The organism is Sulfitobacter sp. (genome assembly GCF_036961165.1).
GTDB lineage: Bacteria > Pseudomonadota > Alphaproteobacteria > Rhodobacterales > Rhodobacteraceae > Sulfitobacter.
This window is the reverse complement of sequence record NZ_JBALVJ010000010.1, coordinates 1-57142: the sequence shown is the minus strand read 5'-3', so window position 1 is coordinate 57142 and position 57142 is coordinate 1. Positions and strand designations below refer to the sequence as shown.

Genomic DNA, 57142 nt, shown 5'->3' with positions numbered 1-57142 from the left:
TCCGCTGGGCTGATGGATTGGTCAACTTGCCGCCGTCCAGCGCTGTGGCAACGCTGGCATTTGGGGGTAGGCGGCTCATGCGCGCAATCTGTCCGGGCGCAGCGCCGCAACTGAGGCCGCGTCAATCATCGTTTGCCGCCCATTCACCAAATCAGCCAGCAAGGCAGAAGCGGCGGGCGCAGTCTGAAAGCCGTAGCCGCCTTGGCCGGCGCACCAGACAAACTCTGGCACATGCGGATCACGACCTAGTACAAGCGTGCGGTCAGGGGCAAAGCTGCGCAGACCGGCCCATGTGGTCAACGGCCTTGTCACTGGCTCGCTCACCATCTGCTGATAGCGGTCCAACCCTTCGGCCAGCGTCATATCATCGGCGTAGGCATCGTGTGGATGCGTCGCGACTTCCTCTGCGGGAGAGACAAGCAAGGCACCTGCATCCGGCTTTGCATACCAGCTTTCGTTCGGGCCAAAGAACATCGGCCAATTCGCCGTGTCATGGCCGCCCGGGGCGGCCAACCGCGCCATTGAGCGGCGGTGTGGGACAATACCCAGCGGCGTCACACCCGCGATACCCGCGATCAAATCCGCCCATGCGCCAGCCGCATTGACTAGCGTGCCTGCGGTATAAATATCACCAGCGCTTACCTGCCAGCCGGAGGCGTCCTGTCTGATTTCTGTCACGACCGCATCCGTGATGATACGCCCGCCGTTAGCGCGCAAGACACGCATGAAGTCCTGCATCAAGAGATCGGTGTCGATATCGAAAGCTTCGGCATGGTAGGCGGCAAATGCCAGTTTCGATTTGTCGAGAACCGGCACGAAATCAACTGCTTCGCTTGGGGAAATTTGGTCCACACCCATGTGCACAAGATCGGCCTTAAAGGCGTCTTCGTCCTGTGCTTGCGCGATGATCATCAGACCGCGTTGGGACAGGTAACCACCGTCCTGAAAGTGCGCCATTCCTGCATGGTTAAGCGCCTGGACAGACGGCGCGCCGTAGTTCTCCTCGATCAACGCGGCCGAACGGCCAGAGGCGTGATAGCCCGTCACGCTCTCCATCTCGAGGACGGTGACCTGCGCATCTGCCGAAAGCCGCGCCGCGGCGGAGAGGCCCGCAATGCCGCCGCCAATGATGATGATATCGCTGTTCATGCTTCTTCTGCCCTGTCAGTTGCCGGTGGCGGTGCTGGCACGAGTTCGGCCATTTCGGTGTAGAGTTCTGGCTTCATCGCATAGTTCAAAGCGACCAAAGACGGCTCAAGCTGTTCGACAGAGCGTGCAGAGATGATCGGCGTAGGCGCTGTTGAATGGGCCGCTGCCCATGCCACCGCAAGGGTTGCAGGATGCACCCCTTCGCGCGCGGCGATCTGGCTGAGTTTTTCGGCCGCATTATGCATAAAATCAAATCTGTAGCGCGCGGCATAGCGGTCATCTTCCGAAAGCCGGCCCGTCCCTCCGTTGGCATATTTCCCTGTCAGCAATCCACCACCCAGCGGAGAATAGGGCGCGCAGAGCATCCCGAATTCCTGCGCCATCGGAAGGATTTCGACCTCTGCCTGTCGTTTGACAACGTTGTACATCGGCTGGATTAAGGTGATGGTCAGGTCAAACTTGGCGGCAATGCTTGCGGCCTTGGCGGCCTGCCACGCAGCAAAGTTTGATATGCCGATATGGCGAATAATCCCGTCGGCCTTCAGCTGGGCAAATGTCTCGAAGCTGAGGTGCATGTCGGTGTCGGGATCAAAGCGGTGCAAATAGAGCACGTCCAGTACATCCAGAGCCATCCGCTTGCGCGATGTCTCGGCCGAATTTCGGATGTTGTCTGGTGTCGCGCCACCGGTATAGGCAGCTTTGGTCGCGATGATCAGCCGGTCGCGGTGGGGCTTAATCATCGCGCCCAGAAAGCTTTCGGACGCACCATCGGTATAGACGTGGGCGGTGTCAAAGTGGGTGATGCCCGCGTCCAGAGCCGCGTCAAACATCGCTTGGGAAGCCGCACGATCCGCGCGGCCACCAAATTGCATGGTGCCAAAGGCAAGGCGGCTCGCCGGTGTGCCATAAAGGCTGGTAAGGGAGTGTGTCATTCCCTTTTGTTGCCACCCCTGCAAAGGCTTGGCAATGGCGCAGACTGCTAGACGCCGCCTTTTTCTACTGCGCGCTGATAGGCCGGACGTGCCTCAAGCGCGTCGACGAATGCCGCCAGCTTTGGATAGGCTTCGCGCCGCTCCAGCCGCATCGCGATTTGCGCAGGAAAGCTGAGCATGATGTCGGCGGCAGAGAGATCATCCAGCACGAAATGGCCCGACGGGCGCAGCATCTTCTCCATATAGGCAAAGTGGTTGTCGAGCTCGGACTGGATGCGTGGATGCAGCGGCGCGCCGGCCTCTCCCAGACGTCCTACGTAAAGATTGAGTAGGATCGGTGTCATGGCTGAACCTTCGGCGAAATGCATCAGCTCCAGATGCCGCAAGTGGGCTGGGGTACCTGCATCTGGGATCATCTGTGGGGCGTACTTGGCGCAAAGCAGCTCTGTTATCGCAGCACTCTCACAGACGGTTTCGCCGTCCATCTCGATCACGGGCGATTTGCCCAACGGGTGCACGTTGAGCAAGGCCTTGGGGGCCAGATTGGTTTTGCTGTCGCGTTCATGCAGGACAAAATCATAGGGCGCGCCGATCTCCTCCAATAGCCACAGAATTCGGAGCGAGCGGGACCTGTTTAGGTGATGCAATGTAATCATGAGATGAGCTTAAGGCGTTTGCATGGTTCTGCAAAGCACGCCAAGCTGGATGTGACGTAACGGGAGATCAGGATGATTGTCGCCAATAAACAAGAGCTGCGTGGTACAGCGCGGGATGCGCATGGTGAAGGCTGGGAAAGCCTGCGCCTGTTGGTCCGCTCGGACGGGATGGGGTTTTCAGTGACCGAAACGCGAGTATTGCCCGGTGCAGTTCTGCGCCTGCAATACAAGCACCACATCGAGGCATGTTATTGCATCGGTGGCGCGGGTGAAGTGATCGAGTTGGACAGCGGTAAGGTACACCCGATCCACGCCGGTGTTCTGTACGCGCCTAACAATCACGAGCGCCACGAGGTCCGCGTGCCATCCGGCGGAGAGACCTTGCATCTGATCTGCGTTTTCTCACCGGGGCTTGAAGGCGACGAAGTGCATGGGCCTGACGGCAGCTACCCCGCAGCGCGCGACGACTAGCCGCCGCTCACGCGGGGAGGGGGGTCAGATGATTTCATCCTCGTCGAACAAGGGCGCTTCTTCCAGCTGGCTCGCCAGTTCGTCCACGGCGGCCTCGGCCATATCGCCTGATTTCACATCTGCGATATGAAAAAGGGCGTCTCCCTCGTGCACAATCGGCACCACAGCACGGCCAACGATGATGCCGCTGTAGCGTGTCTTGATCTCGATCTCTTCTTCGCCAAACGGGTCCGAGATCGCGGCGACGACGTCGCCTTCGGTCACCACATCGCCTTCGGCCTTGAACATGCGCAGCAGCCCGCCCGCAGAGGCGCGCAGCCAGTGACTGTCGGCACACACTAGCGGTGCAGCTTTAGGCTTGGCGATGCCGGCTTTCGGCAATTGTCCGATGTCCTTGAGCACGCGCAAAATGCCGGCCACGCCCGCGCGCACTGACATCTCGTCAAACCGCATGCCTTCGCCCGCCTCGTACAAAAGCACATCAACGCCGATCTTCTTGGCCTCTTGCCGCAAGCTGCCATCGCGCAGCGCGCTTGTCAGGATAACAGGGGCGCCAAACGCCTTGGCCAGCCGCATGGTGTTGCGGTTGTTGGCCGAGACACGGATTTGCGGCAGGTTAATCCGGTTGATTGCAGCAGAGTGCAGATCAATCCCCAATGAGCACCGCGCGACTATCTCGTTGAGAAAGATATGCGCCAGACGCGAGCCGAGCGAACCGTGCGGAGACCCCGGAAAGCAACGGTTGAGGTCGCGGCGATCCGGCAGATAGCGAGAGTGGTTGAGGAAGCCGAAGGTATTCACAATCGGCACCACAATCAGTGTTCCGCGCAAGGACTTGAGGTTTTTGGAGCGCAGCAACCGCCGTACAATTTCGACCCCGATCACCTCGTCCCCGTGGATACCAGCGCTGACAAAGGTGGTCGGCCCGTCATTGCGGCCATGCACAATATGGGCTGACAGCGTGACAGGCGTGTGGTCCGATAGGGTGCTGACAGGAATTTCTATCGTCTTGCGGGTGCCTGCCTGAACAGCCTGCTCAGCAATCTTGAAATCAGGGCGCCGTTTCATCCCTTACCTTTGGTCTTTGTGGCGTTCGGCTTGGCGTTCTTTTCGATGTATTCGATGATCTTATCAGCAATATCGAGACCGGTTGCCTTCTCCACACCTTCAAGGCCGGGGGAAGAGTTCACCTCCATCACCACTGGCCCGTGGTTCGAGCGCAGCATGTCCACGCCGCACACATTCAGCCCCATTGATTTGGCAGAACGCACTGCGGTCGAACGTTCTTCGGGTGAGAGTTTGATTACTTCGGCAGAGCCGCCGCGGTGCAGGTTTGAGCGGAAGTCATCCTTGGCACCCGTGCGCTTCATCGCGGCGACGACCTTGCCGCCCACAACGATCGCGCGGATATCGGTGCCGCCTGCTTCCTTGATGAACTCTTGCAGCAGGATGTTCACGCCCGCGCCGCGAAACGCCTCAACCACGGACACGGCAGAGCGTTTGGTGTCGGCCAGAACAACACCGATTCCCTGTGTGCCTTCCAACAGCTTGATCACCACAGGCGCGCCACCGGCAAGCTCAAGCACTTCGTCGGTTTGCTTGGGATCATGAGCGAAGGTTGTGACTGGCAGGCCAATCCCGTCACGGGCCAGCAATTGCATCGAACGCAGCTTGTCGCGAGAGCGGCCGATACCAACGCTCTCATTGAGCGGATAGACGCCCTGCATCTCGAACTGGCGCAGCACGGCTAGGCCGTAGAAGGTGACCGACGCCCCGATGCGCGGGATGATCGCGTCATACCCCTCAAGCTTTTCACCATTATAATACACCTCTGGTCGGCGCGAAGCGATGTTCATGTAGCAGCGTAGCGTGTTGATGATATCCAGCGTATGACCACGCGCTTCGGCCGCCTCTTTCAGGCGCTTGTGCGAATAGAGATTCGGGTTGCGGGCGAGCATTGCAATTTTCATCGGTCGGATCCTTCGAATACGGGTTTGTCGCTCACCAGGTATGATTTGCCCGGATGCACAAGGATGTTGCGGTTGCGCAGCGCGCGGCGGCCCAGAATGAGAGGAAAGCGCATGGTTCCGCGATCCGTCAGGGAAATGTCGATATTCCACCGCCGCCCTGCCAATACCATAGGGGTGCGGATGACGATACGAGTCTCTGGCGTGCCGCTGGTGTTTGTGATTGCGCGCTTTGTGTGTACGGGGAACTCACAAGTCTGCCCTTGGGTGCCCGCAGGGGAAGGTGCAGTGAAACGCACCCATTTTTCGCCGTCTTTCTGAAATGTTTCGATGTTCTCGGCATGAAGGGCGGTTGTCTTGGCACCGGTGTCCACCTTCACAGCAAAGTCGTGCAGGCCCATTTGCGGTAGGCTTATACATTCGTGCCAGCCTACCACCAGAAAGGACTGCAGAATTTCGGTCGTGTATGTCTTGATCATCGAATTGTCCGTGAGAAAGCGGGAAGCAGTCGCTGCCCAGTTGATGCGCGGTGTAGCAGTGGCAGGCGCATCCCGAAAGAGGGACAATGCCCCCGAAACAATTGGCACGACGTGACCTGCTGGAACCCAACGATGATATGCAATCCGGTGCAAAGGGCTGCGCGCGCTATAATTATTTCTGGAGGCGAAGGTGTTGAAAGCATGAACCCCTCGTGCCATTTAACGTGGTTTGAGGACGACCTCCCCGAATGGATCATCGCCGGGACGACCCAGCACTTTCTTTGAGGTTACCCATGCGCTCCTTTCTTGATCGTTTACGTCACGCCATCAGTTTTGAAATCATCGGACTGATTCTTGTTGTTCCGTTGGGGGCACTGCTGTTCCACGTCCCGCTTGCTGATTTCGGCATTGTTGGTGTAGTGAGTGCGACGCTCGCGACATTATGGAACATGGGTTATAATTATATGTTCGATAGGACCCTCCAGCGCGTCTATGGCAGCACTCTGAAAACACGTCCTATCCGGTTTGTGCACGCCAGTTTGTTCGAACTGGGTTTGTTGATTGTCCTTATGCCTTTCATCGCATGGTACCTTGGCGTTTCGCTTTGGCAGGCATTTGTGATGGATGTGTCGTTTGCTGTTTTCTATATGATCTATGCGTTCGGCTTTAACTGGGCCTACGATGCGCTCTTCCCGTTACCGGAATGGCAAAACGCATCAACTGAATAAGCATCCAAAAAAAAGGCCCCGCGAAACCGCAGGGCCTTTCCAGTTTCAGGTGTCGACGTCGCTTATTGCGGGATGTCGCCCTCGATGCCTTCAACGTAGAAATTCATGCCGGCGAGAGTGCCATCGTCTGCTGTCTCGCCTTCGGCAAGGAATGCGGAACCGTCTTGCTTGTTCAGCGGGCCGGTGAATGCGTGGTAGGAACCGTCTGCCAATGACGCTTTGAGCGCGAGCGCATCTGCTTTCACGTCGGCAGGAACTGCTTCGGAAATCTCGCCGATGCCTACCATGCCGGCGCCGATGCCGTCCCATGTGTCTGTTGAAGTCCATGTGCCGTCCATGACTGCTTTGGTGCGCGCAATATAGTAAGGCGCCCAGTCATCAATGATGGAAGAGACGCGCGGGAAGGGCGCGTACTGGCTCATGTCGGACGCCTGACCGAATGTCACAACGTTGCCCGCTTCCTGAGCCGCGGCCTGTGGCGCAGTGGAATCGGTGTGCTGCAAAATCACGTCAGCGCCTTGCTCGATCAGAACCTTGGCTGCGTCGGCTTCTTTGGCTGGATCAAACCACGTGTAGGCCCAGACGATTTTGAACTGCACATCTGGGTTTGCCTTGCGGGCGTGGATGAAGGCAGAATTAATGCCGCGGATAACTTCGGGGATCGGGTAGGAGCCGATGTAGCCAACAGTGTTCGACTTAGTCATCTTGCCCGCGATGTGGCCCTGAATGGCGCGGCCTTCATAAAAGCGCGCGGAATAGGTGCTGACGTTGTCGGCACGTTTGTAGCCTGTGGCGTGCTCGAACTTCACATTCGGGAACTTCGCCGCTACGTTGATCGTCGGGTCCATGTAGCCAAAGGAGGTGGTGAAAATCAGGTCGGCACCGTCAAGCGCCATCTGCGTCATCACACGCTCGGAGTCGGGGCCCTCTGCCACGCTCTCGACAAACACGGTCTCAACCGCATCGCCGAATTCTGCTTCAATAGCCTCGCGACCTTTGTTGTGCTCATACGTCCAGCCGCCGTCGCCGATCGGGCCGACAAAGACGAAGCCGACTTTGGTTTTTTCTTCGGCAAAGGCCGCTGTGGCCATGCCGGCAACCAGCGCTGCGCTGGCCAGCAGTTTGGTGAAGTTCATTTGGTTTCTCCCCAGTTGGTCTTGGTCCGCGCTATGGCGGATTAAATTGCCTCAGGACGAGGCGTGGAAAATGCGTCCCAGTGATCCCGGTGCAGCGCTTTTATCGCGCGACAGAAACACAAGAACGACAATGGTAATAACGTAGGGCGACATTGCCAGATATTCGACAGGAATGGCAACGCCCGCACCTTGCAGATTGAGCTGTAATTGAACAAGGCCGCCAAAAAGATAGGCACCCAGCAACACGCGAAACGGCTTCCACGAAGCAAACACAACCAGCGCGAGAGCGATCCAGCCGATACCGGCAGTCATTCCTTCGGTCCACTGCGGCACGCGGATAAGACTGATGTAAGCACCACCCACGCCCGCGCAGGCACCACCGAACATTATGGCCAGCGTGCGGATGCGTTTTACTTTAAATCCAAGCGCATGGGCCGCATCGTGATTTTCGCCCACGGCGCGCAGGACCAGCCCCGCACGTGTGAACTTGAGCGCGGCCCAGACCGCAATCACCAGCAGGATGCCAAAATAGACGATGATGTCATGGCTCAGAAAGATCGGCCTGATCACGGGGATGTCGCCCAATAGGCCAAAATTCACATCCGGAAGGCGGGGCGGTTTGACCCCGACATAGCTTTGGCCCAACAGCGCCGAGAACCCCAAACCGAATAGGGTGAGCGCGAGGCCAGAGGCAACCTGATTGGCCAGCATCACCTGCGTCAAAAACGCAAACAACAGGCTCAGCGCTGCGCCGCCGACAGCCGCCGCGACAAAGCCAAGCAGGGGCGAGCCGGTCTCAACCGCTGTGGCAAAGCCACAGATTGCGCCCATGATCATCATGCCCTCGACACCAAGGTTGAGCACGCCGGTTTTCTCCACCACCAATTCGCCAATAGCGGCAAAGATCAGGGGTGTTGCGGCGACGAAGAAGCCGGCGATAAAGAGGATCGGATTAATTGCTGACAGGTCCATTATACGGTCTCCCTGCCGCCAAGGCGCAGCTTGTAATTGGTGAAAAGATCAAAGGCGAGCAGGAAGAACAGCAGCATCCCCTGAAAGACTTGAATTGCCGCAGCAGGTAAACCCATCTTGGATTGCGCGATGTCTCCGCCGATGTAAGTGAGCGCCATCAGCCCGCCTGCCAGCAAGATGCCAACAGGATGAAGCCTGCCCAAAAAGGCCACGATAATTGCGGTGAAACCGTAGCCCACGTTAAAGTCGATGGTGACCTGTCCCGCAGGGCCGGACACCTCGAACACGCCTGCCAGCCCTGCCAAAAGTCCCGAAAGGCCAAGGCAAAACACTATCAATCGGGTTGGGTTCACGCCTGAGAACGCCGCCGCACGCGGCGCATCGCCTGTGACCCGAATGGCAAAGCCCAACCGGTGCCGCGCCAGCAAAACATAGGCGAAAATAACCGCGATGAATGCCGCGACAACGCCCCAGTGCATACCTGTACCCGCCACTACTTCCGCATTATGCGCGCTGGCATATTGTTGCAGGTTTCGCGATCCGGGAAAGCCGAACCCTTCGGGGTTTTTCAAAAGACCAAGCGACATAGAGGCCAGAAACTGCTCGGCCACATAGACAAGCATCAGCGATACTAGAATTTCGTTGGTGCCGAATTTCACCTTCAGTACCGCAGGTATCATCGCCCAGATCCAGCCGCCGAAGGCACCTGCCAATACCATCAGCGGAAAGATCAGCGCACTTTCTGTCGGATAGAAAGCAAGCCCCACGCCAGCACCAAAGAGCGCGCCCACGATGTACTGCCCTTCTGCGCCGATGTTCCAGATGCCGGCTTTGAAACCCAGACTTAGGCCGATGGCGATCAACACCAGCGGCGCGCCTTTGATCAACAGTTGCGGACGGTAGAAAAACGCGAATTCGCCAAACACCGGCTCCCAAAAGATCGTCCTGATCGCTTCGAGGGGGTCCTTGCCGAGAACGGCAAACAGCAGGCCGCCAAAGATCATTGTTGCAAGCACAGCCAGTATTGGCGCTGCGATCGAGAACGCGCGGCTGGGCTCGGGGCGCTTTATCAAAGAAATCATGCGCTGCCCTCCGCGATTGTGTTGTTGTTTAGGTCAAATTCTGTGGCCTCAAACATGTGCCACCTCCATGCCGTGCGCGCCGCCCATCATTAGGCCGATCTCCTCCACGGTGATGCCCTGCGCTGGGCGCGGCTCTGACAGGCGCCCTTCGTTCAGCGCGGCGAAGCGGTCGGAGATTTCCATCAATTCGTCCAGATCCTGACTGATCACGATGATCGCCGCACCATTCTCTGCCAGATCCAGCAACGCCTGTCGGATCGCCGCCGCTGCGGAAGCATCGACGCCCCATGTCGGTTGGTTAACCACAAGGACTTCAGGGCGCTGCATCACCTCGCGACCGATAACAAATTTCTGCAAGTTACCGCCAGAAAGTGAACGCGCAGCGGCGCGGGGGCCGGGGGTGCGCACGTCAAATTTCTCAATCACCCGCTCGGCAAAGCGGGTGGCGGCCGGCCAGTTCAAAAAGCCGCCCCGATCCAACCCTTCACGCACAGCGCCCGTCAGCATCGCGTTTTCGGTGAGCGACATATCAGGTGCCGCTGCATGTCCCATCCGTTCTTCAGGCGCGGATAGTAGGCCGCGTAAGCGCCGCGCAGTAGGTCCAAGCGGGCCGATATCTTCGCCTTTGAACGCAACCATGCCGCGGGCAACAGCTCGTTCGCCGGACAGGGCGGCCAACAGCTCGTCCTGCCCGTTGCCAGCAACGCCGCCAATGCCCAGCACTTCGCCGGCACGCAGCTCCAGCGAGATATATTTGAGGGACATGCCAAACGTATTGGGGGCGGGGGCGCTTAGTCCAGTAAGGCTTAGCACGACATCACCGGCGGCCTGTCCGGCGCGCGTGGGTGTCTGCAACAACTTGCCGACCATAAGCTCGGCCATCTCGCGCGCAGTTGTCTCACGCGGAACGCAGTCGCCTACGACCTTGCCCAGACGCAGGATTGTGGCGCTATCACACAGGCTGCGGATTTCTTCGAGCTTGTGTGAGATATACAATATCGCTGTGCCCTCGGCGCTGAGCTTGCGCAGGGTTTTGAACAGGATTTCCACCTCCTGCGGTGTAAGTACCGAAGTAGGTTCGTCCATGATGAGCAGCTTTGGCTCTTGCAAAAGGCAGCGGATGATCTCGACTCGCTGCCGCTCACCTGCCGAAAGATCGCCCACGTTGCGGTCGGGGGACAGGGGCAAGCCATAAGTCTCGGACACTGTGGTGATCTTGGCCGACAGGTCGCTCAGACGCGGTGCGTTTTCCATGCCGAGCGCGATGTTCTCTGCCACGGTCATCGCATCAAAAAGCGAGAAATGCTGGAACACCATGCCAACCCCTGCGGCACGCGCCGCGCGCGGCTCTGTGGGGGCGAAGGGCTGGCCATGCATCTGCATCGTGCCACTGTCGGGTTTCACCAGCCCGTAGATCATTTTCACCAGCGTCGACTTGCCGGCGCCGTTCTCTCCGAGCAGGGCGTGAACCTCCCCCGGCGCGATCTGGAGCGAGACATCGTCATTGGCAACCACGCCCGGATACGCTTTGGTCAAGGCGGTGAGCGAAAGCAGAGGTGCGGTCATTGGGCGAAGGTCCTTTGGTCGGCGGCACTATCATCCATGGCTTGCGCCTGTTGCAAGAGCTGTAGCGCGGTAGAATGGGCGATCTGGTCGGGGTGTTTGCCTGAGGTCTTATCGCCAATGGGGCAAGTGATGCGTGTGGCAGGAAGGCCGATATCATTCAAGCGTTTGAAAAAACGGGTCTTCTTCGTCTCTGAGCCGATCAGGCCACACCATGAAAATCCGTGTGCCAACAATGCGCTGCACAGCGCCAAATCGATCTCGTGGGAGTAGGTGACGATGATATGCCGTGCAGATTTCGGGGCATGGTGAGCCATCCGAGGCATATCCAAGGCAGGCAGTACCGTAATCCCTTCGGGAGCCAAATCGGGAAAGCGCTCTGGGCTGGTATCGATCCAAGTAATGTCGAAAGCTCCAAGCGGAGCGATGCGACGGACCAGCGCGCGCCCTACGTGTCCCGCGCCCCAGATCCATAAAGGCCCGAGCTGTTGTTCAAAAGATGACAGTTGCGCAAGGTTCTGTCCGCTGTCCACCGGCTGCGGGTCACGACCATAACGCAAGGAGACGGAGCCGCCACAGCATTGGCCCAGATCGGGACCAAGAGGGATGGTCTCAGTATGATTGTTGCGGCCTTCGCAAATCATCGCGCGTGCAGTTGTGATGGCACGCAGTTCAAGCGCGCCACCGCCAATGGTGCCTAGTGTCGCCTGGGGCGTGACGCACATCGCGGTTCCTGCATCGCGCGGGGCTGATCCGCGCGTGCGGGTGATCTCGACGTAAATCGCGTTGTTCGTTTCGGTCATGACGGCTGCCCTGCGCGGGCCTTGGCGATTGCCGCCATGACGGCTTCGGCGGTCGCCGGGGTTTGGAGGTCGGCATAACCCTTCCCGCAAGCAGCTACAGCATCAGCAAGGGCAGACCATGCCGAGATGCCCAACATAAATGGCGGCTCCCCCACCGCTTTGGAGCGGTAGATGGTCTGTGCGGGATTGGGCTGGTCCCAGGGGGCCACGTTGAACACATCTGGTCGGTCCGAGCAGGCTGGGATTTTGTAGGTTGAGGGCGCGTGGGTTTTCAATGCCCCAGTGTCATCCCACACTAGTTCCTCGGTTGTGAGCCAGCCAGCCCCTTGGACATATCCGCCTTCGATCTGCCCGATATCAAGCGCAGGATTCAGAGATTGGCCGGCATCATGCAGGATGTCGGTGCGCAGTATCCGGTTTTCGCCAGTTAGCGTGTCAATCACCACTTCGCTTATGGCCGCGCCATAGGCGAAGTAGAAAAACGGCCTTCCGCGCCCTGTAATCCGGTCCCACTGGATGTCTGGGGTTTTGTAAAAGCCGGTAGCGGAAAGACTGATCCGCGCCTCATAGGTAAGCTGCGCTGCCTGTGCAAAGGTCAGCTCTTCTGCACCCGCATACACAATCCCGTCTGAGAACCGTACTTCGGCAGCGCTGCAGTTATAGAGAGAAGCAATACGCTCAGCCATACGGTTACGTATAGTGCCGCACGCGTTCTGAACCGCCATGCCGTTGAGGTCGGTGCCGGAGCTGGCAGCGGTGGCAGAGGTGTTGGGGACCTTCGCCGTATCGGTCGCAGTAATCCTGATCTGAGCGAGCGGTACGCCGAATTCCGCAGCTGCAACTTGAGCCACCTTCTGGAACAGTCCCTGTCCCATCTCGGTGCCGCCGTGGTTTAGGTGGATAGAGCCGTCCTGATACACATGCACTAAAGCGCCAGCCTGATTAAGGTGAGTGAGGGTAAATGAAATCCCGAATTTTACAGGTGTCAGCGCGATCCCGCGTTTCAAGATGGGTTGCTTGCTGTTCCACTCGGAAATGGCTGCGCGGCGGTTTGGATAATCAGCGTTCTCGCTCAAACGGTCTACGAGCGCATTGATAACGCAGTCGGCAACCGGCTGATGATATGGCGTCGTCTGCAGGTCGTTCGGCGCTGATGGCGGGCGTGGCTGAGGCGACACCACGCTTTGTGCACCACGGCTTGCCAGATCAGTATGAGGCGCGGTTGAATTGGCGGGTTGTTCAGGAAGCGCCTGCAGATCCGTACGGCTATCACGATAGAAATTCACGCGTCGCACATCAAGGGGGTCCAACCTTAGATGAGTTGCGATATGATCCATCACCCGCTCGATCCCGACAATACCCTGCGGCCCCCCGAAGCCACGAAAAGCCGTTGCACTTTGCGTGTTGGTCTTCAGGCGGTGAGACGTGATCCGCACATGCTCCAGATGGTAAGCGTTGTCGGCGTGAAGCATCGCACGGTCAGCAACTGGCAGACTAAGGTCCATCGCCCACCCGCAACGCGCGTAGTGGGTGAAATCCACTGCCGTAAGCTTGCCGTCTGGTTCGAAACCTACGGTATACTCGACCCGGAAATCATGACGCTTGCCGGTGATGATCATATCGTCGTCACGGTCGTAACGCATCTTGCACGGACGGCCTGTTGCGCGGGCCGCAATGGCGCAGGCCACGGCCAGCGCATTGCCTTGGCTTTCCTTGCCGCCAAAACCGCCGCCCATGCGCCGCGTCTCCACGCGCACGGCATGCATCGGCAGTCCGATTGCTTCAGCGACTTTGTGCTGGATTTCAGTGGGGTGCTGGGTAGAGCTGTGAACCAACATATCGCCACTCTCACCGGGCAGGGCGAGGGCTGCTTGACCTTCAAGATAGAAGTGCTCCTGTCCGCCTATCTCGATCCTGCCGGTCAGGCGCTTGGCCGCTGTTGCAAGGGCATTCTCGATATCGCCTTTGCCATAAATGCGCGGCCCTTCTTCGAACCGGCTGTTCGCGGTGAGCGCCTGATCAATGGTGAGGATCGGCTGTTCTTCTTGGATGTCAACCACACCCAGCCGCGCCGCGGCACGGGCGGCGAGGTGACTGCCAGCAATCACCATAAACAACGGTTGGCCAACATAATGTAAGGTGCCGTCAGCCAGCAGCGGTTCATCATGGTTCGAGGGCGAGACATCATTGGCAAAAGGAAGATCGTCGGCGGTAAGTACCGCAATCACTCCGGCCCCAGCACGCACGGCTTCAAGATCCATCGCACTGATGCGCCCACGCGCGACCTTGCTCAGCCCGAATGCGAGGTGCAGCGTTCCTGAGGGTGTGGGAATGTCATCAACGTAGCGGGCAGCGCCAGTGACATGCAGCCGGGCAGCGTCGTGGGGCAGGGATTTGGTGACGCTCATGCGCGGACCTCCTGCAGGTTAGTGAGCGTTTCAGAGCCAGAACCGCTTATTTCATGGTAGGCCCGAAGCAACATGTTCTGCGCACTGGTCATTCGGTAGTCGGCAGACGCGCGCATGTCAGACAGAGGCGTGAAATCCTTGGCCAAGGCATCTATCGCAGCTTCAATCGTCGCAAGCGTCACGGGCTGGCCCCGCAAAGCTGTTTCGGCAGAACTCGCCCTTGCGGCCGTGCCAGCCATGCCGCCAAAGGCAAGGCGGACGTCGCCAAACCGGTTCTCCGAGATCGGCAGGTTCAGGCAACCGCACACAGCCGAGATATCTTGATCGAACCGCTTTGAAAGCTTGTAGCAATAAAGAGTGTCCGCCTGGGCGGGAATGCTTATGGCTTCGACAAATTCACCCGCGCGTCGATCTTGCTTGCCATAGGAAATGAAGAAATCCTCCAGCGGCATCTCGCGGCGCACATCGGCTTTTCGAAGATGCAAGGTCGCGCCCAAAGCGATCATTGCAGGGCTACCATCCCCGATGGGAGAGCCGTTTGCAATATTGCCGCCCAGCGTCGCCGCTGCGCGCACCTGAGCCGAGCCGTACCGCCGCAGCATTGCGCCAAGGCTGGGGAAGTGGGGCGCGAGGTTTTGCTCAAGCTCGGCGATTGTGGTCATTGCGCCGATGCGCCAACCCTTGGCGGTCTCTTCGATGCCGCGCAAATCTGCGCAATGGCCCAGAAAGATTACCTCACCCAGATCGCGCATCTGTTTTGTCACCCAAAGGCCAACATCGGTCGCTCCTGCAATCAATGTTGCGTCGGGTTGCGCTGCATAGAGCGCGGCCAATGCGTTAGCTGACCAAGGGTGAGGTGAGTGCGTCGCCCCCGCAGCATTCGGCTGCTCCATTGGGATGTTTTCGGTCATAGAATATAGATGTGCGGGGACAGGTTGTGTGCTGGCTTGCTTGGCTGCACGGATGATGGGCGCATAGCCTGTGCAGCGGCATAGGTTTCCGGCGAGCGCCGTGTCATGATCCGTGTCATTATTGAGATGTGCGGTGGCCATACTCATGACAAAACCGGGGGTGCAAAAGCCACATTGACTGCCGTGCTTGTCTATCATGGCTTCTTGTACCGGGTGCAGCGTGCCATCGGCTGCGGCAAGACCTTCGACAGTCGTGACGTGTTTGCCCTCAAGTTGTGGCAGGAACAATATACAGGCGTTGAGGGGGCGGTGACCTGCGGCATCGGTGACCATCACGGTACATGCGCCGCAATCGCCTTCGTTACAGCCTTCTTTCGTGCCTGTCAGATGGCGCTCTTCGCGCAGCCAATCAAGCAGGGTCGTCGTGGCAGAAGGGTCCGTCAAAGCGACGGGTTTGCCGTTGAGCAAAAATGAGACGTACATGGGGAAGACCCCGCCGCGGTACCAATGGCTTGGCGCGGCCTGCGTTCGATGCGGCGTAGAAGACAGTCGCGGCCTTAAGGCTACGGCGGGGGGCTGGGATTTGGCAAGGGTTTTGGTGGCCACAAATGCCGGATGCCCGATGATTTGGTCAAACGGCCAGAAATTCTAGCTGAATTCCACGATGCCGTGCACCGATTGGACCAATTGATAGACGACGCTGCGCTACATGTTGTTTTCTCGGTAGAGGCTTTTCCGGATAAAGACTAAGCTTAGGGGATGAGCAATTTCCCCCGATTCATTCACCTGCGTACCCATTCCGAATACTCGCTTTTGGAAGGCGCGCTGCGCGTCAAAAAACTGCCTGATATGTGCGCGAAGGCGGACATGCCTGCCCTTGCGCTGACAGATACAAATAACATGTTCGCCGCGCTGGAATTTTCGGTGGGTATGTCGGGTGCGGGCATTCAGCCTATCATCGGATGCCAGGTCGATCTTGAGTACGTGATGCCGCAGCCCGGTGAAAAGCCGCGCGCGCCTGCTCCAGTTGTTTTGCTGGCCCAGACCGAACGCGGATACGAGCATCTGATGAAGCTCAATTCCTGCCTTTACCTTGATAAGGGTGGGGCTGTGCCCCAGGTCACGATGCAGGAATTGTCGCAGTATGCAGCGGATGTGATTTGCCTCACAGGCGGTCCCGGAGGGCCTGTAGGACTGTTGCTGCAAAGCAATCAGCGCCCGGCGGCTGAGGCTTTCATGCAGCAGTTGCATGCGGCCTTTGGCGACAGGCTGTATATTGAATTGCAGCGCCACCCGGGTGAGAGCGGCGCACCAGAGGTCGAGCGTCTGACCGAGCGCGGATTTGTCGAGATGGCCTATGCTATGGGCATCCCGCTGGTGGCGACTAATGACGTCTATTTCCCTGCATCCAAAATGTACGAGGCGCATGACGCGCTGATCTGCATCTCTGAAGGGGCTTATGTGGACCAGCAGGAAGGCCGCCGCCGCCTGACGCCACAGCACTATTTCAAAACTCAGGCCGAAATGGTCACGCTGTTTGCCGACCTTTCCGAAGCGATCGACAACACGGTCGAGATTGCCAAACGCTGCGCGTTCCAAACCTATCGCCGTGATCCGATCTTGCCCAAGTTCGCCGATGACGAAGTCGCGGAGTTGCGCCGACAGGCTCAGGAAGGGCTCAAGGCGCGGCTGGCGATCATCCCGCATGCGGCAGATGTATCGGTCTATGAAGAACGGCTGGAGTTTGAGCTGAGCATCATTGAGGGAATGGGATTCCCCGGCTACTTTCTGATCGTTGCCGACTTTATCAAATGGGCCAAGGATCAGGGAATTCCAGTTGGACCGGGCCGTGGTTCTGGTGCGGGCTCTCTCGTGGCTTATGCGCTGTTGATTACCGATCTAGACCCACTGCGCTATTCATTGCTGTTTGAGCGTTTCTTGAACCCCGAACGTGTCAGCATGCCCGACTTCGACATCGACTTTTGCATGGACCGGCGCGAAGAAGTTATCCGCTATGTGCAAAAGAAATACGGCCGTGACCGTGTGGGGCAGATCATTACCTTTGGTGCGCTGTTGTCCAAGGCTGCCGTGCGCGACATTGGCCGCGTGCTGCAGATGCCATACGGGCAGGTCGACCGTCTGTCTAAGATGATCCCAGTGGAGGGGGTTAAGCCCGTCTCGATCGAGAAGGCGCTGGCTGATGAGCCGCGCCTGCGCGAAGAAGCACGGAACGAGGAAGTTGTCGCGCGTCTGCTGGAATACGGCCAGCAGGTCGAAGGCTTGTTGCGTAATGCCTCCACCCACGCGGCGGGTGTCGTGATCGGGGATCGCCCGTTGGACGAGTTGGTGCCGCTGTACCAAGATCCGCGCTCTGACATGCCGGCAACCCAGTTCAACATGAAATGGGTTGAGCAGGCGGGTCTGGTCAAGTTCGACTTTTTGGGTCTGAAGACCCTGACCGTGATCCAGAACGCGGTGGACCAGATCAATGCCTCTGGCCGCCATCTGCACATCGCAGCTGACGGGACCGAACTGTTCGTGCCGCCCGAAGGGTTGATGGATGATATCTCGACCATTCCGCTGGATGATGAAGCGTCTTACAAACTTTATGCTGCTGCCAAGACAGTCGCGGTGTTTCAGGTTGAAAGTTCGGGCATGATGGATGCGCTCAAGCGCATGAAGCCTACGTGTATCGAAGATATCGTGGCCTTGGTGGCGCTTTACCGCCCCGGTCCGATGGAGAACATCCCGACCTATTGTGAGGTGAAAAACGGGCTTAAGGAACGCGAAAGCGTCCACTCTTCGATTGATCACATCCTTGAGGAAACCCAAGGCATCATCGTTTATCAGGAACAGGTGATGCAGATTGCGCAGGTCATGGCGGGCTACAGCCTTGGTGGCGCCGATCTGTTGCGCCGCGCGATGGGTAAGAAGATAGCCGAAGAAATGGCCAAAGAACGGCCTAAATTCGAAAAAGGCGCCATGGCAAATGGCGTCGACAAAAAGAAGGCGAGCGAGGTCTTCGACCTTCTGGAAAAATTCGCTAACTACGGTTTCAACAAATCCCACGCGGCGGCCTATGCGGTTGTAAGCTACCAAACGGCATGGCTCAAAGCGAACCATCCGGTGGAGTTCCTGGCAGGTGTGATGAACTGTGATATCCACCTGACAGACAAGCTGGCCGTGTACTTCGAGGAAGTGCGCAAGCGTCTTGAACTGCCTTGGGTGCCGCCCTGCGTGAACCGGTCTGATGCGACGTTCAAGGTGGTCGATGGTGCGCTCGTTTACGCTTTGGGAGCGCTCAAGAACGTCGGTGTCGAGGCGATGAAGCTGATCACCGAAGGGCGCGACGGGAAACCCTTTGCCACACTGTTTGACCTTGCACGCCGTGTTGATCTTAAGCGCGTGGGCAAGCGACCGCTTGAGATGCTTGCACGGTCAGGTGCGTTTGACGTTCTCGATTCAAACCGCCGCCGCGTCTTCGGCGCGCTCGACCCGTTGGTCGCCTATTCCGCCGCGATCCATGAGCAGAAAGCATCCAATCAGGTGTCGCTCTTTGGTGAGGCCGGCGATGATCTGCCAGAGCCGCGCATGATGCCCAGCGATGACTGGGAAGCCCCCGAACGGTTGAATGAAGAGTTCAAGGCGGTAGGATTTTACCTGTCAGGCCATCCGCTGGATGATTACATGGGCCCGCTCAAGCGTAAGTGGGGCAGTGACCGTGGCGTGCCGTTCCTGACGCTGGATGAGCTGACAGACAAGGTAGCCGACCGTGGCGCGATGAACGCCCGCCTTGCAGGCGTGGTGGCCGGCCGCCAAGAGCGTAAATCGGCGCGCGGCAACCGCTTTGCCTTTGCCCAACTCTCTGATCCCACGGGCGCTTATGAGGTCACGCTGTTCTCTGACACGTTGGAGCTGTGCCGCGATCATCTGGAAACCGGATCCAAGGTCGTTGTGACCGTAGAGGCCACGATGGAGAGCGACCAGCTTAAGCTGCTGGGGCGTGGCGTGATCCCGATTGACACGGCCGTGGCGGACGCGGGCAGTATGGGACTGCGCATCTACATCGAGACGCCAAGCGCGGTTGCCGCTGTGTCTGAAGTGCTGGAAGGCGCACGGCAAGCCGCCAAGTCAGCAGGCAAAGGGCCGATCCAGTTGTGCCTCATGGACCCTGCGTTGCCCGGTGAGGTCGAAGTCGATCTGGGTATGGAATTCCCCGTTACGCCGCAAATCAAAGGGGCGATACGCTCTTTGGGTGGCGTGCTGGAGGTCGAAGAAATCTAGACGCAACTTTCCATCGGCGCGGCGCCGCTTGTCCGGCTGGACGGACAAGTTTGCGTTCGTTAAGGAAAGGGTAAGCTTTCGGGGGGTCGCATAGTGCGCTTTTTACCAGTTATGGGTGTTGTTCTTGGCCTTGCTGCATGCGGTGATCCGCTGGCAGGCGTTGATCGCCTGGCTGATGTGGACGTCGCACAGACCGACCGCGCTGCGGCGGCATTGCCCGACGCGGACGAAGTGGCGCGCGAAGGGTTCCTAGGCACCTCTGCTGCAGATGGGACTGTTCCTGCGGGCGTTCTTGCCGCAACCTCTGAGAAATCGAGCAAAGAACAGAGCGGCGGTTTTTTCCGCAAGCTGGTCCGCCGCGCAGCGGATACCGACCCCGCCGCCGCAGTTGCGGCTGACGTAGCCCAATCGCAATATATCGAAGACTCAGCACCCGTTGAGCCGGTCGAATTGGCCGCACTGCCTGAGCCAACCACAGGTGTTTTGCCAAAAAGCCGTGGCATCGGGCTTTTTGGTGGAGGCAAAAAACAACCATCAGCAAACTTGCCGCGTCGTGGCCCCGACGCACGTGACGTGCCTTTCGGAACGGTGCTGGCCTTCGGCGAAATCGCCCGGGTCTGCGATGCGCGTGGCAAATCCATGGGCCGCAAGGTCGAGAGTAATGGCCGACGTGGTTTTGTGCTTTATGACAGCCAGCCGGGTATCCGCGACAAGCGCACATTCTATATCACTGGCTTCGACGACAACTGTCCGCGCCAGTTTACCGCTGCCAACGCGCTGTTCGGTGCGCCTTCGTTCTATGAGCAAATCCGGTTCAGCCCCGCAGGCAAGAATCTTCCATTTGGTGCGACGGACAAAGCCTATGACAAGATAAAGTCATCCGTCTGCCGCGCTGCCAAGAATAAACCATGTGGCAAGAAGATCAGCACGCTTGATGGCAACACGGCCTTTATCAGTGCCTATGAGTTCAACGAGCACAATGGCAAATGGAAAGAGTTTCTGGTGCATGACGGCGTTGTCATCGCCGCCACGGTCAAGTCGACAAACTAGCCTTAGTAGTGCGGCGGGCGCTCGTCTCCGACGACGATACCACCATTTCCTGCGGCTTCACGCTCGCCTTCGCGGTGCATCAGCATCTCGACACGGCGGGTGAGGCGGTCAATCTCGCTTTGCTGGCGTGCGACGATATCTGACAGATCGTCAACTGTGCGCAGCAAATGGGCCATTTTTTCTTCAAGCTGTTCCATGCCCTCCAACTAGGGCGGTTTGCGCCGTTGCGCAATGGGTCTGCGTGCACGGGGGCTGTGCTGTTGCTTGCCCCGCGTGCCAGCATCCGGTAGAGGCTGGCCAAGATTTTATCCTTGCAGAGGTATATCATGGCCAAGCCTAAAAAGACCCCGCGCCCCAAGGCGGAAACGCCGAGAGGGTTCCGCGATTATTTTGGCGCAGAGGTAACCCAGCGCGCCGAGATGCTGGCAAAGATTGCAGGGGTTTACCATCGCTACGGCTTTGATGCGCTGGAAAGCGCTGCCGTTGAACGGGTCGAGGCGCTGGGCAAGTTTCTGCCCGATGTGGACCGCCCGAATGAGGGTGTGTTTGCGTGGCAAGAAGATGCAGAGGCCGAGACCCCGGGTGACTGGCTGGCATTGCGCTATGATCTGACGGCACCCTTGGCGCGGGTCTATGCCCAGCACCGCAATGATTTGCCCACGCCTTACCGGCGCTATGCCATGGGGCCAGTCTGGCGCAACGAAAAGCCTGGACCGGGCCGGTTCCGCCAGTTCTACCAGTGTGATGCCGATACTGTCGGCACGGGTTCGGTCGCGGCAGATGCCGAGATTTGCGCGATGTTGGCCGATTGTCTCGAAGAGGTGGGTATCGCCCGCGGTGAATACGTCGTTCGGGTCAACAACCGCAAAGTGCTCAACGGTGTGCTTGAGGTCGCGGGCCTGTCGGGTGACGATAAAGAGGCCGCGCGCGGCATCGTGCTGCGCGCGATTGATAAGCTGGACCGTCTGGGACCTGACGGCGTGCGTGCGCTGTTGGGCGAAGGCCGCAAGGATGACAGCGGTGATTTCACCCAAGGCGCGGGGCTGGATGATGCCTCTGCCGATGTGGTGATGGGCTTTATGCAAGCCAAACGCGACGATGGCGCCGCTACATGCGCGCGTTTGCGTGAACTGGTCGGCAGCAGCACCATCGGTCTTGAAGGCGTGGCTGAGCTTGAGACCATCGCAGAGCTGCTGGCTGCGGGCGGTTACGGTCCTGACCGGATTGAGATTGATCCATCCGTTGTGCGCGGCCTTGGCTATTACACCGGCCCCGTATTCGAGGCTGAGCTGACATTCGAGATCAAGGACGAGAAGGGGCGTGCGCGCAACTTCGGCTCGGTCGCGGGCGGTGGGCGCTATGACGATCTTATCAAACGATTTACCGGACAGGAAGTGCCTGCCACTGGTGTCTCAATCGGTGTAGATCGTTTGCTGGCCGCGTTGCACGCCAAAGGCCGAATGGACACGCGGGCCCAAGGCCCGGTTGTTGTCACCGTCATGGATAAAGTACGGATGGCGGATTATCAGGCAATGGTCGCAGAGCTACGGCAGGCAGGCATCCGCGCCGAGGTCTATTTGGGTAACCCAAAGAACTTTGGCAACCAGCTGAAATACGCGGACAAACGCGCCAGCCCTATCGCCGTGATCGAGGGCGAACAGGAGCAGGCGAATGGCGTCATCCAGATCAAGGATCTTGTGTTGGGTGCACATATTGCTGAAAACGCCACGCTTGAGGAATGGCGTGACCGTCCCAGCCAGTACGAAGTGCCGCGCGGCGATTTGGTCACTAAGGTCCGTGAAATTCTGGAGCTGTACAGCTGATGCCCACCCGTTCTCAGACAAACGCTAAAGCGGCCAGACTGCGGGCCGGATTTGAAGCTGCAGGCGCGCGTGCCGTTGAACCGCCGATCCTGCAACCGGCGGACACGCTGCTGGACCTCTACGGAGAAGACATCCGTGCGCGTGCCTATGTGACATCAGACGCGCTGCGCGGAGAGCAGATGCTGCGCCCTGACTTCACCGTGCCTGTGGTGCAAATGCACATGGCCCACGGTGCGGACCCGGCCCGCTATACCTACGCAGGCGAAGTTTTTCGTCGGCAGGAACATGACCCGTCGCGCGCCAATGAATACGTGCAAGTTGGCTATGAGGTGTTCGAGCGTGAAGACCCTGCAGCCAGCGATGCCGAAGTATTTTCACTGATCAATGCAGGGCTGGGTAACTTGCCGGTGCGCGCGATAACGGGTGACATTGGTGTACTGATGGCTGTGGTAAACGGGCTGAACACCTCTGAGCTGCGCAAAAACGCTTTGATGCGCCACATCTGGCGTCCGCGCCGGTTTCGCGCGCTGCTTGAGCAATACGCGGGGCGTACGCCTATTTCAGCCGCCCGCCAGTCTTTGCTGGCCGGAGAGACTCTCAGCGATGCGCCATTGGTCGGCGCCCGTCGCCAACATGAGATTGACGGGCGGATTGCTGCACTGAAGTCTGATGCGCGGACACCTCCGATCGCGGCGAAAGATGTGGATTTGATCACAGCTTTGTTGGGCATCTCGGCAGCCATGCCGGATGCGCTTGAGCGGCTGCATGACCTCTCGGTGGATTTGCCGGCAATTATCCCCGCCGTTGACCGCGTCGAAGCGCGCAAGGACGCGCTGACTGCACGTGGCATTGATGTGAGCAAGCTGTTGTTTGAGGCGAACTATGGCCGGACTTCGATGGAGTATTACGACGGCTTCGTTTTTGGCTTCAAGGCAACAGAGCGTGCCGATTTGCCGCCGTTGGCGACGGGCGGACGCTATGATGCGTTGACCCGCCAATTGGGCGGCGGTCGTGAAATCCCTGCTGTGGGCGGTGTGATGCGTCCGGGCGTAATGCTGGAACTGGAGGGCGTGGAATGACCATTAAGCTTGGCGTGCCGTCCAAAGGGCGGTTGATGGAAAAGACCTTTGAATGGTTTGGCGCACGCGGTGTCGGGCTGGCACGCGCGGGTTCCGAGCGTGAGTATGCAGGCGTGGTTGAGGGTATCGACAGCGTTGCGCTGGTGCTTTTGTCAGCAGGTGAAATTCCCCGCGAACTGGCGGCTGGGCGCATCCACTTGGGTGTGACCGGTACCGATCTGGTTCAGGAAAAGCTCGCGCTTTGGGACCAGTCTGTCGAAACCATTGCTGAGCTTGGCTTTGGTCATGCGGATCTTATTCTGGCCGTGCCACAGGGGTGGACCGATGTGGACACGCTGCATGATCTGGATGCTGCTTCATCGGCGTTTCGCGCAGCACATGGCCATCGCCTGCGCATTGCGACAAAGTATCACCGCCTTGTGCGTGAATTTCTGCGCGAGGCAGGTGTGGCGGATTATGCCTTGGTGGACAGTCAGGGCGCGACCGAGGGCACCGTCGCAAATGAGACTGCCGAAGCGATTGCTGACATCACTTCCACCGGGGAGACGTTGCGGGCCAACCATCTCAAAATTCTCGTTGATGGGATGATCCTGCGCAGCCAAGCGACTTTGTGGAAATCCCGCAGCGCGCCAATGGACACGTCTGAACGGACCACGCTGGACCAATTGCTGAAACTTTTGGGCGAATAGACGCTAAAGCACGCCGATCTCGGCCAAGGCACGGTTCAGCTCGATCGGGAGCGCTTGCTCCTGACTGCTACCCTTGGCCAGATCGGGAGGCGCATCTTCTGGTGTGAGATACCGCCAGCCCTGAAACGGCCGACGCAGGGCCGCGACAGTCGGCACCAACTCGGAATCAAGCACGATTCCGCAGCGCCGGATGCCATCCGCGCCAATCTTTTCATCAAACCGCAAGATGCGCTGACGTGCTGAAATCTCGCCCTTGATCACCCAGTAGATTGAGCCGCCATTGAGAATTTCAGACTCACGCTTGGGCCACATGCGTGTCTGATGGTAACACTGACCGTCGGGCGACTGTGCAGCGCGCTGGTGCTGCCACGCGATCAGCTGATCGATGTTTTCGGTCCCGACAGACAGCTTGATCAGATGCACAGTTTTATTGCTCACAGAGTTACCCACCAACTTATCCACAGACTCAGCCTTGAGCCACATCATAAGGTAGGGCAAAGCGCCGCAGATGCAAACTGTTGTGTTTTTTCGCGCAAAAAACACTCAAAGAGTGGTGGCGTTTCTGGCAATGCACGCTATTATCTGCCTCCGCCCCAACACGAACCAAGGAATCGCTAATGACCCGCTTTGCCGCCCCAATCGCTGAACAGATCTGGGATATGAAGTACCGCTTCAAAGCTGCCGATGGCACGCCCCATGACGTGACCGTAGAGGATACATGGCGTCGCATCGCACGTGATCTGGCACAAATCGAGGATGACAAAGACGGTTGGGAAGAAACCTTCTACGAAGCGCTTGAAGACTTTAAGTATTTGCCCGCAGGTCGCATCACCGCAGGGGCAGGGACCGCACGTCGGGTAACGCTGTTCAACTGTTTTGTGATGGGCACAGTGCCGGACAGCATGTCGGGCATTTTCGACATGCTGAAAGAAGCCGCGCTGACCATGCAGCAGGGTGGCGGTATCGGGTATGATTTCTCCACCATCCGGCCAAAAGGTGCAGATGTGTTGGGCGTGTCGGCCGATGCGTCTGGCCCGCTGTCCTTTATGGATGTCTGGGATGCGATGTGCCGTACGATCATGTCAGCGGGTTCGCGCCGCGGGGCGATGATGGCGACGATTCGGTGTGACCACCCTGACGTGGAAGCATTCATCTCGGCCAAGGCCGATGCGGCACGGTTGCGTATGTTCAACATGTCCGTGCTGATCTCCGACCCCTTCATGGAAGCGGTCAAGGCAGATGGCAGCTGGGATTTGAAGTTTGACGGCCGCGTCTACAAGACTGTGCAGGCGCTAGACCTCTGGAACGCCATCATGAAGGCGACCTACGAGTTCGCCGAGCCGGGCGTAATTTTTATCGACCGGATCAACGAAGCCAACAACCTGAGCTATTGCGAAACCATCGCGGCAACCAACCCGTGCGGTGAGCAGCCTTTGCCGCCATACGGTGCATGTCTGTTGGGCTCAATAAACCTTGCACGGGTGGTGTCTGATCCGTTTGAAGACAACGCCGCACTTGATCTTGAAGCGCTGAACGAGCTTGTCGCGACCTCCGTACGGATGATGGACAACGTGGTAGACGTGTCGAAATTCCCGCTTGAAGCGCAGCAGCTTGAAGCCAAGAACAAGCGCCGCATCGGCCTTGGGGTGACTGGTCTTGCCGACGCTCTGCTGATGCTGGGCAAGCGCTATGGCTCTGATGAGGCCGCGCGTCAAACCGAAGAATGGCTGCACTCGATTGCCCGCGCGGCATATCTGGCGTCAGTGGATTTGGCGAAGGAAAAAGGCGCGTTCCCGCTGTTCGATGCTGAAGAATACCTGGCCTCAGGCACGATGCGTGCCATGGACGAGGATGTGCGCGAAGCCATACGAACCCACGGCATCCGCAATGCGCTGCTGACCTCCATCGCACCGACAGGCACAATCAGCCTCTATGCAGGCAATGTAAGCTCCGGCATCGAACCGGTGTTTGCCTATGCCTACACACGCAAAGTTCTGCAAAAAGATGGCAGCCGTACCGAAGAAGAAGTGGTGGATTACGCCGTGCAAATGTGGCGCGACAAGTTCGGCGATCGTGAACTGCCTGATTACTTTGTGAACGCGCAAACACTCGCTCCGCTTGAGCACGTCAAGATGCAAGCCGCAGCTCAGAAATGGGTCGATTCTAGCATTTCCAAAACAATCAACTGCCCTGAAAACATCTCTTTTGATGCGTTCAAGGACGTCTACATGGAAGCTTGGGACTCTGGCTGCAAAGGCTGCACCACATACCGGCCAAACGATGTAACTGGGTCGGTCCTGTCTGTATCAGAAGATAAAAAAGCGGCACCCGAAGTTGTCAGCCGTGATGGTCAGGAACCAATGGCACCCCACGGCGACGTAATCTACATGTCCGAGCCGTTAGACCGCCCAGAAGAGCTTGAAGGATCCACCTACAAGATCAAATGGCCTGACAGTGAGCACGCACTCTATATCACCATCAATGATCTGGTTGTCGGCGGACACCGTCGCCCCTTCGAAGTGTTCATTAACTCCAAGAATATGGAGCATTTCGCTTGGACAGTCGCGCTGACACGCATGATCTCGGCAGTGTTCCGTCGCGGTGGAGATGTGTCGTTTGTCGTTGAGGAACTCAAAGCGGTCTTCGATCCACGCGGTGGTGCTTGGATGGGCGGCAAATATATCCCCTCAATTCTTGCAGCAATCGGCGGGGTTATCGAACAACACCTGATCGCAACCGGCTTCATCGAAGGCGAAGGCATGGGGCTAAAAACAGACCCCCAAGCCAATGTCGTAGGCCTAGAGAAACCTCGTGGAAAAGCGTGCTCAAGCTGTGGGCAATTTGATTTGCGCATGGTCGAAGGGTGCATGACCTGTGGTAGTTGTGGGCATAGTAAATGTGGGTGAGGTGCTAGCTTCAGATGTTGTGTTGGGACAACCAAATAATGACCACTGCACAGGTTAAGGCTGCCATTTTACAAGCAAATGGCGGCCATTGGCTTCTAAAGAAGGGATTTAGGCTGTTGAGTTAGGCCTAAGGTACCGCGTCGATGAAAATGCGCTGAAAATACTGGAACTGGTGAAACTCAGCCGCGTAATCGCTTTGTCTGACTGAAATATTATAGTCAGCCATACGGACGCGACGGATTAGCCACTTTGACGGTGCGCTTAACGCGAATGGCTGACAGCGGACCTCCGCGACAGTGTCGAGCGCTGCGATGCATTTTCCCAGACCGACTACTCTTTGCACCGGCTGATCTGGTGGAGCCGTTTGATTTCGCCGCCAATACCGACGAATTCTACAACAATTCACGTCGAAAGTTATGCTTCAAAATCCTCGGCATCTTCCGCGATTCCACTCGGCGAAACGTCTTCGCCGCTTGAACGCTCTGGCTTGATCTGGGGCGCTTTTCTTACCCAAGCCGCCAAATTTGATCCTATATCGCCATAGAATTTGGGAATGACGCGCTCCAGTTCAGAAATAAAATTCGTCTGCTGTGTAAATTTACCACCCAGGCGCTCTGACAGGAAGATATGAAAGCCATGTGACGCGAGGTGCTCTTTCCCCTCAGATGCCAAGTCAGGATTTTCGCGCAGTTCAGAAATAGGGTATTGCGTTGGTTCGCTTGTGCCGGGCCACAGTAAACGAACAAATAGAGCATCTGTGTCCTCTGATTTGACCTGCCTTAACAGCCAATTGACACGGGCCTTAGTGGATTTCTTGTCGTCTGGAGCCCTCAGTGTCATTCCGACATCCATAGATCGGCGCATGAGATCTACTGTCACTTCAATCGGTGCGGCGGCGTCAGGTACTGTTAGCGTACAAGTCAAACAGTGTTTTTCTCTCAGGTCGCTTAGCTCGTCTTTCTGACGTTGTGCAGGGTTTCCAATGTGCTTGCGCGGCAGTTTTTCACCTACGGTCATGCCCGTCATTCGACTTAATATCATGGACAAATCACGCGTCTCTTGATGCCATGCTTCAAGCACAGTCTGAGCCATCGGTGATTTTGCTGGGACCGCGCCACCGCTTGAAATGAGCTTGTTCAGCTCTGCCCATTCTTTTGGCATCCGATCAAAGCCCTTAACCCCCGCGCTTTCATGCGTCAGAAATCGGCGCAGTTCATTGAGAAGAAGAAGTTGGTCGACGTCCGCAACGTCTTCGCCTGACACAAGCAGGTCTGCGGTTGTCAGAATGTGCATCCATGACCAATGAAAGACTGGAATTTTTGAACGGCTTTTTCGGACCAGTTCGACTGGGTGGCTGTCTGGTGATGTCGCAAACTGGTTCGAAATAGTCAGAACGCAATCGACATCGTTGTCCTTTGCCAGCACCCGGTAGCGTTCGATTTGGTCTGCGTCCAATTCATTGGTCCCAACCTTTGCCTCGACCAGTGCGCGCCACTGCCGGTTTCCAACCTTTATGACGATCAACCGGTCTGGACGATCTTTGATTGCAGACGAGTGTTTCTGAAAAACGACTTCGGTGTAGGTTTCAATTGTTGACCTCTTGCCAACCTTTTGACCAAGAGAGGCCAGAAGCCGAGTCCCGAATTCATCGATCTTGTCGAGGCACGCAAGAACGATTGATGTTGTGCGACCTTCTTTTGAAGTGGTCGATAAAACCGGAAATAGTCGCGCAGTTTCGCCCTGTTGCAAGTAGTCCGGAAGCTGTTCATTACGCATGTGTTTTCCTCGTACGAATACACGAACAGTGAAGCAGACCCCAATCAAGCCCGTCAACCTCCAGAGCAATTAATAATGTGAATTCAATTGCGTAAAATGGTGTCCAATGCAATTTCACGCCTTTTGAGGCGTCACTTTTTCCGCACTTTCGCTTTACCCGTACACCTCGGAAACTTTACGCATCCCAAAAACTTCCCAAAGCGCCCTTTTCGCTCAACCAACCAACCGTCTGCACAAACGGGACAAGCTGAAAAGCTATCCTTGCAGTCACACACTGCTTCAGTTTGTCCCTTGACCCGCACCGGAAAACCTACGCCGCAGCCAGGACAATTCGGCAATATATTCCCGCAAAGCTGGACGTGCTCACATCGATAGAACGTGCCACCATCACGCTTCGGGATTGGCAGGAGATGCCCCTGACATTCGCCGCAGGTCTGAACTTTCGCCGACTCGATGTTAGTGGGCAGTAAACCGTATTCAGCGTCTTCGAGCAGTTCTTCAACGAACACAGACGGCTTTGCAGCTGACCCCATTATGGTCAGTGTTTTGCGTGCTCGCGTCATCGCGACATACATGACACGCCGCTCTTCTGCATGTTCGAATGGCTCGGCTTCGGGGGACACCATCGTCAACAATGGATCGTCCACAATTTCAGACGGGAAGCCAATCTGACCCTTAAATGCTTGCAGCAAGATGACGTGATCCGCTTCCAGGCCTTTAGAAGAGTGGATCGTCTTGAAAGTAATATCGAGGTTTAGATATTTTCTTCGAAAGTGGTGGAAATCATTGGGCTCTGAATGCCTGTACCGTCCTAAAAGCAAGATCGATGTTCTTTGACCGCTTTCCTGAGCGACGGTCTACAAAGCTGAAAGTTTATTTTCGAGCTTCATGTCGCCGTCATGTTTGAATGTCGGAATGACTTTGATCGCAGGCGCATTCGTTGTGCCTGCCGGTATGACCGTCTTGGTTAATTGGGTCGGGTTCTTCAGGATGAACTTTCGTGCCGCAAAGGCTATCTTATCGACAGATCTGAACGTCCGGCCAAGGTCGACTGTGCGATGAACGCCTGATTGGCCGTCGAAGTTACCCCCGAACTCGGCACCAAAGTTGCGCATCAAATGAATGTCTGAACCTGCAAACCGATAGATTGATTGCCAGTCGTCTCCCACGGCAAATAATCGTGTATCATGCTTTTGCCCGAGCAGGGCTTTGACCAGGCGAGCCCGGCTTCGCGAAATATCCTGGAATTCATCAATGAGGATGTGCCCGAATGGGCTTTTGTATCGGCCGGATTCAACATGTTGAGCGGCTCGCAGCACCATGTCTTCAAAGTCGATACGACCCTTCAGGCTTTCCTCATAGGCCTCAAAGACTGGTCTGAAGATGGTTAGGAACAATTGGGCCCGTTTGCCCAGCTTGGCTGTGTCAGCTTTTTGGGCGCAGTGCTCAAGAGTGTAGCCACCACTTTTGTAGTTTCGAAGGAAGTTCGCCAACAGCTGCACGAAGCCGTCGATGTCGTTCATTTCCATCACGCGATCAAAGAGCGCTTCGGGCGGCCGAGGATTAAGGGTGACGTGTGGCGCTACTTTTTCGGCCAACGCGTCCAATAAGCGTCCTTCCTGACGCTCATAACTGAATGTCTCGAGCAGGGTGGTTTCGTTGTCTTTATGGACCTGCCGTTTCCATTACATGCCCTCAAGATAGTCGTCGCGATCAACCCACGGGGCCGTTTCAAGCCGCTCTTCACCGCGGCTGACCATCTTTCTCACACCGAAATGTTCCAGGTACACTCCGCTTTCAGTCAGGCGGAAATCGGGACAGTAATTTCGCTTGGTCGGATTTGACGTGTCAAACTCATAGTCTGGTTCATACTCATATTCGACGCCATTTTCGTAGAGCCAGTTGGATATAAGCAGCTCTTCGTAACTTTTGACCTGGTCGCCTTGAAGCGTTCTGAGCTCCTCTTTTTCAAGATAAGTGTAATAGTCGTGCTTCTGTTTGAAATCCCATTCAGACTTGGCTTCCAGCCGACCTGATGTGAACCAGTTTATTATGGCTTTGGATGCCTCTGCTGCGCCAGCCGCGATCGCTATCAAGATGTCCCTGATCAAAACGAGAAATGCTTTGTTGTCTGTTGCGTGTGCGGCAAGGGCGGGTTTGCCGCCTTCGACATGTCCGATGATGTCATAAGAAAGTGCATGGAAAGTCCGCGCCTCGACGGGTTCGCCGCATTTCTGCTCAATGCGTTCACTCATCTCTGCTGCGGCATCTCGTGCGAAGGCCAGAAGCAGAATTTCTTCGGGTTTGCGGATGCCTGCCTTGAGAAAGTATCCGGCTTTGGCGGTGATCACGCTTGTTTTTCCGGACCCTGCACCGGCGAGCACCAGCGTGGCGTCCTCATCTGCGACGATGGCAAGGCGCTGTTCAGGTGTCAGCGGGTTGGTCTCAAAACTATCGAAGAATTCTGACCAGCTTTTCAATTGGGTTTGTTCAAACTTTTCGATTGCTCCGGATCGCTGTTTGCCGGGCGACGACAGAAACGCTCGAATGATTTTAACATTTTTGAACCGGGCACTTCCGATCGCGTTTTCGTTCAGCTTGGAAAACAAGCTTTTTTCGAGTTCTTGAGCAGACTCCAAAATGGGCTGCACATAACATGCCGCTGGATATCAAGTTGGAGCCTCAAGCTTAGCGATAGCTTTTACAACGTAGCTGATCGCGTCTGATTGGGCGTCCAGCTGGGCCAAGTTGTGGTCGCGCCAAGCGGTTTCAAGTTGGTGGGCGAAATGGTCCAGTTCTGATCTGTTTGAGCCGCGAACTCGAAGGATGTGATCTCTGCCATCAATCTTGATCGAAAGCTCCGAACCAAGCCATTTGCGTTCGACCTTCGGAGCGTCGATGATTTCAGACAAAGAGGTTGAGGGCGTCTTTCCGCCAGCGACACTGATCTTTGGGCCTGCCATCGTGAGCGACGCCGCATTCCCTCGCCATTTATCAAGCAGGTAGAATAGGCTCGTGTTCGAATTTAGGTACATACGCTCACACTTCTGGTTTCAGCACTGAGGGTAAGATGTTTTGATGTCCTGTATAAGTCTGGAAATAAAAAAAATTTTCCTGCCTTCGGTCTGATAAGCTGTGGGCAGATTGCAGCGCCATTCTCGTTGAGCGCTCTCTGGGTGTGGGCCTCTGCTCGAGCTGCATTTGCGTGCAACAGACGGGCAGTACTGTTGGCCCCGTTTATAACGCCACATCTGCGGGTGTAGATCTGGCAGATTAAAGCCGCATCCATCGAGCTTCTGAAAGCCATGCAACGAAGAATTGAAGATGTCCAGGACGTTTTCCTAAAGCAAAGCGCGCGCGACGGGCTTCGTCAGGAGATTTATAATCTGCTGTACGATGAAAAAACGGGCCTGCCGGCATCGAAATATGACAACAGCACCCTTGAGATAAAGACCGATGCACTGTTTCAGTTTTTTGAAGGCCGGCAGACGTCGTCTGTTGCCAGTTGGGCCTAAGTTGTATTCCGTAATACTGCTTCAACGCGCGCTATTGCCCGTAACCTTTCGTGGGCGGAAATATCCTGTGTCGAATTTGGCTGGGCATCTATCACATCGCCACCACCCTCCGGCTCAATTCGCCAACCGAGCGCCTCGAGCGCCAGGGTCGCAGTCGCCCTGATCGCTCGCCGTTCTTCCTGTCCGGGTCCGATAACCACGACATAGGCGATTTCTTTGCTGTATTTCTGGTGGTGAAAGTAGTCGACTCCAAAGATATATTTTACGGCAGAATATCTGTCTTGCAGCCAGATTGAAACGTCAGTGAGGTCATGGCGTAATAAGTCAATGCGCGCCCCTGGGTCGAGTCTTTGGTCCATAAAAATAGATCTCCATTATAGGTGAGGAGAACATTGGCCAAACTCACTTAATGCAAAGCATGTGCGATCAAATATTTAGTACAAGTGAATCGCCGCTCTTATTTACCGCGATGCGGCAGATTTTCTGCATTCTCTCAAGGAGGGGCGTCACGCAATATTGGCCCGACGTCATGAATTTCTGACCCAAACCGGACCTTTATCGTGGTTTGTGCCAAGGTCCTCAGTGCGGGACAAAGCGCCATTTCGCTGCACCTGCGCTAATGTCCGGTTCCAACATGGGCCCCCCGTTGCAAGCAATGCCACGTTCAACCTAACTCAACACATGATTTGTCGGGGACAAGCTGTCTGGCGGGGTGAGATCCAGCGCTTCGGCCACCGAAATCTCAATTGTGCGACACATTGAATCGACGGGTAATCCGTTCTGAACATTGCGAAACGGCAGTTCCAGCTCGTTCGTGACGGCTTGCAGGCCAAAGAACACATAGGCCACGACTGCCGCAAATATTGGGGCAAACCAACCTGTGGAATCGATTAACGCGAACGGCAGCAACCAGCAATAGAGATAGGTCGTCCGGCGGACCAGCAGGGAATACACGAACGGCAAGGGTGTCATCAGAATGCGTTCACATCCGGCCTGCGCGAAAGCCAACGAGGACAGCGTTTGTGAAATAGTCATTTGACCAAACCCACTGATCGCGTCCTTTTTGATCAGCTCGCCAATTCTGTCGGCTATCGATCGCAATGCCGCATCTGCCGGATTCTTCTTCCCGATCATCGACGCAGCACTTTCTTCGCCGACCCAGCTGGTAATTTCAGGCCGCACATCGACCCCTCGCAAGAAGCCACGGTGCAAATGTGCGAAGGCGACCGCATAAGACAAGATGGCTTCGCGCTCCTCCCCCTTGCCGACAAAGACGCACATATGTCGCCCCAGATTGCGGACATCAGCGATCATTGACCCCCATAGTTTGCGGGCTTCCCACCATCGGTCATAGGCTGCGTTGTTCCTAAACCCGAGGAAGAGTGACAGCGCGACGCCAAATATTCCCATCGCCCCGATCGAAATTCTAGGTAGAATGACAACGTAGTGATTAACCAACAGGACAACGACCGATAACAGCGCAATGCCGATGATCTTGCCCAGAATTTTGGGCACAACTGATCCCTGCATAACGAAAAACAGCCGAAAAGATGACGGATGGTCCCTGACGATCACACGATATTCCTTTTCAAAGACATTGAGACAGTATGCAGGTTCAACTTAATCCCTCGTTCAGATGATCCAAGAGAAGCTACACTTTGAGCGACAAATATTGGTTCTGTGGATAGCTCGCTTATACGCCATCATTCGGTGCGCTATACGTGTCAAGCATGGGCACTAGTCCCCTGCTTGAAGGTTGGCGTCAGCGCAAAAGCCGGCAGTTGGATATATAGCTTAAGGGGGAGCACGACCTCAAACCGATTTGTGCAACAAAGCCTCTTGAGACGCGTGTCATGATGGTCCAAACGGTTTGTCGTCGCAAAAGCTGTCAAAAATAGAGGTGCCCCTTAGTCAAAACACGCCCATACTCAGCCCCGCCCCCATCGCCGCGCCAAGGTCTCGACATAGGGCTAGCTGTTCTTCGGGGATCGACTTCTCGGCCAAAATTTCCTCAGATTTTTGGGCATAGGTGCATATAATCAATGGTGGCTGCACTTCCTTGAGCCGCCAACCCTGGGCAATGCGAGCGGTTTGGCGCGCTGCATTTTCCCCATCCGAACCTGCACACACCATTTGAGCGTACGGGTGCCCCTCAATATGCCCGAGGACCGGATAATAACTCCGATCATAGAAATCCTTCATCATGCCTGCAATCGCGGCAAGGTTCTCCGGGGCGCAAAAGATGTAACCGTCTGCACGCAGGAGATCCTCAGGACCGGCCTCTTCCGCAGTTTTTAAAATAGTCGTTACTTCTTCACATGCCGTTGAATAAGCCGCCTCGGCCATCTGCCTACTGCCACCGGTCTTAGAATGATAAACGATCAAAAGCTGCACCATCGCATATCATTTTAGGACATCGACCCGTGTTCGCCAACTGACTTCAATAAAATAATTTTAGCATAACAAAGTACTCGCGGTGGGGTGGGATTTGCCAGGTTGAGTTCTGCTTCGATAATGGCAAGGAGGCTCTCTATTTTGAGACTCAGGAATCGCATGACGATTGCGAAGCCAACAGGTGGTGCATTCAGCATCCGACAGTTGGGCTCACAGCTGCCGTTCGCTGCACTTGCACATCGAAAACACTGGGTCGCGGCCCCTAGCGTCCGCTTTCTTCAAGTTGCCCAATTTAGTTTGCGGGCGCAGCGAAAGTCCGCAATCCGCCCTTGTTGTCGAATGTCGCTCACGGCCCAAAGCCGCCTTCCAGCAACCACCCCGGATGCTGCGGTGCGGCCCGTCGAAGCGGCCGTTGGTGCATGGTGCAGCATTTTTGTCGACTGAAACGTTGGTGTGCGGACCAAGCTGCCGTTCAACGCTGTGGCCCGAAGTTCCGCTTTCAGCCCAGAGCGGTTATCAGGCCAAACCGACCCATGTGCTGTGCATCCTCAGTCGTTGCCCTGATCTTTTTGATTGTTGCCCGCCAGATCAACTGCTTGGGACCGATCAGCGTTCAACTCCGCCTGATCTGCGGCAAGGGCTGCGGTTTCTGGGGTAGAGACCCGTGCAAGAGGTGTTGATTGGAAACTACCTTTATTTTCCAAAGCCACGGCAGGCGCTAATCTCAGGCGCACAAGGGCGAATAGAATGAGTATGATATGCGCCGTCGCTGTAACCATAAACAGGCTAGCCTCGCCAAATTCTGACATGGCAAAACCGGCGGCGGTAGGACCTAAGATAGAACCAATTCCGTAGACCAGAAGAAGGCCTCCACTGACCTGAATAAAGGTTCCCGGTGCGGCGTGGTCATTCGCATGCGCAACGATAACCGGATACATCGCAAACACAGTTGCGCCGAACAATCCTGCCAAGGCCATGACTGCCCATAGATTTACGAATCCACCAAAAAGAAAAAGTGCATCCGCAACTAAGGCGCACAATGCGATCCCAACAAGGACGCGCCGCCGGTCCATCTTGTCCGAGGCGATGCCGATAGGGATTTGGGCAGCAGCGCCAGCAAGAATTGGAATACTGGCAAAGAGTGCGATGTCACCGAGACTCAAGCCAATTCGGGCGGCGTAGACGGCGGCCAGAGTTCCAAAGGCGGCATTGGATATCCCCACCATAAGAACCGCGACAACGGCAATTGGCGAGTTCTTCCAAAGGGCGGGCAGGTTCAGCGATACACTGGTAAGTGGGTTTGGTGTCGTTGTGGCGGAAATCGCCGTCGGCAAAAGGGCGAGGCAATAGACCATGGCAGCCAAAACAAAGAAGAAATATCCGTTCGAGTCGCCGAGGGTTAGGACCATTTGACCCGCCGTTGTCGCCGCAAGGTTGACCATTGTATATATGCCAAAGACTCGCCCCCTTGAGGTGCTGTCTACGCGCTCGTTAAGCCAGCTTTCCACTATCATTGCCGCCCCGGCGAAACAAAACCCTGAAAGGGCCCGAACTGGTATCCAGACCCATGGCGTGATCAGGACGAGTGACAGGAGAACAGCTATTGAAGCAATGGCGCACATCGCTCCGAACGCTCTGATATGACCGACCCGCGCAACTAAGGTTGGCGTTCTAAGGCAGCCCGCCACGTAGCCAAAAGCCCATCCTGTGCCCAGAAGTCCCAACGAGGCGGCAGAAAAGCCCTCTGCATCACCCCGGACAGGCAGAATTAGGCTGTTCACGCCCCCGGCAAACAGCAGAAAAGCCGACCCCATCAACAGGGCGGCGAGCGGTAAGAGACTTCTTAACATTGTTCGGGATTCATGTGTCGCACCCACCTTGTGGGCTTCACTAACACGAACTCAGCAAGAAGGCGAAACTGTTGGAGGACCGTGGGGCTATGAACCGACAGAGACAAAATTATCTATACTTCGCTATGCGCCTATCACCGGGATTGATGCCAGGTTTGCAGAACGCGAAATTTCTGCATAAGCATTGGACGGCTTAGTCCGTATCACGTCGGTGTGTGTATGGCGCAGCGTTCGACGCTTTGGGCTCACTGCCGACCTTCGCTGCACTTGCAAACGATATCAGCGTCAAACCGGAGGGCGAGCGGCGGCACTGCGGGACAAAGCTGACTTTACGTTTGCTATTATGAATGGCCGCTTTCAGCAATTTGTTCATGAATTTTCCATTGATACATAAGCTGACCCTTATATAAGTCACTAATTCTGACTTTATGAGGTTATCGATGACTGAGATTCTTTCAGAGAAAATTTCGAGAGCCAGAGCTGCTATAAGTGGCACTCTGATAGAGACACCGACGCTTAGGCTGACCTCGGACAGGTGGCGCGATGTCCTTCCCGACATTTCCAGCGGCGCAGTCAAACTGGAGCTTTTCCAGCAGGCAGGCTCCTTCAAGGCGCGTGGTGCCTATCTGGGTATCAGTGGTTTGTCCGCTGAAAGCCGGGACAAGGGTGTCGTTGCCGCGAGCGGCGGTAATCATGCGATGGCAGTTGCATGGGCCGCTCAAAAACTGGGCGTTTCCGCCAAGATCGCCATTCCGCAGGCCGCTGATCCAATCCGGATCGATGGTTGCCGTTCGACCGGTGCCGAGGTGATCTTGTGCAAAGATATCGTAGAGGCCTTCGCGGTCATGGAAGAAAGTGCGGCGCAGGAAGGACGCGTGATGATGCATCCCTTTGAGGGGGAGCACATGACGCTCGGCAGTGCGACTTGCGGTGCAGAATTTGTGGCGGCACATCCCGAAATCGACATGTTCATCATCCCAGTCGGCGGGGGAGGCATGATCAGCGGCATGTCGGCGGCGATTAAGCTGGCTCGACCCGATGCAACTGTCATCGGTGTCGAACCGTTTGGCGCCGATAGCATGTACCGCAGTTTTGCGGCTGGAAAGCCAGTGCGGCTGGACAAAATCGCGACCATTGCAGATAGCCTCGCGTCGCCCTTGGCAATGCCCTATTCCTTCAGCGTCACGCATCGCTATGCAGATGAAATCGTCCGGGTCGAGGACGACGAATTACTTCAGGCCATGAGGACGTACCAAGACATTCTGAAAATTACGGCAGAGCCAGCATGCGCAGCGTCGCTCGCTGCACTTATTGGACCCTTGAAAAACAGGGCAAAAGGTCGACATGTCGGCCTCATTGCATGCGGATCAAACATCAGCATGTCGCGCTATCAAGTTTTATTGAAGCAGAAATGATGAAGATCGGTCTAATGAATATGGAGGGCATTGTGCCAGCTCTAAGCACTTACAGTCAGGCCGTCATCCTTGATGATCTCACTCTCAACTCCGGCAACGTCGGGATTGTTTCCAAGGCAAGACTGGTATCAGTAGACGTGGCGGAGCAAACCGTCCGGGCATATTCAGAATATGAGGATCGTTCTGGAAGCAAGCGGCAGTAAGATTAGCGACATTGTGAAAACAACCGTTTTTCCGGTCGATATGAACGCCGCCTATGCGACTGCAATGGAGTGACATTCTCTCGCACGGTCCTGCATGCTGTCGCCGCTTTGCCACTGGGTGTGAAAATCAAGATCAAGATAATCGCACGCAAGTCAGTCTAACGATCACGCGCTCTGATGGGCGATAAGCCTTTCGATGAACCTGTCGCAGGCATCGAGCTGTTCGATGGCGATCCACTCATCAGGTTTGTGCGCCTGTTCGATGGATCCCGGTCCGCAGATGATCGTGGGAAGTCCGACCTTCTGATAGACCCCAGCTTCCGTGCCGTAGTTGACGGATTGGCCTGCATTCTGGCCCGTCAGACCAAGGCCGAGCCGAAGCGCGGTCGAGGCCGGGTTCGCCGCCAGCGGTGGCACGTCGAAAACCGTTTCAAAATCAACTGACGCCTCGGATGCACGGCTCTGCATCTCCACCTCCAACGTCCTCGCCATAGAACGAATGCGCTGGACGATTGCATCGGGATCTTGTCCCGGCGCGCACCGCAATGACCACATTACGCGACATTTATCCGATACGATGTTGTGCGCCGTGCCGCCACCAATTTGAGCAAGATTGAGCGTTGTCATCCGGTCACCTTCGGTCGCAGGAACTTCTTGAGAAAACTCTTCATTCAAGGCAACCAACTGCGCACCAAAACGGATCGCGTATTCGTTCGCGCTCAGCCCCAGCCAAGGCAGGCTAGAATGGGCGGACACACCGTTGAATGTCACATATTCGACGAATGCCCCCTTGTGCTGATCGACGACAGCCATTTCTGTAGGCTCTCCAACGATGACGGCTTCGATGCCAGAGGCTTGTTTAGCAATTTCTTCGGCTAGATACGGCGCACCTAGGCAACCCGTTTCCTCATCGTAGGTAAACGCGAGCCAGATGGGGCGCTCTAGTTCGGCCATCGCTAGTTTCGGCACTGATGCGATCATCGACGCAAGAAACCCCTTCATGTCACATGTGCCTCGGCCATAGATTCGACCGTCTCGCTCCGTCGCGGCAAAGGGAGGATACGACCATTTCTGATCTTGGACCGGGACGACATCGGTGTGACCGCTGAGAATTATACCGCCCGCCACGTCTGGCCCGAACCGAAAAGCTATGTTCTTTTGAGTCTCAACAGGACCTGACGCGACAATTTGGGCGACGCTTAGCTTTTTGCAATGGTTTGCAATATAGGCATTTATTTCATTTGTGCTCGAGCCCGATACCGTTTCAACGCGGACAAGCTCACGGAGAATAGCTTTAGTGTCCTGATACTCGCGCTTGCTGTTCTGCTGCATTTAACCAATCCAAGATCCAACTTGATTATACCGTAGATGGTAAATCTATTGAGAGAAAGCTGTCCTGAAACTCTGGGAGCTTTCTTTTTCTGCGCTATGACAAAAGCAGTCGTTCGTGCCCCGTGCAGCATTCGGCAAGGTGGGCTCACTGCCGACCTTCGCTGCAGATGCACCCCGACATAAATGGGTCGTGACCCTGAGCGTCTGCTTTCTTAGGACGCGCCCGTTTAGTTTGCAGGTGCAGCGAAAGTCGGCTGTCCGCCCTTAGTGCCAAAATGTGTATGCCGCAGCATCGATCTGTTTGGGTTCTTTGCCTCATTGCGCAGCTGGTCGATGCGCTCACCAGGATTGAGTTTTCCTTGGTCCATAAAAATAGATCTCCTTTGAGTGTGAGGAGAATCTTGGCCGAAGCCACAAAATGCGTAGCAGGTGAGACTAATTAATTCGTGCTCTGCGTTCCGATCAAAAATAACGCGAGTGTAGGATTTTTTCTTCGTCAATCGCAGACTTGGCCAACATTCATTTTGAATGACGCTCCCCGCTTGTATTCAAAGCATCAGGGAAGAACCCACCTGCATGAAAGGCAGAAAATGAGTAAAAAACCGATTTCGTTTCGCGAGCGGTTGAAACTTGCACGCCCCGACGTTGTCGCGCGTCAAGAACAGAACAGCCGCAAAAGCGCAATCGCGCTACAGCTACGCATGCTGCGGGATGCGAGAGGCATGACCCAAGCTGATGTCGCGCAGGCAACGGGCATGACCACACAGCGCATTGCACAGATAGAGTCATTGGTTGGCCCGATCCCAGATATCGAGGACCTGCAACTCTACGTCGATATCTGCGACGGCGACATAGATGTGGTGATTTCTTCAGACGATAACGATCAGCCTACTGATAAACCCGACAATTCCTTGCCGGAATAGGTTGTTGGATTTCCAATAACTTGAGCGAAAAACACTCAAAACATCTTATTATCTTCGGAAAGAGAGATAATTTACAGAATTCTAAAAATTTCTTCTTCGTCTTTCTCACATCTGGCCAACATTGATTACAACAGAAGCAAACGAGCGAAGGAAATCGAGAAAACCTGCGAAAGCCGTCGAAGCTACGGCACGACCCTCCAAACCAAAATCTTGACGTAACAATAATTTTGGAGGTGACCTATGAACTCGATAACCCCTTTCGACCTGCGCCATGCCGTATTGGCTCAGCGCAATCCTGTGCACGATTTTGTGGCGCAGAACTGGCCTGCGTTGCGTAATGCCGCCGCCCTACTCGGCGGACAGTGCGCGGCCCAGGAAGCTGATCGCCTTTTCGACGACCTGGCGACCCATGCGACGATCGGCATACATGCCCGCCGGCGTCTTGAGCGGATGATGCGCCGTCTCGAACTCGACGATGACAGCGTCAGCGAAGACGTCTTAATGAACGTAATCGATCCGTCTGATCCAATTGTCGACGAGCTTTGTCTGCTGGCGGATGGCTTGCGAAACTCATTGGAACAGGCCTGCATTAGCCCCATTTCCTCATAGCCGCCACGCGACCGCGCAACTGCGCGCAGTCGCCCGCTACCCCAACCCCCAATCCAAACCAAAAAGGAGAGTCAGCTATGACCCTTAATCCAAAACATGTGCAATTTTTCGTGGACGCAGATTTGCATAATCACTTGGCAGGCAACAACGAGACACTGACCGAGATCCTCACGGCGATCGGTGACCAAAAAACGATTGCTGCATTGTCAAATCTTCTGAACGGTACTGTGTGCTGTGCCCGATGTCATGCAAAGGATGTCAGGCTCGTCGTCGAGTGCCTTTGCGGAGCCTATGACGTACCGGGCGCAACCCGCCCGGACTTTGATGCTGCGGTCCGCTGGCAGGGCGCACGTCTATCAGATTTCCGTATTTTTTGAGGACTGAATTTGGCGCATTGAAATCATGTGATTTTTTCCGGGTGAACCTATCCGGAGAAAATCAGGTGATCCGCACGAACAGCACAATTTTCTCATTAGTCGAGCTTGGGAACCTTTCCGAGCTCGGCAGGAAACCAGAAAAAAGAGACTGTTATGAAAGACTTTCCAAAGAACCATGCACGCAGCGACGAAGCAGTGGATGAAACCGCAAACACTTCTGATCAGGAAAATGTAGCGCCAGCGCAGAGCGATGCACCCTCGGTGAGCACGCAAGAGACTGACCTTTTTGCAAATGCTACCAAACTTCCATCTGAATCCTCGGGTGCACGAAAAATCCTCAAATCATCCGCGGTTCGTGCAAGCGGCCAGATTGTGTTTGGGACCAATCCAGGCCGCTTGGTCCAGCTCGATAGTGAATTGGAATACAAGGTCGCCCTAATCTTGTCAGTCAAACCCGATCTTGCCGACTTGCGTGATCAAGTTTGCTTCAACTGGTTTGACGAGACAGGCAAATCACACAAACACTTCTTTGATTTTGTGACTACCAGCACAAGCGGTGAGAAGACGGCGGTGATGGTCAAAGAGGTCTCGCGTCTCAAAAGTGAACGATTGCAGCGCGAAATCAAAACGATTTCCGCGCAAGCTGTGCCAGATTTTGTTGATCGTGTGATTGTCGTAACGCAACGCGATATCAACCAGATTGATATCCACAATGCGAAGCTGCTGCACGAGGTTCGACATGCCGACCCCGACGCGGACCAAGCAGCCGAAGCGGTGACTTCCAGTTTGATCGGTGCGGCTGCCATAGCCGATCTGACTGCGGCCATAAATATGGGCAGCCGTGGCTTTCGTGCGCTCGTACGCCTCATCCGAAGCCGGTGCCTTGAGCTGCTTCATCACGAGATCCTGTCCTATGAAACTATGGTTCGGAGGGCTGTCTGATGCTGATCTATCGCCCAAGTGAAAAGCAATCCCGCCTTGCGTTCAGCGCGTGGGACGAGATTATCCTTGATGGAGTCGCGTTTCGGGTCGTTGACGAGACGGACAAAGGTTTCGTGCTCGTCCGTGTTGATGGAACCGGAGTTGCGCAATTTTTCGAGCATGCCACCTTGTCGCGCCGTGCAAACGCCGGGCAGCTGACGCATAATCGCGACAAATTCCAACCCGCTAATGCGGTCCAAGAAGCGCATGGCACTACAGATCTTCTGACGACCCTCTCAGATGAAGCGCAGTATGAAGTCAGGTTCCGTCTCGCGATGGTTGACGCAGCGAATGAACTGCATGCAGAGGGCACCCTGAAACGGGACGACAAGTCGATCAAGGCTAATATGCCGTCGATACGTGAGCGCGCTACCGAAATGCTGGAGTTGAATGCCAAAACGGAGGAAGAGCGGATTTCTCGTAGCGAAATGACGGCTGCTCGTGTCGGAGGGTCAACGCTGCGCAAGTGGCTCAAGAAATATGAAAATGGTGGCATCTACGCGCTCGCCGATAAACGCCACCTTCGAGGAAACAGAAAACGGAGGCTGTCACCGGAAGAACTGTTTATTCTGTCGCGAGAGGTTGCGAACTTCGTCAATCCCGAAAGGCCGACCAAGGAGATCATCTTTCAGAACGTGGATCGGGCTTTTCGGAAGGAAAATGATCGACGCAACGCTGAAGGGTTGACCCTTCTACAGGCGCCCTCCCGTGAAACGGTTCGCCAGGAAATAAAAAAATCGATCCGTTCTTGGCTATGTGCGGTCGAGAAGGACTCGCGAAAGCAAAGGCCAAGTTTGCTCCATTGCGCAGAGGGCTCGAACTAACACGTCCGCTCGAACGCGTTGAGATTGATGAATACGAATTAGATCTGAGCACATTTATGGCGACGTCAGGGATGCTTGAGTACTTTTCTGAGGACGCATTGAAGTCTCTTGGGTTAACCGGCGAAAAAAAACGGTGGTGGGTCTCAGCCGCAATTTGCTGCACCACGAAGTGCATTGTCGGTATGTGCATGACACGCAATCCTTCATCTCAAAGCGCTATTAAAACCATCGAGATGATGACCCGCGACAAAGGGCTTTGGTCTGATGCCGTAGGTGCTCTCTCGCCATGGAATCAATGTGGTACCGCAGCCCTTCTCGTGGCCGACAATGGCTCTGCATTTACTGCAACCCTAACAAAAGCGGTGATGAAGGATTTGAGGATGGCGTATATTAACCCACCAAAGGGGCCAAAAGAACTACGGGGCACAATCGAGCGTGTGTTCGGGACTATGGCGCAGGACCTGCTACCTCGGCTGACAGGACGAACGTTTTCCAATGTTGTGGAAAAAGGGGATTACGATGCCCAAGGCAGAACCGCGCTGACGGCAGAAGATGTTTGCGAGGCGTTGATCAGATGGGTGGTCGATATCTACCATCGGACCCCTCACAGAGGTCTGTCCGGTTCGACACCTCAGGAAACCTGGGATCAGCTTACAGAAAAATATGGCGTGGCCCCGCCACCTGATCTGCGTACACGGCGGCTGGTGTTTGGGACCAAAACCACGCGCACGGTGGGTAAGCACGGCATCCGCGTTCTCAACATCAACTATCACCACCCTTCGATCGCTGAATGGTTACTACACAACGAAAATCGTGAAGTGAAAATTCGTTGGTACCCGGATGATATCGGCGCTTGCGCGGTTGAGATTGACGGTGAGTGGATCGAGGTGCCCGCTGTTTTCAATCGCTTTCAGGGTGTTACCGCAACGACATGGCAAGCAACGCTGCGAAGTTTGCGCATGTCCTCCAAGCGATCACAAAAACTAAGTGAGCGCGTGATCGATGATGCGATTTCAGCAATTGAAGCGCTGAACTCAAACGCGATGGCCGCTCTGGGGATGCTGCAAGAAGACTGGTCCGATGAGCGTATTGAGCGTGAAGAGGCAGATTTGTTGGGTTTCTTCAAGGATGATTTCGATCTTGATGATCCATCGACTGAACTTGGTGGTCGCAAGGGTGGTTTTGGCACCGTCGTTTCTGAAACATCGGTTCCTGACGCGCATCGCGAAAATGAAAAAGAACCTTTTTCATTTTCTTCCGGCGTGGACCCGTTGGCTGAATTTCCTGCTCAGGACGCGCAGGGACCAGGGAATGAGCCCAAGCCTCGGCGCGACCAGAACATCAAGTTTTCGGAGAAATAACATGACCTATGAAAATCAAAACTTTGTCGTTCAAGATGCGGTTAAATCCCTGCGCGATATTTACGTCCAAAGTGAGCGTGATGCAGTCTTCCGTGAGTATCTGGACCGGCTGATCACGTTCAGTCCGGTTCCGGACGAAGCGGGCAAGCCCGTCACCTTTACGCGCACAGGGGAGACACGTGGTATCATTCTTATCGATGGTGCCGGTGGAGGGAAAACGTCACTGGTCGACAAGGCATTGCGCAGCCATCCCGCGCTTGAGGCCAGTTCCGGCGCTTTGCGGCCGTGGATTGGGGTAAGTGTTCCAAGCCCCGCCACGCTGAAAAGCCTTGGCCGCGCTATCTTGAGCCAAACCGGTTACCCGGAGCTTGCTGAACGCAAACCCGTATGGGACATTTGGACCCTCGTCAGAAATCGTCTCAAGGCCCTGGGGACCGCTGTGCTCTGGATCGATGAAGCGCACGATCTGTTCCACAGTGACGCAAGGCATGAGGTTAACAGAGTTCTCAGAATGCTGAAGTCGCTTATGCAGGGGGATGGCGCCGTTATCGTTGTGCTGAGCGGCGTCGAGGCACTGTGGGATATTGCTTCATACGATGATCAGGTTAAGCGGCGCTATGCCAAGCTTGAGCTGCCTCGCGTCACGCTGGCATCCCATGGTGACGACCTAACGTCGATCATCGACGGCTATTGCGACCGTGTTGGTTTGCAGTTTTCGATGACCGAAGATCTGCTGCCGCGTCTTATCCACGCAAGCCGTGGCCGCTTCGGGCGCTGCATTGAATTCACGGTCCACGCCATCGAGGTCGCGCTGTCACGAGGACATCAGGCACTGACGCCGGATCACTATGCCGAAGCCTGGGCAATGCAAGAGGGCTGTGCACCCGGCAAGAATGTGTTCCTCGCGCCGAAATGGTCACAGATCAATCTCACAGCTCGCAATCAGGCTGCTTGAACCACAAAATGAACAGGAGAATTCAGATGACACAATTATTTCCCCACTTCCGCTTCGATCCGACCGAGACACCCCAATCCTTTACTGCGCGGCTTGCCTATCAACACACTGGGGGCTCGTTGTTACCCTTTCTAAAAGACATCCGGATCAAGTCAGCGGAGTTGATGAGTGGTGAAGCCAAAGCTATCGAGGCGCTGGCTGAGGTTGCCGGAGAGCCCGTCACGACCATTTCGCATAACGCAGCCATTCGCGTTGCGAAGCGTGCCTATGATCTGCGGGGATCGCAGGTGTCGGCCGAATTCATGGCGCGTCCTGCGACGGTATTCTGCCCTGCCTGCCTCGCTGACGATGACGTGACCTATGGCGATCCAAGATTGCGTCGTGGCCGCTGGATCTGGACCTTGTCTGTTGTTCGCACCTGTCCCGAACATGGGTTGCCACTGATTGCACGGGCCAAGACGAATTGGTCTGACGAATTGCACATCATGACGGATCGGGTTCCCGAGCAAGGGCAAGAATTGAAGGATCTCGCCAGCAATCAATCGGTTCGTGCGGTGTCACCGCTCCAGTCTTACATCGTCGCGCGATTGTCGGGTGAACGCGGGTCGGCATGGCTTGACTCTCAAACGATTGAACAGGCGTGGCGCACGACTGAGATGCTTGGCATGGTCGTATTATTCGGGCCGGACAAGAGCCTTCAAACCGCAACACCGGACGAATGGGATGCCGCTGGTCGTACTGGCTTCGAATGCACGTCTAAAGGAGAGGCGGGGGTCTTGGAGGGGCTCGAGGAGATGTTTCGAGCACATCCGCGCACGGCGACAAATGTGGGTCCGCAGAAGGTATTCGGACGTCTTTTTAAATGGCTGGCATTCGGAAAGGGAACCAAAGACCCAGGCGACATCAAACGCATCATGCGCGCGTTCATCATTGGACATTTCGCACTTGGGTCTGGTCACAAGGTTTTTGGTGAAGCACTTGCGGAACGCCGCCTGCACACGGCCACCTCGCTTGCGTCTGAGGCGAACTTCGACAGTCGTACCCTCAGGAACCTGTTGGTTTCCCATGGCCTTGTTCCTTTGGACGAGGCTGAGAATCCAAATTTCGCATTTGACGCGGAACAGGGCAGGGCGCTTGCAGCGAAGGCACTGCGGACCGTTACTGTCATCAAACTGCCTGAGCTTTTGAATGCGTCACGACCCCAGGCAGACCAAATTGTCGACGAACGTATCATCTCACCGTTGGTCGACGACTATCTCGATGGTCCTGGCCGGACCCGCAAGGCGTTGAACAAGGCGGATATCACCTCGCTTTTGGAGCTTCTCGAAGACTGCGCGACCCCGGTGACTGCAATATCGGACGGGTTTGTTCCTATTGCAAAGGCAGCAGAGAAGTCGCGCCGCAATAACGGGGAGATCTTGCATTTAATGCTGGGTGGTTTCCTTAATCGAGTGGTTCGGCTCACTGGCGAAAAGGGTTTGAAGGCCATTTACGTTGACCCCGACGAGGTAAAGACTGTGTCCGTAAATGCTTTAACGGGGATGCGTCCGACGACCGCGTTCGGCAAACTGCAAATCCCAATCCCGTCCGGGTGGGCGTTGGCGCACGAGCATCCGGACGTATTGCGCTCCGTTCGTGTGCAGGGTCCAAACGGCAAACATTCATTCTTGCGGTTCATGCCCGAAGACGTTGAATGTTTCTTGCAGATGTTCACGACCACGGGCCGGATCGCTACGGGACGAGATATAGCGATTGGTATCGTTATCCGGGATTTAAAGCGGGCAAGGGTAAAACCCGTGTTCCTGCGAACAGAGTTCGGGATCGAGCTCTTTCGGACATCGGACATTCCGGAGCTTGTCCTAACTTAACATAATGGAGCCTACGCGATTTCAGTCTCGATTCAACTCAGGGTCATCCGAAAGGGTGGCCCTTTTTATATGCAAAAGGATCTGTTTCTGCCGGGTGATAATGGCCACGTTTTGGTTGTAAAATGGTCAATTCCATCGCCAAACCGGCCATAAACGCTAAGTTTTAAGTGCTTTTGAAGCCGTTAGTGGTCATTTATTGGTTGGCCCGACATGTTGTTGTCATGATGTTCGACATCGAAAGTCCGTCTTTACGACAAAAGACGGGTTTTCTGGTGAATTTTGCGGGTGATTGAATGCTGGTGATCGAAATAGCGTCATATCGGACTTTGCAGTCTGTAAGGCTATAGAACCAAAGAAGGCGGATCCTCAGGATCTGCCTTTTACTTTTTGTTGATATGTTCTCTCTTAATCGAGGTGTGGGACGTCGCGCACCTTTGACTCGATCGCTGGGGGGCTCTGAATACTATCAGGCGGCGGCGTCACGCAATACTGACCAAAATCGGACCTTCGGCACGGTCAGGGTCAAGGTCTGCTGTGCGGGACAAAGCGATATTTCGCTGCACTTGCACCAATGTCAGCTCTGGGATGGGACTTGTTATCGTTCGACCAAGCGTTCTTCCACTGGTGGGGACTCAACGACCGGCAAGTTTGTCGCACCGGACGGCGTTCAGGAAAGTCCACCGTGTCTGTCGTTCTGCTTTCCCGAAAACACTTTAGACAGTTGGCGGTCGGAACACGACGAGCGACAACTCCGATTAAGGCTTCTTTTGCGTCTCACGATTGATCGGATAGCCGCTTGCCGGGCCTTTGATCGGTTGAACCAACATCCGGTCAAGCCACAGGTCGCGCCCTGTCCGAAACTGCTCGATCCCGATCGTCATGCCTTCGTGCCCAGCTTTCGGCTGCGCCTTGTAGGTCCCGAGCAGTCTGTCCCACCAGGGGAGGTTGAAACCGAAATTGCTGTTCGTCTCCTCCGGTATGATCGAATGATGGACGCGGTGCATATCTGGCGTGACCACGATCAAGCGGAGGAAGCGGTCCACAAGCATTGGCAGCCGAATATTGGAGTGATTGAACATCGCAGTTGCGTTCAACAAAACCTCGAAGATTAGTACCGCAACGGCGGGTGGCCCCAATGCCACGACCACCGCCAACTTGATCCCCATCGACAGTAGGATTTCGACCGGATGAAAGCGCAGGCCCGTGGTGACATCAAACTCGAGGTCGGCGTGATGCATCCGATGCAGCCGCCACAACGCGGGCACAGCATGGAACATGACGTGCTGCAGATAAATGACCAGATCGAGGACGATGATCGAGACGAGAACCGCAACCCACTCCGGCGCTTCGATGATATTGAACAGTCCCCAGCCATGGTCTTGCGCAATCACGGCCAATCCGACCGCAAGGATCGGGAAACTCAATCGCAACACAATAGTATCGATCACCACGAGGCCCAGATTATTCGTCCAACGGATCACCCGGGGAATCTCCTGCCTTCGCCGGGGTGTCGCGAGTTCCCAAAGGGCCATCGCGACCAGAACACCAAGAAAAACGGCAAGGCGAAGTTGCGGTTCGGTGGCAAGAAGGGACTTTGTCATAGGCACTCTCGGAGCTTCTTTGTGGCGGTCCGCGCAGCGCGGGCGTCAGGTGACGGTGAATTGCCCCATCATGCCTGCATCTTCATGTTCAAGGATATGGCAATGGAACATGAACGGCGTGTCGCGGCTTGCGGGCTGATCGAACCGGGCGAGGATCTCAGCCTCGCCGGTCACAAGCACAGTGTCTTTCCAGCCGGTGTTTTCGGGCCGCGGGGGGCCGCCGTTCTCGGTGACCACCCGGAAGCGTACGCCATGGATGTGGAACGGATGCGCGACCATGGTGCTGCGGATTTGCCAGCGTTCTACCGACCCGAGGGAGACTTCAAAATCGATCCGGCCCATGTCGTAGGGGCGCCCGTTGATAGCAAAGCCACCGCCCCCCATCATCATACCGCCCATGCCCATATCAAGAGAGACCTGCCGCGTCGCGACCTTGGCCCCGGTTAGATCTTCGGGCGCACCATCCAACTGCTCTGGCAGGCGGGTGATCCGCGCGGGCAGCGCGTTGTCGGTGGCGAACTGCATGACACCGTAGGCTTGGTCAGGATCGCTCATCAGTACGGGCGTGCCACCATCCGAGAAATCGACAAGAACCTCGGCCCGTTCTCCGGGTGCAAGGCGCAGCACATCCAATGCGACGGGCGCTGGCAAGAAGCCACCATCTGTCGCCACCAGATGCATCGGGCGCGTATCGTCGAAAAACAATGCGTAGTTGCGCGCATTCGAGCCATTCAGCAGGCGCAGGCGGGCGAACCCCTCTGGCACGACCGCTGTGGCACCCGCCTGACCGTTGACCAGCATCCGGTTTCCGGCAAACCCGTGCATTATGTCCATCCTGGACGGGTCGTAGACCATGCGCCCGGCGGCATCGAACCGACGATCCTGCACAACAAGCGTCAGATCGTCGATGCCATATGCGGACGGCAGACCGCGCGCATCGTCCTGCCCGTCTGTCACATGGATAACCCCGGCCAGTCCGAAATAGACCTGTTCTGCGGTGCGTTCATGGATATGAGAGTGATACCAGACGGTTGCCGGATCCTGCGCAATTATCATTTCGGGTTGCCATGTGGCACCAGGTGCGATCGCAAGATGCGGGCTGCCGTCATGTTCACCGGGTACCAAAAGGCCGTGCCAATGCGCGCTAATGGGTTCATCAAGGTTATTCTGCACCTCGGCCGCCAGATCGCCGTTCTGCATGATGATGGTCGGCCCCAAATAACCCTGATTAAACCCTGCGGTCGGTGTCGCGGGCCCGCCTGAAAAGCTGCTGCTGCCTGACGTTGCTGTCAGCGATAACCGGCCAGTCGGACGCGTGTCCAGAAGCGGCGGCATCGCAAGGCGCATCAAAGCCGGTTGGCCTTGCGCGAATGCACGCTGGCCGAACATTGGTGACACAACACCCGCAGTCATGATCGCTGCGGAGGTTGAGGTCAGGAATTGGCGTCTTTTCATGCTGATCTTTCAAGGCTTGGTTGGAAGCGTTGCCATAGCAAGCCACTTCTGTAGTTAAGGCGTATGATCCGGCGCTTCATAAGGCAACAGCAGGCTGAAGCCCCGCGCGCCAATGACAGGAATCGCCACGGTGTCGCGAGGCTTGAACCAACACGAAGAAAGCGGGTTAGTCAGCCAGCAGCTTCTTGCGCTCGGCAAACTCGGTTGAGTCGATTTCACCTTTGGCATAACGTTCTTTCAGCAGCGCCAAGGCACGGTCATGCGCGTCGTGACTGCTGGTGGCAGGTCCAGCCGCACCAAACAGGCGCAAAAGATATATGATCGCAGCGACGATCCCGACGACAATCAGGATCATGAATATTGGCCCAAGGACCATACCGAAGCCTCCCCACTGGTTGCTGCCCCACATCATGTCATGTCCATGATTGTACTGGCCAAAACGCTCTGGGATTTCTCCGACCTGTGCCATGGCAGCGGTGGCGGTCGTGTAGAGTATGCCCGCGGCCGTCGGGGCAATCGCCCTATTCTTGAATTCCATTCTGCGACTCCTTTTGCACGGCATCAACGCTAGCCGCCTATTGCGTGTGTCAGTGTAGGATGGAAACGGGGCAAAGGCCTTGATCTGCATCAAGGCGGCAGGACTGAGATACGATAGCCTGCTGCACAGAGACTCAGGCGCGAACTGTTTACCGTCGCATCTGATTTGGGCGCGCAAAGCCGATTTCAGTGGTGCCTCGCCTACTCATCGCCCTTCACCCGCAAAATAAGGATGTTTTTAGTGAGCTACACAATAAACCGCATTTTCGAAGGCGCCACACTTGACGACATCGATGCCCGCACCCGAGCGGCCCTTGCGGACACCGGCTTCGGTGTCCTGACTGAGATTGACGTCAAGGCGACGATGAAAAAGAAGCTCGACATCGAAATGCCAGCCTATCGCATCTTGGGTGCCTGCAATCCGAAGATGGCGCATCAGGCGATCGGGATCGAGCCACGGGTCGGCGCGATGCTGCCCTGTAACGTCATCCTGCGCGAGGTCGAGGGCGGTGTCGAGGTCAGCGCCATCGATCCGGTGGCGTCGATGCAGGCGATAGAAAATGCTGAGCTGACGGTCGTTGCGGGAGAGGTCCGCGACCTTCTGGCGAAGGCCGTCGAGGCGATCTGATATGAGCCTGCGCGCCGCCATCCTCGCGGCGCTGGCGATCCTGGGGATCGCCCTGCTCGGCATGTGGCAGTTCGCGCCATCGGTGTTCGCAGAGGCGCGCGGGCTGATGGACGGTGATCGTCTCGAGGCGCTGGTCGCGCGCGCTGGCCTCTGGGGGCCTGTCGTGATCGTCACGCTGATGACCGTTGCGGTCGTGGCCAGCCCCATCCCGAGCGCGCCCATCGCGCTGGCCGCCGGGGCCGCCTACGGACATCTCTGGGGCACGGTGCAGGTCGTGATCGGCGCAGAGCTTGGGGCGCTGATCGCATTCGGTCTGGCACGCATTCTGGGGCATGATGTCTTGCGACGGGTGTTCGGGACCTCGGTCGATGCCGGTCTGCTCGGCTCTCAGACCGCGTTGACGGCAACTGTCTTTGCCAGCCGCCTGATGCCCTTCGTGTCCTTCGACATGATCAGCTACGCGGCGGGGCTCAGCCGACTGCACGCCTGGTGCTTCGCGCTTGCGACGCTGGCGGGCATCGTTCCGGCGAGCTTCCTGCTCGCCCATTTCGGTGGCGAGGCGGTCAGTGGAGATCTCGGGCGGGCGACTTGGGCGGTGCTTGGTCTCGGCCTGGTCACCGGATTGCCGCTGCTCTGGATCGCGACTCGACGCAAAACCCAAAAGGAACTCTGATGGCGGACGCCTACAAGAAAAACAGCATCACCTTACCCGGCGCAGTGGCCATGGGCACCGGCGTGATGATCGGCGCCGGTATCTTTGCGTTGACCGGCCAGATCGCAGAGCTTGCAGGGCCGCTCTTTCCGCTCTCGTTCGTCGTCGGTGCCATCTTGACCGCGTTCAGCGCCTACTCCTACATCAAGATGTCGAACGCCTATCCGTCTGCGGGCGGAATCGCGATGATCCTGGAGAAAGCCTACGGGCCGACGACAGTCGCGGCCGGTGCCTCGCTCCTTATGGCGCTGTCGATGGTCATCAACGAAAGTCTCGTCGCCCGCACCTTCGGCAGCTACACGCTCCGGGCGTTCGGCGGCGATGCTGACAGCATTCTTGTTCCGGCCCTGGGCGTCGGGTTGATCGTCTTCGCCTATCTCGTGAATGCCTCGGGCACCCGCTCAGTCGGGCTGGTTTCCATCGTCATGGCCGTGCTGAAGGTGGGCGGCATCGCGCTGTTTGGCGTTTCTGCGCTTTGGGCCAGCGGTCTGTCGTTTGAGGCGACGGGTGGAGATGCGGGCACCACCGGCTTCGTGGCATCGGTCGCGCTGTCGATCCTTGCTTTCAAGGGCTTCACCACGATCACCAACAGCGGCGCAGAGGTCACCGACCCGCACCACAACGTCGGCCGGGCCATCGTCTTGTCCATCGCGATCTGCGTGGTCGTCTATCTGCTTGTCGCCTTCGCGGTCGGCTCCAGCCTGCCGCTTGACCGCATCGTGGCAGCCAAGGACTACGCGCTTGCGGAAGCGGCCCAGCCAGCTCTCGGACAAACTGGCTTCTATCTGACGGTCGCGCTGGCGCTGGTCGCCACTGCGTCGGGTCTGATCGCCAGCGTGTTCGCAGTCTCGCGGATGCTGGCGATGCTGACCGATATGAAGATGATCCCCCACAATCATTTTGGAATGCCGGGCACGATCAAGGACCATACGCTCGTCTACACTGTCGTGATCGCGGGCTTCCTGACGGTCTTCTTCGACCTCGGCCGGATCGCCTCGCTTGGCGCCTTCTTCTACCTGGTGATGGACATGATCATCCAATTGGGCGTGTTGCGGCATCTGCGTGCGGAGATCGGCGCGCAGGGCTGGGTGCTGCTGACGGCCATCGCGCTCGACGCTGTGGTGCTGGCCGCCTTCGCTGCAATGAAGTGGCAGTCCGACCCGCTGATCGTCGTGATCGGCATCGTCGGCATGGCGCTGGTGTTCCTGTTTGTGCGCGTTTTCCTCGCGCGCAATCCCGCCAGAGAAGGCGCTCACGATGACCATTGAGAAATGGCTTGATCTTCCAACCACTGGAAGCCTTAGGCTGAGAAACAACTGAAAGGCTGGCACCTCATGGACCACGATCACCCTCACACGGCACCCGAAATCCCGGCGGGAGCCGACACGGCAAAGGACCCGGTCTGCGGGATGACAGTTGCGGTCAAACCCGACGGGCGACACGCGGAGTTTGAGGGCGAGACCTTCCATTTCTGCTCCGAGAAATGCCAGACGAAGTTCAAGGCCGACCCGTGGCACTACGCGTCGGGCCGCGGCGCGGGCAAGAAGAAGGCCGCGCCCGCCGACGTCCAGTACACCTGCCCGATGCACCCCGAGATCATCCGCGACGCGCCCGGAGCCTGCCCCATCTGCGGCATGGCGCTGGAGCCAATGCTGCCCTCGGACGAGCCCAGCGAGGAGCTGACCGACTTCACCCGCCGGATGTGGATTTCTGCAGCGGCGGCGGTGCCGCTCATCATCCTGACCATGGGCGGGCTGGTCGGTCTGCCGGTGCGCGACTGGATCGGGAATCAGATGGCCAGCTATCTGGAATTCGTGCTGGCGACGCCCATCGTGCTTTGGGCGGCATGGCCGTTCTTCAAACGCGGCTGGGATTCGCTCGTGAACCGCTCGCCCAATATGTGGACACTGATCAGCCTTGGCGTGTCGGCCGCCTACCTCTATTCGATCTTCGCAACCTTCCTGCCAGGCCTTTTCCCTGAACAGTATCGGATGGGCCATGGCGTTGGCACATACTTCGAGGCGTCCGTCGTAATCGTGGCGCTGGTCTTTGTTGGCCAAGTGCTTGAACTGCGCGCGCGCGAACGCACAGGCGATGCGATCCGCGCGTTGCTGGACCTCGCGCCAAAGACCGCGCGGCGCATCCTGCCGGACGGCAATGAGTACGATGCACCGCTGGAAAATATCATGGAAGGCGACCGGCTGCGCGTACGCCCCGGCGATGCGGTCCCGGTGGACGGAACGGTGATCGAGGGGCGGTCGTCTCTGGACGAAAGCATGCTGACCGGCGAGTCGATGCCCGTCGAAAAAGGCCCCGGCGATGATGTGACCGGGGCCACGATCAACAAGAACGGCTCTCTGGTGATCGAAGCGGGCAAGGTTGGCGCTGATACCGTGCTGGCGCAGATCGTAACCATGGTGTCGAACGCACGGCGATCCCGTGCCCCGATCCAGGGGTTGGCGGACCAGGTCTCGGCCATATTCGTGCCGACGGTGGTCGGCGTTGCGATCTTTGCCTTCGCCCTTTGGATAATCTTCGGGCCGGAACCGGCGCTGGTCTTCGCCATCGCCTCGGCCGTCTCGGTGCTGATCATTGCCTGCCCCTGTGCGCTGGGACTGGCGACGCCGATCTCGATCACCACGGCGGCGGGACGCGGGGCGCAGGCGGGCGTACTGATCAAGGATGCCGAGGCGCTGGAACGCATGGCAAGCGTCGATACGCTGATCGTCGACAAGACTGGCACGCTGACCATGGGCAAGCCGACGCTGACCGACACGGTGGCGCTGGAGGATATAGCCGAAGCAGACCTGCTGTCACTGGCCGCGGCACTTGAACGCGGCTCCGAGCATCCTCTGGCCGAAGCTATCATGGAGGGGGCCGAGGCCGAGGGTGCCGTCTTGCAAGAGGCCACCGACTTTGAGGCGGTCACCGGCAAGGGGGTGCGCGGACAGATCGGTGGACGCGCAGTCGCCCTTGGCAACACGGCGATGATGCAGGAAATGGGGCTGGACACGAGCGCGGCCGAGGCACAGGCCGATGCGCTTCGCGCTGAGGGCAAGACTGCGATGTTCATCGCGGTCGACGGGGCGCTGGTGGGGATCGTTGCCGTGGCCGACCCGATCAAGGATAGCACTGCTCAGGCGATCAAGGAACTCCACGCCCAGGGGCTGCGCGTCATCATGGCGACGGGCGACAACGAACGCACAGCAAAGGCTGTGGCGGAAAGGCTGAGCATCGATGAGGTCCGCGCAGGTGTTCTACCGGAAGACAAGAAAAAGCTGATCGACCAGTTGCGCAAGGATGGCCACAAGATTGCTATGGCAGGTGATGGGGTGAACGACGCCCCCGCGCTGGCCGCTGCGGATGTTGGCATTGCCATGGGCACCGGTGCTGACGTGGCGATGGAAAGCGCAGGCATCACCCTGCTTGGCGGCGACCTGATGGGGATCGTGCGTGCGCGCAAGCTGGCACGTGCCACTTTGCGCAACATCAAACAAAACCTGTTCTTCGCCTTCGCCTACAACAGCCTTGGCGTCCCTATCGCTGCCGGACTGCTCTACCCTGTGACCGGCCTGCTGCTATCGCCAATGATCGCGGCGGCGGCAATGAGTCTGTCCTCCGTCTCGGTCATCTCGAATGCATTGCGTCTGAGACGTGTTGACCTCTAAATGGTTGGAAAGGAGAAACGCATGACGACATTACACATTCCCGATATGAGCTGCGGCCACTGCAAGGCGACGGTAGAAAAGGCTATCACTATCCTCGACCCCGAAGCCCATATCCATTTCGACATGGAAGCGAGACAGATCGCGCTGGATAGCGCCTTATCAATTGAAAAAGTGCAGGCTGCCCTTGCCGAGGCAGGCTACCCAGCCACCTCAGTCTGAGGCTTTCACCTGACCAATATCAGAAGCGGCCTGCCCTGATTTGATCTAGGTATGGCTTGAAAACACGACAGTGCTGCCATCGCGCAGAACAAGCAGCGTTTCGAATGCATCGCGCCGATCACCCATTTCCATACCCGGCGACCCGATAGGCATGCCCGGCACGGTCAGGCCAATGGTGTCGTGGCGCTCCGCCAGAAGCCGTTGAATATCCGCCGCCGGAACATGGCCTTCGATGACATAGCCTTCAATCAACCCGGTGTGACACGAACTTAGCTCTGCGGTGATACCTGCGCGGTCTTTGGCCGCCCATAACACATCTTGCGGCACATCCTGCACATCGACGACAAAACCTGCGTTTTCGATATGCGCTATCCAAGCCCTACAACATCCACAGGTTGGCGACTTAAGCACCTGCATCTGGGCTGTTGCAGCACGCGCTGGGGCGGCCAGAACGGCAGCGCTAAAAGCCGTGAATAAGAACTCTCTGCGTTTCATTTGACTACTCCTCAGATTATTTGTCTTCAGGTGTTCGGTATCTACGATGCCATGACCACAGCAGTTTGATCCAGCGTTTCAGGCGCGCTCAATGTGGTGATATCTACCACACCTTTTAAGATAGCGCCAAACAGCACCACCTCTAGACGGACGGACTGTCGCAGCTTCAACGCAGCATCGTTTTCACCACGCAGCAAGACCGGTGTAAAGCGCAGTTTATTCCATGCAGCAAACAGCGCGAGTTTCACAGAATAGACAATGCAGTCATTCGTGGCATTGCAGAATACCTGCAACTATGGGGGGCGGTCTCAACTGATCGACGCAACACATGCATTGAAACGCTCTGCGGGAGTTTC

55 protein-coding genes (1 of these 55 cut by a window edge) are annotated in these 57142 nt (G+C 56.5%); 24 read left to right on the top strand and 31 right to left on the bottom strand.

Annotated features, from left to right (window positions below):
• The 4 genes in view from V7730_RS07255 to V7730_RS07240 are tightly spaced (at most 47 nt apart) and all read right to left on the bottom strand, a layout consistent with a single transcriptional unit that may run on beyond the window.
• Window positions 1–79, bottom strand: partial view of a DUF938 domain-containing protein gene (locus V7730_RS07255; protein ID WP_335746931.1) — the 5' end (the start) only. Its footprint begins 569 nt before the window's first position; only the first 79 of its 648 coding nucleotides appear in the window; the start codon lies at window positions 77–79; its stop codon lies off the left edge, out of view.
• Complete coding sequence (locus tag V7730_RS07250; RefSeq protein WP_335746930.1) at window positions 76–1149, bottom strand: NAD(P)/FAD-dependent oxidoreductase; 1074 nt, start codon at window positions 1147–1149, stop codon at window positions 76–78. Before V7730_RS07250 ends, V7730_RS07255 begins: the two co-directional genes overlap by 4 nt.
• Window positions 1146–2081, bottom strand: a complete 936-nt coding sequence (locus V7730_RS07245) for an aldo/keto reductase (protein WP_335746929.1) — start codon at window positions 2079–2081, stop codon at window positions 1146–1148. The genes V7730_RS07250 and V7730_RS07245 overlap by 4 nt, the downstream gene beginning before the upstream one ends.
• Before the next feature lie 47 nt (window positions 2082–2128).
• Complete coding sequence (locus V7730_RS07240; RefSeq protein ID WP_335746928.1) at window positions 2129–2737, bottom strand: glutathione S-transferase family protein; 609 nt, start codon at window positions 2735–2737, stop codon at window positions 2129–2131.
• 72 nt (window positions 2738–2809) lie between these two features.
• Between V7730_RS07240 and V7730_RS07235 the strand changes: the two genes are divergently transcribed.
• Window positions 2810–3208, top strand: a complete 399-nt coding sequence (locus V7730_RS07235; protein WP_335746927.1) for an ectoine synthase — start codon at window positions 2810–2812, stop codon at window positions 3206–3208.
• Between the two features lie 24 nt (window positions 3209–3232).
• Here the strand turns inward: V7730_RS07235 and V7730_RS07230 are convergent, their stop codons facing one another.
• Genes V7730_RS07230 through V7730_RS07220 form a run of 3 tightly spaced genes read right to left on the bottom strand, consistent with a single transcriptional unit; the run spans window position 3233 to window position 5654 of the window.
• Window positions 3233–4276, bottom strand: coding sequence for a succinylglutamate desuccinylase/aspartoacylase family protein (locus tag V7730_RS07230; RefSeq protein ID WP_335746926.1), 1044 nt, complete (start codon window positions 4274–4276; stop codon window positions 3233–3235).
• A complete protein-coding gene (gene rimK, locus V7730_RS07225; protein ID WP_335746925.1) occupies window positions 4273–5178 on the bottom strand; it encodes a 30S ribosomal protein S6--L-glutamate ligase in 906 nt (301 codons plus the stop codon). Before rimK ends, V7730_RS07230 begins: the two co-directional genes overlap by 4 nt.
• A complete protein-coding gene (locus V7730_RS07220) occupies window positions 5175–5654 on the bottom strand; it encodes an ATP-dependent zinc protease family protein (RefSeq protein ID WP_335746924.1) in 480 nt (159 codons plus the stop codon). Before V7730_RS07220 ends, rimK begins: the two co-directional genes overlap by 4 nt.
• A gap of 293 nt (window positions 5655–5947) precedes the next feature.
• On the opposite strand from V7730_RS07220, the gene V7730_RS07215 reads away from it, so the two are divergent.
• A complete protein-coding gene (locus V7730_RS07215) occupies window positions 5948–6382 on the top strand; it encodes a PACE efflux transporter (RefSeq protein ID WP_335746923.1) in 435 nt (144 codons plus the stop codon).
• A 62-nt stretch (window positions 6383–6444) separates the two neighbouring features.
• On the opposite strand, the gene V7730_RS07210 is transcribed toward V7730_RS07215, so the two are convergent.
• Genes V7730_RS07210 through xdhA form a run of 7 tightly spaced genes read right to left on the bottom strand, consistent with a single transcriptional unit; the run spans window position 6445 to window position 15740 of the window.
• Window positions 6445–7518 (bottom strand): BMP family ABC transporter substrate-binding protein, encoded by a 1074-nt coding sequence (locus V7730_RS07210; protein ID WP_335746922.1) that lies wholly within the window; start codon window positions 7516–7518, stop codon window positions 6445–6447.
• Window positions 7519–7569: 51 nt separating this feature from the next.
• On the bottom strand, window positions 7570–8490 hold the full coding sequence (locus V7730_RS07205; protein ID WP_335746921.1) for an ABC transporter permease: 921 nt from the start codon (window positions 8488–8490) through the stop codon (window positions 7570–7572).
• On the bottom strand, window positions 8490–9572 hold the full coding sequence (locus tag V7730_RS07200; protein ID WP_335746920.1) for an ABC transporter permease: 1083 nt from the start codon (window positions 9570–9572) through the stop codon (window positions 8490–8492). Before V7730_RS07200 ends, V7730_RS07205 begins: the two co-directional genes overlap by 1 nt.
• A gap of 48 nt (window positions 9573–9620) precedes the next feature.
• A complete protein-coding gene (locus tag V7730_RS07195) occupies window positions 9621–11138 on the bottom strand; it encodes an ABC transporter ATP-binding protein (protein WP_335746919.1) in 1518 nt (505 codons plus the stop codon).
• The gene (gene xdhC / locus V7730_RS07190; RefSeq protein ID WP_335746918.1) at window positions 11135–11938 is read right to left on the bottom strand and encodes a xanthine dehydrogenase accessory protein XdhC; all 804 of its coding nucleotides are present in this window, start codon (window positions 11936–11938) and stop codon (window positions 11135–11137) included. The genes V7730_RS07195 and xdhC overlap by 4 nt, the downstream gene beginning before the upstream one ends.
• Complete coding sequence (gene xdhB, locus V7730_RS07185) at window positions 11935–14346, bottom strand: xanthine dehydrogenase molybdopterin binding subunit (RefSeq protein WP_335746917.1); 2412 nt, start codon at window positions 14344–14346, stop codon at window positions 11935–11937. Before xdhB ends, xdhC begins: the two co-directional genes overlap by 4 nt.
• Window positions 14343–15740 carry a xanthine dehydrogenase small subunit gene (gene xdhA / locus V7730_RS07180; RefSeq protein WP_335746916.1) on the bottom strand — a complete coding sequence of 466 codons (1398 nt, stop codon included), beginning with the start codon at window positions 15738–15740 and terminating at the stop codon, window positions 14343–14345. Before xdhA ends, xdhB begins: the two co-directional genes overlap by 4 nt.
• Before the next feature lie 276 nt (window positions 15741–16016).
• Between xdhA and dnaE the strand changes: the two genes are divergently transcribed.
• Both dnaE and V7730_RS07170 read left to right on the top strand, forming a co-directional pair.
• On the top strand, window positions 16017–19541 hold the full coding sequence (dnaE, locus tag V7730_RS07175) for a DNA polymerase III subunit alpha (RefSeq protein ID WP_335746915.1): 3525 nt from the start codon (window positions 16017–16019) through the stop codon (window positions 19539–19541).
• A gap of 93 nt (window positions 19542–19634) precedes the next feature.
• Window positions 19635–20591 carry a hypothetical protein gene (locus tag V7730_RS07170; RefSeq protein WP_335746914.1) on the top strand — a complete coding sequence of 319 codons (957 nt, stop codon included), beginning with the start codon at window positions 19635–19637 and terminating at the stop codon, window positions 20589–20591.
• Window positions 20592–20593: 2 nt separating this feature from the next.
• On the opposite strand, the gene V7730_RS07165 is transcribed toward V7730_RS07170, so the two are convergent.
• Window positions 20594–20788: a SlyX family protein gene (locus V7730_RS07165; protein ID WP_335746913.1), complete on the bottom strand. Its 195-nt coding sequence runs from the start codon at window positions 20786–20788 to the stop codon at window positions 20594–20596.
• Between the two features lie 129 nt (window positions 20789–20917).
• On the opposite strand from V7730_RS07165, the gene hisS reads away from it, so the two are divergent.
• The 3 genes from hisS to hisG are packed head-to-tail and all read left to right on the top strand — an operon-like array spanning window position 20918 to window position 24182.
• Window positions 20918–22414, top strand: coding sequence for a histidine--tRNA ligase (gene hisS, locus V7730_RS07160; RefSeq protein ID WP_335746912.1), 1497 nt, complete (start codon window positions 20918–20920; stop codon window positions 22412–22414).
• Window positions 22414–23493 carry an ATP phosphoribosyltransferase regulatory subunit gene (locus V7730_RS07155; RefSeq protein ID WP_335746911.1) on the top strand — a complete coding sequence of 360 codons (1080 nt, stop codon included), beginning with the start codon at window positions 22414–22416 and terminating at the stop codon, window positions 23491–23493. The genes hisS and V7730_RS07155 overlap by 1 nt, the downstream gene beginning before the upstream one ends.
• Window positions 23490–24182 carry an ATP phosphoribosyltransferase gene (gene hisG / locus V7730_RS07150; protein ID WP_335746910.1) on the top strand — a complete coding sequence of 231 codons (693 nt, stop codon included), beginning with the start codon at window positions 23490–23492 and terminating at the stop codon, window positions 24180–24182. Before V7730_RS07155 ends, hisG begins: the two co-directional genes overlap by 4 nt.
• 3 nt (window positions 24183–24185) lie before the next feature.
• On the opposite strand, the gene V7730_RS07145 is transcribed toward hisG, so the two are convergent.
• Window positions 24186–24665, bottom strand: coding sequence for a DUF1489 family protein (locus V7730_RS07145; protein ID WP_335746965.1), 480 nt, complete (start codon window positions 24663–24665; stop codon window positions 24186–24188).
• A 134-nt stretch (window positions 24666–24799) separates the two neighbouring features.
• Here V7730_RS07145 and V7730_RS07140 point away from each other — a divergent pair, with 134 nt between their 5' ends.
• Window positions 24800–27088 carry an adenosylcobalamin-dependent ribonucleoside-diphosphate reductase gene (locus V7730_RS07140; RefSeq protein ID WP_335746909.1) on the top strand — a complete coding sequence of 763 codons (2289 nt, stop codon included), beginning with the start codon at window positions 24800–24802 and terminating at the stop codon, window positions 27086–27088.
• 414 nt (window positions 27089–27502) lie between these two features.
• On the opposite strand, the gene V7730_RS07135 is transcribed toward V7730_RS07140, so the two are convergent.
• From V7730_RS07135 to V7730_RS07095, 9 genes are all read right to left on the bottom strand, one after another.
• Window positions 27503–28864 (bottom strand): hypothetical protein, encoded by a 1362-nt coding sequence (locus V7730_RS07135; protein WP_335746908.1) that lies wholly within the window; start codon window positions 28862–28864, stop codon window positions 27503–27505.
• A gap of 131 nt (window positions 28865–28995) precedes the next feature.
• Window positions 28996–29685 (bottom strand): 3'-5' exonuclease, encoded by a 690-nt coding sequence (locus V7730_RS07130; protein ID WP_335746907.1) that lies wholly within the window; start codon window positions 29683–29685, stop codon window positions 28996–28998.
• Window positions 29686–29721: 36 nt separating this feature from the next.
• Window positions 29722–30471, bottom strand: coding sequence for a UvrD-helicase domain-containing protein (locus tag V7730_RS07125; RefSeq protein WP_335746906.1), 750 nt, complete (start codon window positions 30469–30471; stop codon window positions 29722–29724).
• A 78-nt stretch (window positions 30472–30549) separates the two neighbouring features.
• Window positions 30550–31503 carry a UvrD-helicase domain-containing protein gene (locus tag V7730_RS07120; protein WP_335746905.1) on the bottom strand — a complete coding sequence of 318 codons (954 nt, stop codon included), beginning with the start codon at window positions 31501–31503 and terminating at the stop codon, window positions 30550–30552.
• Between the two features lie 30 nt (window positions 31504–31533).
• Window positions 31534–31899, bottom strand: a complete 366-nt coding sequence (locus tag V7730_RS07115) for a hypothetical protein (RefSeq protein WP_335746904.1) — start codon at window positions 31897–31899, stop codon at window positions 31534–31536.
• Window positions 31900–32375: 476 nt separating this feature from the next.
• Entirely contained in the window at window positions 32376–32738 is a 363-nt protein-coding gene (locus tag V7730_RS07110) for a hypothetical protein (RefSeq protein WP_335746903.1), read from the bottom strand.
• Between the two features lie 310 nt (window positions 32739–33048).
• On the bottom strand, window positions 33049–33954 hold the full coding sequence (locus tag V7730_RS07105) for a bestrophin family protein (protein ID WP_335746902.1): 906 nt from the start codon (window positions 33952–33954) through the stop codon (window positions 33049–33051).
• A gap of 336 nt (window positions 33955–34290) precedes the next feature.
• A complete protein-coding gene (locus tag V7730_RS07100; RefSeq protein ID WP_335746901.1) occupies window positions 34291–34776 on the bottom strand; it encodes a flavodoxin family protein in 486 nt (161 codons plus the stop codon).
• 545 nt (window positions 34777–35321) lie between these two features.
• Window positions 35322–36587, bottom strand: coding sequence for an MFS transporter (locus V7730_RS07095; protein WP_335746964.1), 1266 nt, complete (start codon window positions 36585–36587; stop codon window positions 35322–35324).
• 476 nt (window positions 36588–37063) lie between these two features.
• Between V7730_RS07095 and V7730_RS07090 the strand changes: the two genes are divergently transcribed.
• Genes V7730_RS07090 through V7730_RS22610 form a run of 3 tightly spaced genes read left to right on the top strand, consistent with a single transcriptional unit; the run spans window position 37064 to window position 38314 of the window.
• The gene (locus tag V7730_RS07090; protein WP_335746900.1) at window positions 37064–38038 is read left to right on the top strand and encodes a threonine ammonia-lyase; all 975 of its coding nucleotides are present in this window, start codon (window positions 37064–37066) and stop codon (window positions 38036–38038) included.
• Window positions 38035–38241: a RidA family protein gene (locus V7730_RS07085; protein ID WP_335746899.1), complete on the top strand. Its 207-nt coding sequence runs from the start codon at window positions 38035–38037 to the stop codon at window positions 38239–38241. The genes V7730_RS07090 and V7730_RS07085 overlap by 4 nt, the downstream gene beginning before the upstream one ends.
• A complete protein-coding gene (locus V7730_RS22610) occupies window positions 38210–38314 on the top strand; it encodes a hypothetical protein (RefSeq protein WP_443070193.1) in 105 nt (34 codons plus the stop codon). The genes V7730_RS07085 and V7730_RS22610 overlap by 32 nt, the downstream gene beginning before the upstream one ends.
• A 92-nt stretch (window positions 38315–38406) precedes the next feature.
• Here the strand turns inward: V7730_RS22610 and argE are convergent, their stop codons facing one another.
• Window positions 38407–39573, bottom strand: coding sequence for an acetylornithine deacetylase (argE, locus tag V7730_RS07080; RefSeq protein ID WP_335746898.1), 1167 nt, complete (start codon window positions 39571–39573; stop codon window positions 38407–38409).
• A 590-nt stretch (window positions 39574–40163) separates the two neighbouring features.
• Here argE and V7730_RS07075 point away from each other — a divergent pair.
• The 8 genes from V7730_RS07075 (at window position 40164) to V7730_RS07040 (ending at window position 47471) form a co-directional block, all read left to right on the top strand.
• Window positions 40164–40496: a helix-turn-helix domain-containing protein gene (locus V7730_RS07075; RefSeq protein ID WP_335746897.1), complete on the top strand. Its 333-nt coding sequence runs from the start codon at window positions 40164–40166 to the stop codon at window positions 40494–40496.
• 240 nt (window positions 40497–40736) lie between these two features.
• Window positions 40737–41105 carry a hypothetical protein gene (locus V7730_RS07070; RefSeq protein ID WP_335746896.1) on the top strand — a complete coding sequence of 123 codons (369 nt, stop codon included), beginning with the start codon at window positions 40737–40739 and terminating at the stop codon, window positions 41103–41105.
• A 77-nt stretch (window positions 41106–41182) separates the two neighbouring features.
• Window positions 41183–41482: a hypothetical protein gene (locus tag V7730_RS07065; protein ID WP_335746895.1), complete on the top strand. Its 300-nt coding sequence runs from the start codon at window positions 41183–41185 to the stop codon at window positions 41480–41482.
• Between the two features lie 153 nt (window positions 41483–41635).
• Window positions 41636–42424 (top strand): hypothetical protein, encoded by a 789-nt coding sequence (locus V7730_RS07060; RefSeq protein WP_335746894.1) that lies wholly within the window; start codon window positions 41636–41638, stop codon window positions 42422–42424.
• A complete protein-coding gene (locus V7730_RS07055) occupies window positions 42424–43287 on the top strand; it encodes a helix-turn-helix domain-containing protein (protein ID WP_335746893.1) in 864 nt (287 codons plus the stop codon). The genes V7730_RS07060 and V7730_RS07055 overlap by 1 nt, the downstream gene beginning before the upstream one ends.
• Entirely contained in the window at window positions 43266–44648 is a 1383-nt protein-coding gene (locus V7730_RS07050; RefSeq protein ID WP_335746892.1) for a Mu transposase C-terminal domain-containing protein, read from the top strand. The genes V7730_RS07055 and V7730_RS07050 overlap by 22 nt, the downstream gene beginning before the upstream one ends.
• A gap of 1 nt (window position 44649) precedes the next feature.
• Window positions 44650–45603 (top strand): TniB family NTP-binding protein, encoded by a 954-nt coding sequence (locus V7730_RS07045; protein ID WP_335746891.1) that lies wholly within the window; start codon window positions 44650–44652, stop codon window positions 45601–45603.
• Window positions 45604–45629: 26 nt separating this feature from the next.
• On the top strand, window positions 45630–47471 hold the full coding sequence (locus V7730_RS07040; RefSeq protein ID WP_335746890.1) for a TniQ family protein: 1842 nt from the start codon (window positions 45630–45632) through the stop codon (window positions 47469–47471).
• A gap of 755 nt (window positions 47472–48226) precedes the next feature.
• Here V7730_RS07040 and V7730_RS07035 read toward each other — a convergent pair.
• From V7730_RS07035 to V7730_RS07025, 3 genes are all read right to left on the bottom strand, one after another.
• Entirely contained in the window at window positions 48227–49072 is an 846-nt protein-coding gene (locus tag V7730_RS07035) for a sterol desaturase family protein (RefSeq protein ID WP_335746889.1), read from the bottom strand.
• A gap of 45 nt (window positions 49073–49117) precedes the next feature.
• On the bottom strand, window positions 49118–50527 hold the full coding sequence (locus tag V7730_RS07030; RefSeq protein WP_335746888.1) for a multicopper oxidase family protein: 1410 nt from the start codon (window positions 50525–50527) through the stop codon (window positions 49118–49120).
• Window positions 50528–50693: 166 nt separating this feature from the next.
• Complete coding sequence (locus tag V7730_RS07025; protein WP_335746887.1) at window positions 50694–51065, bottom strand: SHOCT domain-containing protein; 372 nt, start codon at window positions 51063–51065, stop codon at window positions 50694–50696.
• 240 nt (window positions 51066–51305) lie between these two features.
• On the opposite strand from V7730_RS07025, the gene V7730_RS07020 reads away from it, so the two are divergent.
• From V7730_RS07020 to V7730_RS07000, 5 genes are all read left to right on the top strand, one after another.
• A complete protein-coding gene (locus V7730_RS07020; protein ID WP_335746886.1) occupies window positions 51306–51692 on the top strand; it encodes a DUF302 domain-containing protein in 387 nt (128 codons plus the stop codon).
• Between the two features lies 1 nt (window position 51693).
• Window positions 51694–52365, top strand: a complete 672-nt coding sequence (locus tag V7730_RS07015; RefSeq protein ID WP_335746885.1) for a TVP38/TMEM64 family protein — start codon at window positions 51694–51696, stop codon at window positions 52363–52365.
• The gene (locus V7730_RS07010) at window positions 52365–53672 is read left to right on the top strand and encodes an APC family permease (RefSeq protein WP_335746884.1); all 1308 of its coding nucleotides are present in this window, start codon (window positions 52365–52367) and stop codon (window positions 53670–53672) included. Before V7730_RS07015 ends, V7730_RS07010 begins: the two co-directional genes overlap by 1 nt.
• Window positions 53673–53738: 66 nt before the next feature.
• Window positions 53739–56072: a heavy metal translocating P-type ATPase gene (locus V7730_RS07005; protein WP_335746883.1), complete on the top strand. Its 2334-nt coding sequence runs from the start codon at window positions 53739–53741 to the stop codon at window positions 56070–56072.
• Window positions 56073–56093: 21 nt separating this feature from the next.
• Window positions 56094–56291: a heavy-metal-associated domain-containing protein gene (locus V7730_RS07000; RefSeq protein WP_335746882.1), complete on the top strand. Its 198-nt coding sequence runs from the start codon at window positions 56094–56096 to the stop codon at window positions 56289–56291.
• Window positions 56292–56336: 45 nt separating this feature from the next.
• Here V7730_RS07000 and V7730_RS06995 read toward each other — a convergent pair whose 3' ends face one another.
• Window positions 56337–56786, bottom strand: coding sequence for a DUF411 domain-containing protein (locus tag V7730_RS06995; RefSeq protein ID WP_335746881.1), 450 nt, complete (start codon window positions 56784–56786; stop codon window positions 56337–56339).
• A 41-nt stretch (window positions 56787–56827) separates the two neighbouring features.
• Entirely contained in the window at window positions 56828–57034 is a 207-nt protein-coding gene (locus V7730_RS06990) for a hypothetical protein (protein ID WP_335746880.1), read from the bottom strand.
• Between the last annotated feature and the right edge of the window lie 108 nt (window positions 57035–57142).

Coding starts and splice junctions, on each gene's coding strand:
- V7730_RS07250 (WP_335746930.1), bottom strand. CDS start 1,149: ATGAACAGCGATATCATCATCATTGGCGGCGGCATTGCGGGCCTCTCC.
- V7730_RS07245 (WP_335746929.1), bottom strand. CDS start 2,081: ATGACACACTCCCTTACCAGCCTTTATGGCACACCGGCGAGCCGCCTT.
- V7730_RS07240 (WP_335746928.1), bottom strand. CDS start 2,737: ATGATTACATTGCATCACCTAAACAGGTCCCGCTCGCTCCGAATTCTG.
- V7730_RS07235 (WP_335746927.1), top strand. CDS start 2,810: ATGATTGTCGCCAATAAACAAGAGCTGCGTGGTACAGCGCGGGATGCG.
- V7730_RS07230 (WP_335746926.1), bottom strand. CDS start 4,276: ATGAAACGGCGCCCTGATTTCAAGATTGCTGAGCAGGCTGTTCAGGCA.
- rimK (WP_335746925.1), bottom strand. CDS start 5,178: ATGAAAATTGCAATGCTCGCCCGCAACCCGAATCTCTATTCGCACAAG.
- V7730_RS07220 (WP_335746924.1), bottom strand. CDS start 5,654: ATGATCAAGACATACACGACCGAAATTCTGCAGTCCTTTCTGGTGGTA.
- V7730_RS07215 (WP_335746923.1), top strand. CDS start 5,948: ATGCGCTCCTTTCTTGATCGTTTACGTCACGCCATCAGTTTTGAAATC.
- V7730_RS07210 (WP_335746922.1), bottom strand. CDS start 7,518: ATGAACTTCACCAAACTGCTGGCCAGCGCAGCGCTGGTTGCCGGCATG.
- V7730_RS07205 (WP_335746921.1), bottom strand. CDS start 8,490: ATGGACCTGTCAGCAATTAATCCGATCCTCTTTATCGCCGGCTTCTTC.
- V7730_RS07200 (WP_335746920.1), bottom strand. CDS start 9,572: ATGATTTCTTTGATAAAGCGCCCCGAGCCCAGCCGCGCGTTCTCGATC.
- V7730_RS07195 (WP_335746919.1), bottom strand. CDS start 11,138: ATGACCGCACCTCTGCTTTCGCTCACCGCCTTGACCAAAGCGTATCCG.
- xdhC (WP_335746918.1), bottom strand. CDS start 11,938: ATGACCGAAACGAACAACGCGATTTACGTCGAGATCACCCGCACGCGC.
- xdhB (WP_335746917.1), bottom strand. CDS start 14,346: ATGAGCGTCACCAAATCCCTGCCCCACGACGCTGCCCGGCTGCATGTC.
- xdhA (WP_335746916.1), bottom strand. CDS start 15,740: ATGTACGTCTCATTTTTGCTCAACGGCAAACCCGTCGCTTTGACGGAC.
- dnaE (WP_335746915.1), top strand. CDS start 16,017: ATGAGCAATTTCCCCCGATTCATTCACCTGCGTACCCATTCCGAATAC.
- V7730_RS07165 (WP_335746913.1), bottom strand. CDS start 20,788: ATGGAACAGCTTGAAGAAAAAATGGCCCATTTGCTGCGCACAGTTGAC.
- hisS (WP_335746912.1), top strand. CDS start 20,918: ATGGCCAAGCCTAAAAAGACCCCGCGCCCCAAGGCGGAAACGCCGAGA.
- V7730_RS07155 (WP_335746911.1), top strand. CDS start 22,414: ATGCCCACCCGTTCTCAGACAAACGCTAAAGCGGCCAGACTGCGGGCC.
- hisG (WP_335746910.1), top strand. CDS start 23,490: ATGACCATTAAGCTTGGCGTGCCGTCCAAAGGGCGGTTGATGGAAAAG.
- V7730_RS07145 (WP_335746965.1), bottom strand. CDS start 24,665: ATGTGGCTCAAGGCTGAGTCTGTGGATAAGTTGGTGGGTAACTCTGTG.
- V7730_RS07140 (WP_335746909.1), top strand. CDS start 24,800: ATGACCCGCTTTGCCGCCCCAATCGCTGAACAGATCTGGGATATGAAG.
- V7730_RS07135 (WP_335746908.1), bottom strand. CDS start 28,864: ATGCGTAATGAACAGCTTCCGGACTACTTGCAACAGGGCGAAACTGCG.
- V7730_RS07115 (WP_335746904.1), bottom strand. CDS start 31,899: ATGTACCTAAATTCGAACACGAGCCTATTCTACCTGCTTGATAAATGG.
- V7730_RS07110 (WP_335746903.1), bottom strand. CDS start 32,738: ATGGACCAAAGACTCGACCCAGGGGCGCGCATTGACTTATTACGCCAT.
- V7730_RS07100 (WP_335746901.1), bottom strand. CDS start 34,776: ATGGTGCAGCTTTTGATCGTTTATCATTCTAAGACCGGTGGCAGTAGG.
- V7730_RS07095 (WP_335746964.1), bottom strand. CDS start 36,587: ATGGGGTCGGCTTTTCTGCTGTTTGCCGGGGGCGTGAACAGCCTAATT.
- V7730_RS07090 (WP_335746900.1), top strand. CDS start 37,064: ATGACTGAGATTCTTTCAGAGAAAATTTCGAGAGCCAGAGCTGCTATA.
- V7730_RS07085 (WP_335746899.1), top strand. CDS start 38,035: ATGATGAAGATCGGTCTAATGAATATGGAGGGCATTGTGCCAGCTCTA.
- V7730_RS22610 (WP_443070193.1), top strand. CDS start 38,210: ATGAGGATCGTTCTGGAAGCAAGCGGCAGTAAGATTAGCGACATTGTG.
- argE (WP_335746898.1), bottom strand. CDS start 39,573: ATGCAGCAGAACAGCAAGCGCGAGTATCAGGACACTAAAGCTATTCTC.
- V7730_RS07075 (WP_335746897.1), top strand. CDS start 40,164: ATGAGTAAAAAACCGATTTCGTTTCGCGAGCGGTTGAAACTTGCACGC.
- V7730_RS07070 (WP_335746896.1), top strand. CDS start 40,737: ATGAACTCGATAACCCCTTTCGACCTGCGCCATGCCGTATTGGCTCAG.
- V7730_RS07065 (WP_335746895.1), top strand. CDS start 41,183: ATGACCCTTAATCCAAAACATGTGCAATTTTTCGTGGACGCAGATTTG.
- V7730_RS07060 (WP_335746894.1), top strand. CDS start 41,636: ATGAAAGACTTTCCAAAGAACCATGCACGCAGCGACGAAGCAGTGGAT.
- V7730_RS07055 (WP_335746893.1), top strand. CDS start 42,424: ATGCTGATCTATCGCCCAAGTGAAAAGCAATCCCGCCTTGCGTTCAGC.
- V7730_RS07045 (WP_335746891.1), top strand. CDS start 44,650: ATGACCTATGAAAATCAAAACTTTGTCGTTCAAGATGCGGTTAAATCC.
- V7730_RS07040 (WP_335746890.1), top strand. CDS start 45,630: ATGACACAATTATTTCCCCACTTCCGCTTCGATCCGACCGAGACACCC.
- V7730_RS07035 (WP_335746889.1), bottom strand. CDS start 49,072: ATGACAAAGTCCCTTCTTGCCACCGAACCGCAACTTCGCCTTGCCGTT.
- V7730_RS07030 (WP_335746888.1), bottom strand. CDS start 50,527: ATGAAAAGACGCCAATTCCTGACCTCAACCTCCGCAGCGATCATGACT.
- V7730_RS07025 (WP_335746887.1), bottom strand. CDS start 51,065: ATGGAATTCAAGAATAGGGCGATTGCCCCGACGGCCGCGGGCATACTC.
- V7730_RS07015 (WP_335746885.1), top strand. CDS start 51,694: ATGAGCCTGCGCGCCGCCATCCTCGCGGCGCTGGCGATCCTGGGGATC.
- V7730_RS07010 (WP_335746884.1), top strand. CDS start 52,365: ATGGCGGACGCCTACAAGAAAAACAGCATCACCTTACCCGGCGCAGTG.
- V7730_RS07005 (WP_335746883.1), top strand. CDS start 53,739: ATGGACCACGATCACCCTCACACGGCACCCGAAATCCCGGCGGGAGCC.
- V7730_RS07000 (WP_335746882.1), top strand. CDS start 56,094: ATGACGACATTACACATTCCCGATATGAGCTGCGGCCACTGCAAGGCG.
- V7730_RS06995 (WP_335746881.1), bottom strand. CDS start 56,786: ATGAAACGCAGAGAGTTCTTATTCACGGCTTTTAGCGCTGCCGTTCTG.